Origin of the sequence: Reyranella sp. (genome assembly GCF_030651995.1) — a bacterium.
Lineage (GTDB): Bacteria > Pseudomonadota > Alphaproteobacteria > Reyranellales > Reyranellaceae > Reyranella.
Genome location: NZ_JAUSBN010000087.1, coordinates 1 through 54264, shown reverse-complemented (window position 1 = coordinate 54264; position 54264 = coordinate 1). Strand labels below are relative to the sequence as shown.

Here is a 54264-nt window from a genome sequence, read left to right as displayed (position 1 = left end):
GGCGCGCGAGGCGCCCTTCAGCGTGGCGGTCTTGGTGTTGTTCGAGCCGGTCAGGTCGGCCGAGCCGCCGACCGTGTCGGGCAGCACCGGGTTGATGACCTCGAGCGCCTCCTGGCTCGACTTGCGGGTGGCCCAGGAGGGCTTCTCGGCGGCCATCTTAGCCTTGAACGCGGCAATCGCCTCGCCAACGGCGGGCGGAATGTCGCCCTTCTGGCGGCGGTCGAACTCGGCGCGATCCTCGGGCGCCATGGCGGCGAGGTTCTTGTTCCACTTGCGGCGGGCCGACTTTCCGCGGGCGCCGATCTTGCGCCAGGCGGAGAACAGCGCCTCGGGGATGTCGAACGGTTCGTGATTCCAGCCCAGCTTGGCGCGGGCCCCGGCGATCTCGTCCTTGCCCAGCGGCGAGCCGTGCGTGGCGGCGGTGCCGGCCTTGGTCGGCGCGCCGTAGCCGATCACCGTCTTGCAGGCGATCAGCGAGGGCTTGTCGGTGACGTTGCGCGCCTTGCGGATGGCGCGCGTGACCGCCTCGGGATCGTGTCCGTCGACGGCGAGCACGTGCCAGCCGGCGGCGGCGAAGCGCTTCTTGTGATCCTCGGAGGTCGACAGCGAGGTCGGGCCGTCGATCGAGATGCCGTTGTCGTCGAACAGCACGATCAGGCGGCCGAGGCCGAGATGGCCGGCGAGGGTAATGGCTTCCTGGCCGACACCTTCCATCAGGCAGCCGTCGCCGGCGATTACGTAGGTGTAGTGGTCGACGACTTCGCGGCCGAACCGCTCGGCGAGGAGGCGTTCGGCGAGGGCGAAGCCGACGGAGTTTCCGAGGCCCTGGCCCAGCGGACCCGTGGTCGTCTCGATGCCGCTCGCATGGCCATATTCGGGATGACCCGCGGTGCGGGCACCGAGCTGGCGGAACTTCTTCAGCTCGTCGAGGGTCATGTCGGCGTAGCCGGTGAGATGCAGCAGCGAATAGAGCAGCATCGAACCGTGACCGGCCGACAGGATGAAGCGGTCGCGATCGGGCCAGTTGGGCTCCGAGGCATCGAACTTCAGGAACTTGGAGAACAGGACCGTGGCCACGTCGGCCATGCCCATCGGCATGCCGGGATGACCCGAATCCGCCAGCTGCACGGCATCCATGGCCAAGGCCCTGATGGCGTTCGCCATGTCACGCGGGGCAGCGGTTTGATCGGTCATTTTATGCTTGTGCCGTATGGGTTTTCGGATGGCGCGCAACATGACGACCACCCCTTTGCCCGTCAATGCGCAAAAACTCGGGCAAAGCCAACATCTTGCGGGCGTATGCCCTCCACAGGGACCAGATGTTGACCGCTCACAGGCACACCACTTAATCTCGCTCGATGGAGCAGATTCAGCCGGGTGACCAACGGCGATCCGCTGTCGGGGGAATAATGTCCAAGGCAGCCAGCGTAACGGACCGAGTCGACAGCGCGCTGAGCCGGCTCGAGGCGATGGTCGACGAGCGTCTGCGCGTCGAGCGGGAGCGTTCCGACGAGCTCGCCGCCCGCCTCGCGAAGGTCGAAAGCGAGCACGAAGAGCTGAAGCGGGTAGCGACCGAGGTCGAAAGCCGCCTCGAGCGCGCGATGGAATACATCCGCTCCCTGCTGGCGGCCGACCAGTCCTGACGGATCTTCTTTCCCCAGCCCCCGGCGTGCGTCGCCGGATGCGACGTGGCACACTTCACCACCCCTCAGACGCCGAACAAGGCGCAATAAAACAGGAGAAGCGGAAAATGCCGCAGGTTTCGGTTCAGATCGCCGGTCGTACCTATGAACTCGCTTGTGGCGAAGGCGAGGAAGCGCGCGTCCAGGAACTGGCCGCCTACGTCGACGGCAAGGTGAGCGACCTCCGCCGCCAGCTCCCCGGCACGCCGGAATTCAAGCTTCTGGTGTTCGCCTCGCTGCTGCTGGCGGAGGAAAGCCGCGAGGCGCGCGGTGTCGCCAAGGCCGCGGAGAATGCGCGCGTCACGGCGACGGACAGCGCGGATACCCTGGCCACGGCGCTCGAGGAGCTGATCACCGCCCGCGTCGACAAGATGTCGAAGAAGGTGTCAGGAGCCGCGTAGGCGGATCCTGACATTCCGCGCGACGCGCGGGATTTGTGGTCGTATGGGGCCCTCTCATTGCGACGGGTGCTCCGAGTCCCTACATTGGTGGTGGGGCGGAATTCTGCGCGGTGCGTGGCCCGCTTAAAACCCCGGGGCCAATAAGAACTCCTGGGAGTTGTTCCTGGCTCTGACCTTGGTCTAGGCCACACGACGCCCACCTGCTTACGCAGGCCTTGGAGGTTCTACGAGCCACGGCCCATCGTGGAGCCGCCCCACTTGATTCTTTTGCCGGCATGACCCTGATCGAACGCAAACGGGCGCTTCGCGCCGCCATGCAGATCCGACGGCAAGGCTTGGACGAGCGCGATCGCCGTTCTGCCGCCGCCGGGGTCCTCGAAATCTACCAGCTCGAACAGCCCGCTGAGTTGCCGGCCATCGTCTCCGGCTTTTGGCCGATCAAGGACGAGATCGATATCCGGCCGCTGATGACCCACCTGAATGGAGAAGGGTGCCGTCTGGCCCTGCCGGTCGTGAAGGGCCGCGGCCAACGGCTGTCGTTCCGCGCCTGGCAACCCGGCGACCCTCTGGAATCCGGCGTTTTCGGCACGCTGCAGCCCTCGGCCGGCTGCGAGACGCTCGAGCCCGACGTCCTGCTGGTACCATTGCTGGCCTGCGATGCCGAAGGCTGGCGGTTGGGCTATGGCGGCGGCTTCTACGATCGCACGCTCGAAGACCTGCGCCGGCGGCGCAAGGTGACGGCCATCGGCGTCGGCTTCGATCGCCAGCTCGTTGCGGAGGTGCCGCACGGCGCGGACGACCAGCGACTCGATTGGCTGTTGACCGACTGTCGCGCTTGCGCCTTTGTCTGACGCATGAAAATCATGTTCTGCGGCGACATCGTCGGTCGCGCCGGCCGCGACGCGGTCGTCAGGGAAGTGCCGCGGCTGCGCCGCGAACTCGGGCTCGATTTCGTCGTGGTGAACGGCGAAAATGCGGCGGCCGGTTTCGGCATCACCGCCAAGATCTGCAGCGAGTTGCACGAGGCGGGCGTCGACTGCATCACCACCGGCAACCACGCCTGGGACCAGCGCGAGATCATTCCCTACATCGCACAGGACAAGCGCCTGTTGCGGCCGATCAATTTTCCGCCCGGTACGCCGGGATGGGGCGCCAACCTGTTCCAGACCCCGCGCGGGCAGAAGATCGTGGTGATCAACGTGATGTGCCGCCTGTTCATGGACGCACTCGACGATCCGTTTCGCGCGCTCGACGCCGAACTGTCGAAGTATGCACTGGGTGGCACCGCCAACCTGATCCTGGTCGACGTCCACGGCGAGGCCACCAGCGAGAAGCAGTCGATCGGCCACTATTGCGACGGCCGCGTGTCGGCTGTGCTGGGCACCCACAGCCATGTCCCCACGGCCGATGGGTGGGTGCTGCCCGGCGGCACGGCCTACCAGACCGATGTCGGCATGTGCGGCGACTATGATAGTGTGATCGGCATGAAGAAGGAGGTCGCGATGCAGCGATTCATCCGGAAAATGCCAGGTGAACGCCTCTCGCCGGCCGAAGGTGAGGGCACTTTGTGCGCGGCGGTTGTCGAAACCGAAGACAAAACCGGGCTGGCGAAGTCGATCCGGCCGATCAGGGTCGGGGGCCGGCTGGCTCCCGCCGCCTGACATTCCCGCATCTTGTATCCCGTAGCCGCTCCGCACACCTATTAGGGGTGCCTGAAAGAGGTCGTTGACGGCCTGGGGAAAAACCGGCATCCTTTTGATGTTAAAAGGTTTTTCGCCGGATTGGCGTACTGTCTTCAAGGTTAGAGGGGGCGTCGGAATCAAGGTTCCGACGTTATTTAGCGGGGGCTTCGGCCCCCGCCTTTTTTTGCCCCAACGGCCGGTTCGGGCGTCTCCAGCCTGCCAAAACCCACGAGAAGTGGTATAGGCGCCTCTTCCTGTTACCTAATCTGGTTGTTGGCGATGGCGGGGCATTCCCAGTTCAAGAACATCATGCACCGCAAAGGGCGTCAGGACGCCGTGCGGGCGAAGATCTTCACGAAGTTGATCCGCGAGATCACGACGGCAGCCCGGTTGGGTGCGGCAGATCCGGCGTCTAATCCGCGGCTGCGGGCGGCCGTGATCGCCGCGCGCGACGCCAACATGACCCGCGACACGATCGATCGCGCGATCAAGCGCGGCTCGGGGCCCGATGCGGACGCGAACTACGACGAGGTGCGCTACGAGGGCTACGGCCCGGCCGGCGTGGCCGTGATCGTCGAGGCCCTGACCAACAACCGCAACCGCACGGCGGGCGAGGTCAGGTCGAGCTTCTCCAAGCACGGCGGCAACCTGGGCGAATCCAACAGCGTGTCGTTCATGTTCGACCGCTTGGGCGAGTTCCGCTTCCCGCTGTCCGTCGGCAGTGCCGACGAGGTGCTGGAAAAGGCGATCGAAGCCGGCGCCGATGACGTGGTGAGCGGCGACGGCGAGGGGGCGGTTCACGAGATCTATTGCGCGCAAGACAGTTTCAACCTGGTCCGCGAGGCGCTCGAAAAGTCGCTGGGCCAGCCCAGCGTCGCCAAGCTGACCTGGCGTCCCAAGACCGGCACGCCGGTCGAGGGAGAGACCGTGCAGACGCTGCTCGATCTCATCGCGGCCCTGGAAGACAACGACGACGTCCAGAACGTCTACGCCAACTTCGAGGTGTCGGACGACGCCCTGGCGAAGTTCGCGGCCTGAGCCGGGCAGCATGAGACTGATCGGCCTCGATCCCGGCCTGCGGTTGACCGGCTGGGGCGTGATCGAGGTCGAGGGCAACCGGCTGCGCCATGTGGCGCATGGAGTCGTCAAGGTCGCGACGGCGGGCACGCTCGCCGAGCGGCTGAGGGAACTGTTCGAGGGCGTCGCCGGCGTCATCGAAGCGCAGCGGCCGATCGAGGCCGCGGTCGAGGAGACCTTCGTGAACGTCAATCCGGGTTCCACCCTGAAGCTCGGTCAGGCGCGTGGCGTCGTCATGCTGGCGCCGGCCCGCGCTGGCCTGCCGGTTTTCGAGTATTCGACGAACCTGGTGAAGAAGTCGGTTGTCGGGTCGGGCCACGCCGACAAGAACCAGATCGCCATGATGGTCGGACGGCTGCTGCCGGGCGTCGATGCCAAGCAGGACGCCGCCGATGCGCTGGCGGTCGCGATCTGCCACGCCCATCACCGCGCCACCGCGCGACGCATCGAGGCCGCGCTGTGATCGCCAAGCTCAAGGGCCTCGTCGACTCGGTCGACACCGACAGCGCCGTCATCGACGTCGGGGGCGTCGGCTATCTCGTCTCGGCCTCGGCCCGCACCTTGCGCGACCTCTCCGTCGGGGGAGCGGCAACCATGCTGGTCGAGACCATCGTCCGCGAGGATGCGATTGCACTCTACGGCTTCCTGGAGACCCGGGAGCGCGACTGGTTCCGCATCCTGACGACCGTGCAGGGGGTCGGTGCCCGCGTGGCGCTGTCGATCCTGTCGACCCTGTCGCCCGACGAGATCGCCCGCGCGATCGCGGCGCAGGATCGCGCGACCCTGAGCCGTCCGCCCGGCGTCGGGCCGAAACTCGCCGCGCGTCTCGTGACCGAATTGAAGGACAAGGCGGCCGCATTCGGCATAGCCCCCGCGCCTGCAACGGCAGGCGGGCCGGGTGCGTCGGCGAGCACGCCCGGATCGATTAACGAAGATGCGGTCTCCGCCCTGGTCAATCTCGGTTACAAGCGCGTCGAGGCCTTCGGCGCCGTTGCCCGCGTCACCCAACGGCTCGGCGCCGAAGCCCCGCTTGATGCCGTGATCCGTGCCGGCCTGCAGGAGCTAGCGCGATGACCACCGCGCCCGAACGCCTGGTGACGGGCAAGCGCTCCGAGGAAGACGCTGCCGAACTCGCGCTGCGCCCGCAGACGCTCGACGACTTCATCGGCCAGAAGCAGGTCCGCGAGAACCTCAAGATCTTCATCGCCGCCGCCAAGGGGCGTGGCGAGGCGCTGGATCACGTCCTGCTGCATGGACCTCCGGGCCTCGGCAAGACGACGATGGCGCAGATCGTCGCGCGCGAGATGGGCGTGGGTTTTCGCGCGACCTCTGGACCGGTGATCCAGAAGGCCGGCGACCTCGCGGCGCAGCTCACTAATCTACAGCCGCACGATGTACTGTTCATCGACGAGATCCACCGTCTCAATCCTGCAATCGAGGAGGTCCTCTATCCCGCGATGGAGGACTTCCAGCTCGACCTGATGATCGGCGAGGGGCCTGCCGCGCGCTCCGTGCGCATCGAGCTGCCGCCGTTCACCCTGGTCGGCGCCACGACGCGATCCGGCCTCATGACCCGGCCGTTGCGGGAGCGCTTCGGCATCCCGCTGCGCATGGTGTTCTACACGCCGGCCGAACTCGAGACGATCGTGCAGCGGGCCGCCCGCGTCCTCAAGATGACGATCGCACCCGATGGCAGTGCGGAGATCGCCAAAAGGTCACGCGGGACGCCGCGTGTCGCCAATCGACTGCTGCGCAGGGTCCGCGACTTCGCGGCCGTCGCCGGAGACGCCGGCGTCGATGCCCGGGTGGCCGATGCGGCGCTGACGCGGCTGGAAGTCGACGGGCGAGGGCTCGACGCCATGGATCGCCGCTACCTCGCCTGCATCGCCGAGAATTACGGCGGCGGGCCGGTGGGTGCGGAGACGCTTGCGGCGGCGCTGGCGGAACAGCGCGACGTCATCGAGGACGTGATCGAGCCCTATCTCATGCAGCTCGGCCTGTTGATGCGCACACCGCGCGGCCGCGTGCTGTCCGAGGGCGGATATCGGCATATCGGACTGTCGATGCCCAAAGGGCAGAAGCAGCAGCTCGACCTTCTGGCTGCGGGCGACCCGCCGGAGGATGCGTGAACGCGGCGCCGACCTCGGGCCGCCTCCACGACGGCAGCCACGTATTGCCGCTGCGCGTCTACTATGAGGACACCGATGCCGCGGGCATCGTCTACTACGCAAACTGGTTGCGCTTCCTCGAACGGGGGCGGACGGAACTGCTGCGGCTGCTGGGACAGCAGCACACGGCGCTGCGCGAAGAGCGCGGCATCAACTGGGTGGTGCGCCGCTGTGCCATCGACTACCTCAAGCCTGCGCGGCTGGACGATACGATCGAGATCGTCACCCGCTGCGGCGAGTTGCGCGGCGCGTCGCTCGACATGATTCAGTATGCGCGCCGCAATGAAGAGATCCTGGTTCGAGCCGAACTCGTCGTCGCCTGCATGGGCGAAGGCGGTCGGCCTGTCCGATTGCCGCCGCTCGTGCGGACTGCCCTGGCCCAGGTAGCCGTGAGCGGATCGCCCCGCTCACGCCATATTCGGATACAACCCTCTTGAACCAACGGAGAACATAAATGGACGCGTTTGCGCAGGTCGCCGGAGCCCCCCTCGGCGGCGGCACGGGGACAATTGACATGTCCGTATACGGCCTGTTCATGCAGGCCGACTGGGTGGTCAAGGCCATCATGATCCTGCTCCTGCTGGCCTCGTTCTGGTCGTGGGCGATCATATTCGAGAAGGTTCTCCGACTTCGCTCCCTGAAGCGCAGCGCCCAGACCTTCGAGGACACTTTCTGGTCCGGCGTGTCGCTGGAAGACCTCTACGACCGGGTCGGTGCCAAGCCCGACGATCCGATGTCGAGCATTTTCTCGGCGGCGATGCGCGAATGGCGCCGGTCGGTCTCCAAGGGCCTTGCCTCCAGCGCCACGGCACGCGCGGCACTCCGCCAGCGCATCGAGCAGGTGATGGGCGTTACCATCCAGCGCGAAATGGAGGCGATCGAGAAGCGGCTGGGCTTTCTGGCCACGGTCGGCGCCAATGCCACCTTCGTCGGCCTGTTCGGCACCGTCTGGGGCATCATGAACAGCTTCAGCCATATCGCGCAGTCGAAGAACACCTCGCTGGCGGTCGTGGCGCCCGGCATCTCCGAGGCGCTGTTCGCCACCGCGATCGGTCTGGTCGCGGCCATTCCCGCGGCGGCTGCCTACAACATCCTGTCGGGCCAGGTCTCGCGCTACGCCCAGCAGCTCGAGGCGTTCGCCGGTGAGTTCATCACCATCCTGTCGCGTCAGCTCGAGGAACAGGTCTGATGTCGGGCGTCATTCCGGCACCCGGCGCCAACTCGTCGGGCAGCAAGTTCAAGCGGCGGAGCTACACGCCGATCGCCGACATCAACGTGACGCCGCTGGTCGACGTCATGCTGGTGTTGCTGATCATCTTCATGGTGACGGCGCCGCTGCTCCAGGTCGGCGTGCCGGTCGACCTGCCGAAGACCAGCGCCCAGCAGGTCGGTGGCAAGGACGAACCGATGGTGGTGTCGGTGAACTCGCAGGGTGAGGTGTTCCTCGGCGAAACCAAGTACGACATCGCGGAACTCGGCGCGAAGCTGAAGGCGGTGCACGAGGAGAAGCCCGACCAGCGTGTCTTCATGCGGGGCGACAAGAGCGTCGACTACGGGAAAATGATGGAGGTCATGGGCGTCGTGATCGACAGCGGCTTCCGCCAGCTCGGCCTGCTGGGCGAACAGGCGCAAGCCTTGGGACGGGGCGGCGGTACCGTCACGCCGGCCACGCCCGGCCAGACCGCTCCCCCCGCTCCGCAACCTCAGCAGCAACCCACGGCGCCAACGCCCCGGCGCTGAAACAACGGACACGAAGAGGACGATGGCTCGCCTTCACCCCGCCAGCATCGAGATGCGCACACCGGCCGTCGTGTCGGCGATGGTGCACGTCTTCGTGCTGGGGGCGGCGGTGCTCAATCTCGACTTCTTCGGCAAGCCGCCGCCGATGGAACCCGAGCCGGTGATGGTCGAGTTCGAGGCGATCGACAAGAAGGCGGGCGCGCCGACCGTGGCCAACCTGCCGCCGCAGCCCAAGGATGCGCCGATCGCCCAGGAGACGACCAAGGCGCCGCCGGTGAAGTCGGCCGAGCCGCCGCCGTCGCCGCCCACGCCGAAGCCGCCCGAGGTCGTCGAGCCGCCCAAGCCGCCGGCGCCGCCCAAGCCGGAGGAGAAGCCCAAGACGGAGGCTGCCAAACCGGTCGAGGATCTGGTGGCGATGAAGCCCAAGGAGCCGGAGAAGCCAAAGGTCGAGAAGCCGCCGGAGCCTCCCAAGCCCACGCCCGAGGCCAAGAAGCCCGAGCCGCCGAAGCCGCCGCCGCCGAAGCCTGCGCCGCCCAAGCAGAGTGTCGATTCGATGATCGACGACATCCTGAAGAACAAGCAGTCGCAGCAGAAAATCCAGACGCCGGAGCAGAGCCCCAAGCCCGTGCAGCAGGTGACGCGCCAGGCGCCGGCCGCGCCGAACCTGGCCGCCGTCGTCACGGCGAGCGAGATCGAGGGCGTGCGCCAGAAGATCCGGCCGTGCTGGAACACGCAGGGTGGCTCGCGTGACCAGGCGATGATCATCACGCTGACCGTCGAGATGAACCAGAACGGCACGCCGGTGAAGGCCGAGCTGCGCGATACCGGGCGCTACAACAGCGATCCGGTCTTCCGCGCCGCAGCCGACGCCGCGCATCGCGCCATCATGAATCCGCGTTGCCAGCCCTGGCCGCTTTCGCCAGAAAAGTTCACGAGCTGGCGAACCATCACCTTCAATTTCGATCCACGTGACTACTAAGACCCCTCCACCCTAATAGAAGCCTTGAGATGAAGAGGTCCGACATGATGCTTCCCCGACGGACGACCCTGCTGGGCGGTGCAGCCCTCGCCACGATCGGCGTTGCAGGCACGGCACGCGCCCAACTCACAATCGACATGACCCGGCCGAGCTTCGAGCCGGTGCCGATCGCCATCGTCGACTTCAAGGGTGACGCGGTGGGCGCCCAGATGGCGGGCGTGATCCGCAACAATCTGCAGAATTGCGGCCTGTTCCGGGTCATTCCTTCCAGCGCCTACATCCAGAAGGACGTCGACGCGACCTCGCCGCCGCGATTCCAGGACTGGCGCAGCGTCGGCGCGGCCGGCCTCGTCGTCGGCCAGGTCACCTCGGTCGGCGGTAGCATCAAGGTCGACTTCCGGCTGTGGGATGTCGTCACGAGCCAGCAGGCCACCGGCCTGTCCTTCACCAGCCAGCCGAGCAACTGGCGGCGCCTCGCCCACATCATCTCCGACGCGATCTACAAGCGCGTGACCGGCGAGGAGGGCTATTTCGACACCCGCGTTGCCTACGTCTCCGAGACCGGCCCGGGCAACAACCGGACCAAGCGCATCGCCGTCATGGACCAGGACGGCGCGAACAACCGTTACCTGACCGACGGCAAGACCATCGCTCTCACGCCGCGCTTCTCGCCGACGCTGCAGGAGATCGTCTACATGGCCTATGGCGAGAACAACGGGCCGCCGCGGGTGTATCTGCAGAACGTCGACAGCGGCCGCCGCGAGCTGCTCGGCAACTTCCCGGGCATGAGCTTCGCGCCGCGCTTCTCGCCGGACGGCACCAAGGTCGTCATGAGCATCGCGGAGAACGGCCGCACCAACATCTACGAGATGGACGTGCGCGGCCGGCAGCTCCGCCGCCTGACCAACTCGCCGGCCATCGACACCTCGCCGTGCTTCTCGGCCGACGGATCGCAGATCGTGTTCAACTCGGACCGCGGCGGCGCCCAGCAGCTCTACGTGATGAGTGCCGGCGGAGGCGGGGAGCGGCGCATCAGCTTCGGTGACGGACGCTACGCAACCCCGGTCTGGTCGCCGCGTGGCGACTTCATCGCCTTCACCAAGATCGGATCGGGCGGCTTCGGTATCGGCGTGATGCGCTCGGACGGCAGCGGCGAACGCATGCTGGCGAGCGGCTTCCTCGTCGAAGGTCCGACCTGGGCGCCCAACGGACGCGTGCTGATGTTCTTCCGCCAGCAGCCCAGCTCGGGCGGTCGCGTCGGTTCGGCCTCACTGCACCAGATCGATATCACTGGCCGCTTCGAGCGGCAGGTGCCGACGCCGACGGATGCGTCGGATCCGGCCTGGTCGCCCTTGATTCCGCAGTAGCGAAATATATGATCAATTTGTCGACCCGCGCGTACCCCTCGCCCGGGTCGATTCCGTCAGGGAGTGGATCGAAATATGAGCATGATCAAGGCTTTGTCGGCCCTTGCGGCGATGTTCCTCATCGCAGCCTGCAGCAATAACGAGACGCAGACGGCCTCTGCCGCAACCACAACCGTGACGCCCGGATCGGTCGGTGACTTCCGGCAGAACGTCGGCGACCGCGTCTTCTTCGACACCGATTCCTCCAACGTGCGCGAGGACGGCCGCCAGACCCTGAATCGTCAGGCCGAGTGGCTGAAGAAGTACGGCAACTATCAGATCACCATCGAAGGCCACTGCGACGAGCGTGGCACGCGCGAGTACAATCTGGCGCTGGGCGAACGCCGCGCCAACGCCGCGCGCCAGTACCTGATCGCTCAGGGCATTCCTGCGTCGCGCCTCAAGACCGTCAGCTACGGCAAGGAGCGTCCCGATCCGGTCGGCTCCGACGAAGCGGCCTGGGCGCGTAACCGCCGCGCCGTAACGGCCCTGGAGTAGACCGCCTCAAACGAGGCGAGTGCAGGAAACGCCGGTCGTCATGCGACCGGCGTTTTCATTTGGAGGCAGGACGGTCATGCCTGAAAATGGCCGCGTTTGATGTGAACAAAGCGTTGCCCATGAAGATCCTCCTGTCCCGGCTCGCCCTCCTCGTTGCCCTCGCCTTGCCCACGGCGGCCGCGGCGCAGCGCGGGGGAGACGCGGTCTACATCGAAGACCGGTTCAATCAGCTCCAGCAGTCGCTCACCAATCTGACCGGCCAGATCGAGCAGCTGCAGAATCGCAACGCGAAGCTGCAGCAGCAGATGGAGAAGATGCAGGCGGACTACGAGTACCGCATCGAGCAGCTCGAGAAGGGCGGAGCGGGGCGCCCCGGTGGCGCCGCGCCGCGTCCGGCCGCGCAGGCTGCAGCACCTGCGCCGACGCCCGCGGCAGGTGCGGCCAATGCCGACCAGCTCTACGACGAGGCCATCAAAAAGCTGCAGGAAGGCGACTACGCCGCCGCAGAACGGGGCTTCAAGACCTTCATTCAGCGCAACCCTCAGAACAGGCTGGCCGGCAACGCGCAATATTGGCTGGGCGAGACCTATTACGCGCGTCGCGACTACAACAGCGCCCTCACGGCTTTTGCCGAGGGCTACAAGGTCTACAAGACGAGCCCGAAGGGGCCCGACAATCTCCTGAAGCTCGGCATCACGATGTCCGTGCTGGGCCGCAAGCCCGATGCCTGCGCGGTGTTCGCGCGCTTCAGCCAGGACTATCCGCGGGCGACCGACCTGCAGAAGCGCCGTATCGAACAGGAGCGGCAGAAGAACGGGTGCGGGTGAGCGATCCCGCCGAACCGCGTCCCGTGGACGGAGCGGCGTTCGCGCGCCTGATGGCGCCGTTGGGACCTTTCGAGGCACGTCCCGAGCTGGCTGTCGCCGTATCCGGCGGCCGCGACTCTCTCAGCCTCAGCCTGCTGGCACACGAATGGTCGACCGGGCGCGGCGGCCGGGTTCTGGCGCTGATCGTCGATCACGGCCTTCGACCGGAGGCGGCGCGGGAAGCCTCGGAGACGGCGAACCTGCTGCAAGGCCGCGGTATCGAAAGCCTCGTGTTGCGCTGGGCAGGGCCCAAGCCGCAGGCCGGCCTCCAGGAAGCGGCGCGCGTGGCCCGTTACCGGCTGCTGCGCGATGTCTGCCGCGAGCGCGGCATTCTCCACCTTCTGGTGGCCCACCATGCCGATGACCAGGCCGAGACGATTGCGATGCGCGCGGCGCGCGCCAGCGGTCCGGACGGGCTGGCCGGCATGGCGGCCCTGGTCGAGTGGCCGGAGGTTCGCCTCCTGCGGCCGCTGCTCCCCGTGCCGAGGGCACGCCTGTCGGCGACGCTCGTGTTGCGCGGTATCGCCTGGATCGACGATCCTTCCAATATCGATCCGCGCTTCGAGCGTGCTCGCCTGCGCCTCGCGGGCGCGATCGAAGCGGGGCAGCCCGATGCAGACCGTGTGCGCGCCGACCGGGAGGTGCGGGCCGCCCGGGCGGGGGCCGCGCTTCTCCAGTCGCGGGAGGACGGCAGTGTGGCGATCGACCGTGTGTCCCTCGGGCGGCTGCCGCCCGATACTCGCACCCGGCTGGTGAGCCGTGTCGTGCAGGCTCTGGGAGGCGGCCACCATCCGCCCCGGCGGGATCGGCTCGACCGGGCCTTGGTCCGGATGTCCGCAGTGCCGAACCGCGGGAAATCCGGCCGGGGAGAGGATTTCACCCTGTCGGGATGCCAGTTCGCCCTGCGTCAGGCTGTCGGCTCGCGGCAGCTTGAGTGGATTGTCCGACCTGAAAATGGCAGGAAAGGGAGGCAGCCGTTGATTCCCGCTGCATTTTTCGCTTGCGACCCCGCGGCCGCAACCCATGTTTGGTCGTAGCCCTCTTTAACGGAAGCCCTCAGTGAACCCGTTCAATCGCAACGCTGCCCTCTGGATTGTCATCGTCCTGCTGCTCGCGCTGCTCTACAGCGTCTTCCAAGGCGGGGCGACGCGGACCCCCGGCAACACCATCTCCTACTCCGAGTTCGTTCGCGCCGTTGAGCAGCGGCAGATCCAGGATGTCCGCATCCAGGGCAATACGATCAACGGCACCTTCCGCGAGCCGCGCAATGGCGTGCAGAAGTTCTCGACCTACGCGCCGAGCACGCCGCCCGATGACCAGCTGATGCCGATGCTCATCAAGAACGTCGACCGCGTCGACGCGGGACCGGCGGAAGAGGGCATGAACCTCGGCAGCATCTTCGTGAGCTGGCTGCCCGTCCTCGTGCTGGTCGGCGTCTACATCTTCTTCCTGCGCCAGATGCAGAGCGGCACCGGTCGCGCCATGGGCTTCGGCAAGTCGAAGGCGCGCCTGCTGACCGAGAAACATGGCCGTGTCACCTTCGACGACGTCGCGGGCATCGACGAGGCCAAGGGCGAACTCGAGGAGATCGTCGACTTCCTGAAGGACCCGCAGAAGTTCCAGCGTTTGGGCGGCAAGATTCCCAAGGGCTGCTTGCTGGTCGGTCCTCCGGGTACCGGCAAGACCCTGCTGGCGCGCGCCATCGCCGGCGAAGCCAACGTGCCGTTCTTCACCATTTCGGGCTCCGACTTCGTCGAGATGTTCGTGGGCGTCGGCGCCAGCCGCGTGCGCGACATGTTCGAGCAGGCCAAGAAGAACGCGCCCTGCATCGTGTTCATCGACGAAATTGATGCGGTCGGCCGCCATCGTGGCGCTGGCCTGGGCGGCGGCAACGACGAGCGCGAGCAGACGCTGAACCAGTTGCTGGTCGAGATGGACGGCTTCGAGGCCAACGAGGGCGTCATCCTGATCGCCGCGACCAACCGTCCCGACGTGCTCGATCCCGCGCTGCTGCGTCCGGGCCGCTTCGACCGCCAGGTCATGGTGCCGAACCCCGACGTCGGCGGCCGCGAGAAGATCCTCAAGGTCCACATGCGCAAGGTGCCGCTGGCGCCCGACGTCGATCCGCGCGTGCTGGCTCGTGGCACGCCGGGTTTCTCCGGCGCCGATCTCGCCAACCTCGTGAACGAGGCCGCCCTGCGCGCTGCTCGCGTCGGCAAGCGTCTGGTCACGATGGGCGACTTCGAATACGCCAAGGACAAGGTACTGATGGGCACCGAGCGTCGCTCGATGGCCATGACCGACGAGGAGAAGACGCTCACGGCCTATCATGAGGCGGGCCACGCGCTGGTCGCCATGCATGTCCCCAAGAGCGATCCGCTGCACAAGGTGACGATCATTCCGCGCGGTCGCGCGCTGGGCGTCACCATGCAGCTGCCCGAGCGCGATCACCTGAGCCACACCAAGCAGTATCTTGAGTCGCGTCTGGCCATCATGTTCGGCGGCCGGCTGGCCGAGGAACTGGTGTTCGGACCGGATAACGTGACCACGGGCGCCGCCAGCGATATCCAGGTCGCCACCCAGACGGCGCGCGGCATGATCACCGCCTACGGCATGTCGGAGAAGCTCGGCCGCGTGCGCTACCAGGCGAACGAGCAGGAGGTCTTCCTGGGCCACGCCGTCACACAGACGCAGAACGTCTCCGAGGCGACCGCGCAACTGATCGACCAGGAGGTCCGCCGCCTGATCGAGGAGGCCGAAGGACGTGCCCGGACGATCCTGACCGAGCGCCTCGAGGATCTGCATACGGTCGCCAGGGCGCTGCTCGAGTATGAGACGCTGAGCAACGACGAGATCGGCACTGTCCTGCGCGGCGAGAAAGTCGTGCGCGACGACACCGGTGGCGCCGGCACGTCCGATCGCCGTCGCCGCGCCTCGGTTCCGACCACCACCGGCCCCGCGCCGGGCGCCAGTCCCGAGCCTCAGCCGGGCGTTTGACGCGAAGCTTCGCGGGCCTCGCGCTCGATCGCCCTCTCGTGATGGCGATCGTGAACGTGACGCCCGACTCCTTTTCCGACGGCGGTGAACGCCTCGACCCGGCGCGGGCCATCGACGATGGCCTGCGCTTCGTGGCGGAAGGGGCCGACATCCTGGATGTCGGCGGTGAGTCTACGCGCCCCGGGTCGGCGGCCGTCTCCCCCGAGGAGGAATGCCGGCGGGTTCTCCCCGTCGTGGAAGGCCTGGTTCGGCATGGCGCCGTCGTCTCCCTCGACACACGTCGCGCCCTGGTCGCCGGGGCGGGACTGGCGGCGGGCGCGCGCATCGTGAACGACGTGTCGGCGCTGCGCGACGACCCGGCCATGCTGCCCCTGGTGGCTCGGCGCAAGGCGGCGGTCGTCCTGATGCACCGGCGGGGCAGGCCGGAGGAGCGCTATGCCGGTCCGGCCTATGCGGACGTCGTCGAGGATGTCCGGCGGTTCCTGCTCGATCGCGCCGCTGCCAGCCAGGCGGCCGGCGTCGAACGACACAGCATCGCCCTCGATCCCGGTCTCGGTTTCGGCAAGAAGGTCGAGGAGGAACTGGCGCTGATCGCGGGGACATCGCGTCTGGCGGAGGCGGGCTACCCGGTTTTGATCGGCTGCTCGCGCAAGAGCTTCATCGGCCGGCTGACGGGCGTCGAAAGGCCCGCCGATCGCGATCCGGCATCGGTCTGGCTGGCGGTGGAGGCCGTGCGGCGCGGGGCCTCGATCGTACGCGTCCACAACGTCGTCGCCACGCGGCAGGCTCTCGCGGTCTTCGAGGCGATGCGGTAAATCACGGTCATGGCTCGTTCACTTTTTGGTACAGATGGCGTTCGCGGGCGTGCGAACAGCGCCCCGATGACCGCCGAAATCGCGATGCGGATCGGCATGGCCGCGGGACAGGTGTTTCACCGCGGGGCCCATCGCAACCGCGCCGTCATCGGCAAGGATACGCGCCTGTCGGGCTACATGCTGGAGCAGGCGCTGACCGCCGGCTTTCTCTCGGTGGGCGTCGACGTGTTCCTGCTGGGGCCGATTCCGACGCCCGCGGTCGGCTTCCTCACCCGGTCGATGCGCGCCGATGTCGGGGTGATGATCTCCGCCTCGCACAATCCCTACGAGGACAACGGGATCAAGCTGTTCGGTCCGGACGGCTTCAAACTCTCCGATACGGTCGAGACCGAGATCCAGGCGCTGGTGATGGCGCCGTCGGATCTCGTTCTCGCCGATGCCGCCGCGATCGGCCGCGCGCAGCGGCTGGATGACGGGCAGGGCCGGTATATCGAGGCGGTCAAGGCATCGGCGCCGCGCGGGCTGGATCTCAGCGATCTCAAGGTCGTCATCGATTGCGCCAATGGGGCTGCCTACAAGGTGGCGCCGACGGTGCTGACCGAACTCGGCGCCGAGGTCATTCGCGTCGGCGTCGCTCCGGACGGCTTCAACATCAACGGCAATTGCGGCTCGACGCATCCCGGCGTGCTGCAGGAGCAGGTCGTCGCGCACCATGCCCATATCGGCATCGGACTGGACGGCGACGCCGACCGCGTCATCATCGTCGACGAGACGGGCGCGGTCATCGACGGCGACCAGCTCATGGCGACCATCGCCGACCAGTGGACGCAGAGCGGCCTGCTGTCGGGCGGCGGCGTGGTGGCGACTGTCATGTCCAATCTCGGCCTGGAGCGCTATCTCGACGCGCGGCGGTTGAAGCTGGTCCGCACGCAGGTCGGCGACCGCTACGTTCTCGAGCGCATGCGGGCCGACGGTTACAATCTGGGCGGCGAGCAGTCCGGTCACATCATCATGACCGACCACGCCACCACCGGCGACGGCCTGATGGCGGCGCTGCAGGCGCTGTCTGTCCTGATTCGCACCGGCCGGCCGGCGAGCGAGCTTTTCCGCGCTTTCGAGCCCGTGCCGCAGCTGCTGAAGAACGTGCGCGTTGCCGACGCCAATCAGGCCCTGCACGCCGCGTCCCTGGTCAAGGCGATCGCCTCCGCCGAGGCCAGGCTCGGCAAGAGCGGGCGCATTCTCGTGCGAAAGTCGGGCACCGAACCGCTGATCCGTGTCATGGCCGAGGGCGACAACTGCGACCTCGTGCACAGCGTCGTCGATCAGATCATCGAGGCGATTCCCCGGCAGGCGGCATGAAGGGCCGCGTGCTGATCATCGCGGGCTCGGATTCGGGGGGCGGCGCGGGCATCCAGGCCGACATCAAGGCGGTCACGGCGATGAACGGATTTGCCGCCACCGCCATCACGGCGCTGACCGCCCAGAACACCGAGGGGGTGCATGGGGTGGTCGGCGTCGAACCGGCCTTCATCGCCCAGCAGATCGAAGTCGTGCTGAGCGACATCGGCGCCGACGCCGTGAAGACCGGCATGCTGCACAGCGCCGCCGTGATAGAGGTCGTGGCCGCCGGAATCGAGAAGCATGCGGCGGGCGTGCCGCTGGTGGTCGATCCGGTGATGGTCGCCAAAGGCGGGCACCGTCTGTTGCTGACGGAGGCGGAGGCGGCGCTGCGCGACAGGCTGCTGCCGATGGCGGCGCTCATCACGCCCAACCTTCCGGAGGCGGAAGTTCTGGTGGGATTTCCGGTGAGGATCGAGGCCGACATGAAGCGCGCTGCCGAGCGGCTGGCGGCGCTGGGCGCCGGCGCGGTGCTGATGAAGGGCGGCCATCTCGAGGGCGACCGCGTCGTCGACCTGCTGTTCCAGGACGGGAGGTTCGACCGTTTCGAGGATGCCCGTATCGTGAGCCGCAGCACCCACGGCACCGGCTGCACGCTCGCGTCGGCCATTGCGGCGGGGCTCGCCCAGAAGATGACGTTGCGCGACGCGGTGGCTCGGGCGCGCGACTATGTCCGCAAGGCCATCGAGACCGCGCCCGGCTACGGACGCGGTCATGGCCCGCTCAATCACGCCGTGACGGTCAGATAAGGCCGGCGCCCTCGGCGACCGGCAGTCGGCTCGTCCACTTGCCGGCTTCCGACAGGATGATGAAGTTCAGGAGCTCGCGGTTGAAGGCATCGGGCTCCTCGAGGTTCACCGTATGTCCCGTCTTGGCGAACATCGCCAACCCGGCATTGGGCAGCACGCGCTTCAGGTAGAGGCTGGGCTGCAGGCAGGGATCGTCCTCATCGCCGCAGATGATCAGCGTCGGCAGGTCGAGCTTCTTCCACTCTTCCTCGAAGTCGTAGAGCGACGGCCGCTTGCCCTGGTAGTTCTCCATGGTGTTGGCGGCGCCGACGTCGGGATGCTCGGAAAGGTGCCTCGTGAATTCGGCGAAGCCGCGCGGATCCTTGGTCTTGAAGCGCGAGCGGGTGGGGTTGGTCGTCAGGCTCTCCGCGTACCTCGCCATGCCGTGCTTGCGGATGAGGCCGGCCGTCGTGACGGCGTCCTTCTTGAACTGCTCGTGTCCCTCGCGACCGGCGCCGGAACCGACGCCTGCCAGGGTGAGGGAGAGGGCGCGATCGGTATAACAGCGTCCGAAATGCGCCGTCGCGAAGGCGCCTTGCGACAGGCCGACGATATGCGCCTTCGCGATCCCGAGGTGGTCGAGCATGTGCCGGGCGTCGTCGACGGCGAACTGCTGGCCGTACAGGTCGCCGGACGCGGGGACGTCGGAGCCCGGGTAGCCGCGGAAGGAGTAGGTGATGCAGCGATGGCGCCGCGCGAAGAAACGCATCTGCGGCTCCCAAGCGCGCCAGTCGCCGCAATATTCATGGACGAACAGGATCGGCGTGCCGCTGCCCGCTTCCTCGTAATGGAGCTTCACCCCGTCGGACGTGGTGGCGTGGGGCATGGCGCGTTCCTCTTTGCATCATTGATGGCGGCGCCGGATAGGCTAGCATCGCAGTCATGGAAAAGCATTGTCCCCGTCAGGTGCCAACCTGACCGACGCTTTGGAAAGTCGATGATGTGCTCGAGATGGCTGCATTCAGTCGGCCGGCGGGCCATCGCCATGGCCATCGTCGTCGCCGCGCTTGCGCCCGCGCCAGAAGGTCGTGCCGCGGACTATCCCGGCGCCATAGCGGATCTGCGTGTTGCTCGCGGCGCTGGTACGATTGCCGAGGCGTGGCTGGCAGACGCGACCACGCGGTATCGGCACTTCGTGCTCGGCTCCCCGTATGAAGCGGCCAGCCTGATGGTGCGTCTGCGCGACGGCAAACTTCTGCGACTGACGCTGCCAGACGATTCGGTGTTCGAGGATCGGCAGCCCCGCCTTGCCGATCTCGATGGCGACGGGATCGATGAAATTGTGCTCGTTCGCTCCTACCTCAGTCGCGGCGCCGCTCTTGCGGTCATCGCCGTTCGAGGCGAAGCACTGTCGATTGTCGCCGAGACGCCACCGACGGGCTCGCCCAATACGTGGTTGAACCCGGCGGGAATCGCCGATTTCGATGGCGATGGAATGGCGGACATAGCGTACGTGCAGATGCCACATGTGCTCGGTTTGCTGCGGATCTGGACTCTGCGCTCGGGTCGGCTGGCCGAGATCGCGAGCATGCCGGACACATCCAATCATGTGATCGGATCGCCGCAGCTCGGACTTTCAGCGGTCGCGGACTTCGATGGCGACGGTGTCGCCGATCTGGCGGTGCCGACGAAAGACCGGAAGTACCTGCGCTTCCTGTCTTTCAAGGGTGGCGCCCGCGAGCTTGGCCGCAAGCCACTTGAAGCGACAGCACTGTCCGACTTCAAGCTGAGGCACGTGTCGGGCGTGCCCGTTGTCGACGTCGGGCCAGCTGGTGGCAGAGCGGGGCTTGTCGGGCTGCGGTAGAGGGGCAAGACGTTGGACAAGGTCCCGCGGAAGCCAGGACGCGCAGCGCCCTGGCTAAACCCCGAACCGTTCCAGCCGCTCCAGCACCGTCGGGATCTTGTCGTCGGTCACGTTGGCGAAGGCCAGTCGGATGAAGCGTTCCTGACCCGCGCCGAACATGTCGCCGGGGATGGTGAGCAGGTTCTCCTCGTCGGCTATGCGCTTCGAGACCTCGGTGGAGGGTGTGCCGGCGAAAGGATGCTCCACATAGGCGAAATAGGCGCCGATGCTGACGAGGCGCCAGCGGTTGGAGCGTTCTAGTCCCTGGCCCAGCAGGTCGGCCCGCGCCTTGAGGCCGGCGGTATTGTTCCGCGCCCAGGGCAGCAGCTTGCGCAGACCGTAGAGCGCGGCCTCCTGCCCGAGCCGCGGCGGACAGATGGAGACGCAGTCCATTGCCTTCTCGATCTCGGCCATCAGCGCGGCGCCCGCGGTGACGGCGCCGACCCGGTAGCCGGTCAGAGCGAACACCTTCGAGAAGCTGTAGAGGTGCACCAGCGTGCCGCGCCAGTCGGGTCGGCTGAAGAGATCGTGCGGACGCTCGCCTTCGGGCAGGAAATCCTTGTAGGTCTCGTCGAGCAGCAGGGCGATCCCGTGCTTCTTCGCGAGCTCGTAGAAGGCTTGGATGGTTTCCGGCGGATAGACGGCACCCGTTGGATTGTTGGGCGAGATCAGGACGATCGCGCGTGTCCGCGGACCGATCAGCTTCTCTGCATCCTCGGCGTTGGGCACCGCGCCGGAGCCCGGCCGGAAGTCGAGCGACACCGGCTCGACGCCCTGCATGCGCATCCACATGTCGTGATTGAAGTAGTGGGGCCGCGGCAGGATCACCTGGTCGCCCGCCTTGGCGATGCTCATCAGGGCGAGGCAGAAGGCCTGGTTGCATCCTGACGTGATGCCGACTTCGGAGGGCGCGATCGTTGCGCCATAGAAATCGGAGAGATGGCCCGCATAGGTCTCGCGCAGAACCGGCAGGCCGAGGATCGGTGTGTAGCCGTGCATCGTGGGATCGAGCAGCAGCTCGCCCAGATGCTGGCGCAGCTCGAGGGCCGGCGGATAGCCCGGCACGGCCTGGCTGAGGTCGATCAGCGGCCGGTCGGCTGGGAAGCTGCGTCCCAGCACCCAGCGCTTGGTCTCGCCGATGGGCGAGGGGGCAACGGCGGCGAGCCAGGGATTGGCGGTCGGAACGGTATTCATGAGGAGGCGGACGCTTCTTTCAATTCTGGTACCGGGAGGTCCGGCGATGGAGCTCGATCAGGACGCAATCAAAAGAACATTCTCGCATGAATTGCAGGTCCCTTTACCGCTCCGGGCGGCGGAGCATCCAAGTCTCGCTGCAGCCTGTCAAATTCCGCTCGAATCGGGACCCCATGTCAAAATGCATTGCTTGCCCGCCATCTTGTGCATAGCATCGCGTCAAGGCTCCGTCTGAGAGCCAGCGCCCCAAGCGTCAGCGTGGGCTGGGATAAATCTGCCGGTCGAAATCGGCTCTGAGGAGGAAACATGGTCTCGATGAAGGTCAATCGTCGTCGATTCGTCGCCGGCACCGCTGCGGCTTCCGCGGCGCTCGTGGCGGCGCCGTTCGTTCGTAGCGCGAACGCCGCCGGCAAGCTTTCGGTCGGTTTCTGGGATCACTGGGTACCGGGCGCCAACAAGGCGACCGAGGCTCTCGTGAAGGAGTGGGCCGAGAAGAACAAGGTCGAAGTCTCGATGGACTTCATCACCTCGCAGGGCAACAAGCTGCTGCTCACCACCGCCGCCGAATCGCAGGCCAAGTCGGGTCACGACGTGCTCGCCTTCTCGACCTGGCTCCCCGCGCGCTACGCCGACCAGCTCGTTCCGATGAACGACGTCATGGAGCCGCTCATCAAGGAGAACGGCAAGGTCAACGATACCGTCGAATACCTCGGCAAGCTGAACGGCAAGTGGCTCGCCGTGCCGGCCACGGCGGGCAGCCAGATCAAGGGTCCCTGCTCGCGCATCGATCTCCTGAAGAAGCATGCAGGAATCGACATCCAGGCGATGTACCCGGCTGGACAGGCACCCAAGGCGGATGCCTGGAACCTCGACAACTTCGTCAAGGCGGCGGAAGCCTGCCAGAAGGGTGGCAACCCGTTCGGCATCGGCCTCGGCCAGACGTCGGACAGCGTCGACAGCGCCGGCGCGCTGTTCCACGCCTTCGGCGCCCAGCTCGTGAACGCCAAGGGCGACATCGTCGTGAAGAACGACCAGGTCCGCCAGGTGCTCGACTACTACAAGAAGCTGATGCAGTTCCTGCCGCCTGACGTGCCGTCGTGGGACGACGCCTCGAACAACAAGTTCCTGGTGTCGGGCCAGGGCACGCTGATCATGAACCCGCCCAGCGCCTGGGCGGTCGCCAAGCGCGATGCGCCGCAGATCGCCGAGCAGCTCTGGACGCACGGCTTCCCGGTCGGGCCGAAGGGCCGCTACGCGCCGTTCCTGCCGTTCTTCTGGGGCGTCTGGAACTTCAGCAAGAACCAGTCTGCGGCCAAGAGCCTGATCACCCATCTCTCGCAGGCCAGCTCCGCCGAGAAGATGACCAACGCGTCGCAGGGGTACGACATACCATCGTTCGAGAAGCTCACCACCTTCAAGGTGTGGGCGGAAGAGTCGCCGCCCAAGGGCACGCTCTACCACTACCCGAACCCGCACAACCACCAGACGCTCTCGATCGCCGCGGCGCCCGCGCCGCACAAGATCGCGGAGCAGATCTACACCCAGGCGATCCAGACCCAGATGGTCGTGCGCTACGCCAAGGGCGAGGCCATGGACAAGACGCTCGACTGGGCGGCCAAGGAACTCGAGGGCTTCAGCCGCAACTAACGCGAAGCCGCCCGCAGGTCCCTCGAACGGGGGGGATCGGCGGGCGGTTCCGGTATCGGCCCCGGAATCGGTCCGCAGGATCGGTTCGGGAAGGGTGCGCGGGCGGTCCTGCCATGGGTGGGACAGCCCGCCGCTCCCGTCCCGGAAGTGCGGTCCAGATTGTTCTTGTAGCCTGTTTCACCTGGCGTTTCCCGCATGGCCCGAGGGGGTCTGGAGTACCCGATGGCAGACATCGCAGCCCGAAATCCGGCCGGGCATCCGACACAGCAGCGCAGCGGCCTGCACAAGCTCATGCAGCGCAAGTCGACCATCGCCTTCCTGATGGCGTTGCCGCTGATCCTCCTGATCACGATCCTGGTCGCCTATCCGGCGGGTTACGCGGTCTATCTCGCGACGCTCAACAAGGGCATGACCCGCTTCGTCGGTTTTGGAAACTTCGAGTTCCTGTTCGGCCGCGACACGTTCTGGCTGGTCGTCTACCAGTCCTGCCTTTTCGCCATCACGGCGGTGATATTCAAGGCGATCATCGGTTTCGTGGTCGCCCACTTCGTCCACAACATTCCCGCGAAGGGCCAGCGCAAGTGGCGCGGCATGCTGCTGGTGCCATGGGTCATTCCGCCGGCCATGAGCACGCTCGCCTGGCTGTGGCTGTTCGATCCCTCCTACAGCGCCCTCAACTGGCTCTTGGCGATTTTCGGCATCGAAGGCATTCCCTGGACTGGCGAGGCCGGCTGGGCGCGCTTCTCGGTCATCCTGGTCAATGTGTGGATCGGCTCGCCGTTCTTCATGATCATGTACCTCGCGGCGCTGAAGTCCGTGCCCGAGCAGCTCTACGAGGCGGCCTCGATCGACGGCGCCACCTGGTGGCAGCGCATCTGGTACGTGACCCTGCCGATGATGCGCAACATCATCGCGATCACGGCGCTGTTCTCGCTGATCGTGACCTTCGCAAACTTCGACATCGTGCGCGTGCTGACGGCGGGCGGTCCGCTCAACAGCACCCACATCTTCGGGACCTGGGCGTTCCGCGTCGGCATCGAGGGCGGAGACATTCCGCTCGGCGCCGCCGTGTCGCTGTTCATGGTGCCGATCTTGGCCGTCGCCGCGACCTTCATCCTGCGCGACATCACCAAGCGGGGGAGTGAAGTCTGATGGCCAACACTGCAGTCGCAACCGGAGCGTCGACCCGTCCCAACTACGGCAGCATGAGCCGCGACCGGACCTGGGCGCTGCGCTGGTCCTACTTCTTCCTCGTGCTGTTCGCCATCTTCTTCCTGATGCCGCCGATCTACATGCTGATCACCTCGCTGAAGACCAGCGCGGAGATTTCGGCCGCGAAGAACCCTTGGTTCATCAGCAATCCGACGCTGCAGAACTACATCGATCTGCTGTCGCAGAACCAGTTCCTGGTGTTCTTCCGGAACTCCGCGATCGTGTCGATCTGCGTCGTCATCATCACCATGATGATCAGCGTGATCGCCGCCTTCGCGCTCGCCCGCATGAAGTTCTGGGGATCTGCCACGCTGGCGACCGGGGTGTTCCTCACCTACCTGATCCCGGAAACCCTGCTGTTCATCCCGCTGTTCAAGATGTTCGCCTGGGTGAACGAGGTCTTCGGCGTCCAGCTGATGAATCACTGGTGGACGATGATCATCCTCTACCCGACGCTGACGGTGCCGTTCGCCACCTGGATCATGATCGGCTACTTCGCGTCGATCCCGAAGGAGCTGGACGAGGCGGCGCTGATCGACGGCGCGACCTGGATGCAGACCCTGACCAAGATCTTCATCCCGGTGGCCCTGCCGGGGATCATCGCGGCGACGATCTTCACCTTCACCGTGGCCTGGGCGCAGTTCCTCTACCCGCTGGCCTTTACCACCTCGACCAGCGAACTGGTGCTGCCGGTGGGCATCATCACGACGCTGATCAAGGGCGACGTCTTCAACTGGGGGCAGATCATGACGGGCGCGCTGCTCGGCGCGGCGCCGCCCCTCATCATCTACGCCTTCCTCATGGATTACTACATTGCGGGTCTGACCGCGGGCGCGACAAAGGGATAGTCGACACATGGCTCAGGTAACGTTGCGTAAAGTCGTCAAGAAGTACGACGAAGTCCTCGCCGTCCGTGGCATCGACCTCGACATCAACGACAAGGAATTCATCGTCCTGGTCGGCCCGTCGGGCTGCGGCAAGAGCACCACGCTCCGCATGATCGCGGGACTGGAAGAGATCAGCGACGGCGACATCGCGATCGGCGGCCACGTCGTCAACGACGTGCCGCCCAAGGACCGCGACATCGCCATGGTGTTCCAGAACTACGCGCTCTATCCGCACATGAACGTCTACGAGAACATGTCGTTCGGCCTGAAGCTCAAGAAGACGCCGAAGGACGTGATCGATCAGCGGGTCAAGCAGGCGGCGCAGATCCTCGACATCACCGAGCTGCTGGATCGCAAGCCCAAGCAGCTCTCCGGCGGCCAGCGCCAGCGCGTCGCCATGGGGCGCGCCATCGTGCGCGATCCCAAGGTGTTCCTGTTCGACGAACCCCTGTCCAATCTCGACGCCAAGCTGCGCGTGCAGATGCGCACCGAGATCAAGAAGGTGCACCAGAAGGTCCGCACGACGACGGTCTATGTGACCCACGACCAGGTCGAGGCGATGACCCTGGCCGACCGCGTGGTGGTGATGAACGGCGGCCTGATCGAGCAGGTCGGCTCGCCGAACGATCTCTATCACTCCCCGGCGACCAAGTTCGTCGCGGGCTTCATCGGCTCTCCGGCGATGAATTTCATCTCCTGCCAGCTCGAGCAGGCGGCCGGCGCCCTGCGCGTGCGCCTGAACGACACCCTGTCGTTTCCGGTGCCAGCCGACCGCACGGCCCGCTATACGGCCCATGTCGGCAAGCCCAGCCTGATGCTGGGCCTGCGGCCCGAGCACATCACCGAGACCAAGCCGCATACCGAGTCCAACCAGCACGACTTCGACATGCTGATCGACGTCGTCGAGCCGATGGGCATGGAAACGCTGGTCTACTTCACGGTGAACGGCCGGGAGATCTGCGGCCGCGTCAATCCCAACGCGGGAGCCGAGGCCGAACGTTCCATGAAGCTGAGGGCCGACCTCAGCAACATGCACCTGATCGACGACAGCACCGGCAAGGTGCTTTAATCGCCGCTTACCGGCGTTGAGGAGATTGTCATGGGTTCGTTGACGGGCAAGGTCGCCTGGGTGACTGGTGCTGGCTCGGGTATTGGCCAGGCGGCAGCGGTGGCGCTGGCCAAGGATGGTGCGACCGTGGTGCTGACCGGCCGGCGCCGGGCGCCGCTCGAGGAGACCGCGGCGATGATCGCCGAGGCGGGTGGCAAGGCCGAGGTGAAGCCGGCGGACCTGATGAAGGCCTCCGCGGTCGAGAAGACGGTCGCGGCGATCGCCAAGAAGCACCGGCGCATCGACATCCTGGTCAACAATGCCGGCCTCAACATCCAGAAGCGGAGCTGGAAGCAGCTGACGCCGAAGGGTGTCGACGAGGTCGTGCACGGCAACCTGTCGAGCGCCTTCTACTGCACCTCGGCGGTGCTGCCGCTGATGCGCAAGAACAAGGGCGGCGTGCTGATCCATACGTCGTCGGTCGCCGGCAAGGTGCCGAGCCTGCTGTCGGGCCCGGCCTATTCGGCGGCCAAGCACGGTGTCGTGGCGATGAGCCACACGATCAATATGGAAGAGTGTGTCAACGGCATCCGCTCCTGCGTGGTCTGCCCGGGCGAGGTGGCGACGCCGATCCTCGACAAGCGGCCGATTCCGATCACCCCGGCCGAGCGCAAGCGCATGGCGCAGTCGGAGGATGTCGGCGACCTGATCCGCTACATCGCCTGCCTGCCGCCGCACATCGTCATCAACGAGGTGATGATCAACCCGACCTGGAACCGCGGCTACGTCGCGAGCCTGCAGCGCGGCAAGTCCTGACATGGGCAGCGTGACGATCAAGGCGAAGGAGCTGGAATCCTTCGTCGCGGACATCTTTGCCGCCGCGGGATGCTCGAACGAGGAGGGCGGTCGCATCGGCCGCTACCTCGTGAGCGCCAACCTGTCGGGCCATGACAGCCACGGCGTCGTCCGCGTGCCGCGCTACGCTTCGCAGAAGAAGAGCGGCACGGTCGTCGCCGATGTGACCGTCGACGTGCTGGTTGATACGCCGGTGATCGCCGTCGTCGACGGCAAGTACGGTTTCGGCCAGACCGTGACGCCGCAGGCCGTGCAGATCGGCATCGACAAGTGCCTGAAGAACGGCCTTTCGGCCGTGACGCTGCGCAATGCAGGTCATGTCGGCCGGGTCGGCGACTGGGCCGAGATGGCGGCCGAAGCGGGCCTAGTGTCAGTGCATTTGGTGAATGCGTCGGGCAGCGTCCTGGTGGCGCCCTATGGTGGCGTCGAGCGGCGTTTCTCGACGGCGCCCTATTGCGTCGGAGTCCCGCGGCCCGGTGAGGATCCGCTGGTCCTCGACTTCGCCACCTCGATCGTGGCCGAGGGCAAGGTCTTGGTGACGAGCCAGGGCGGCAAGAAGCTGCCCGAGGGAGCGCTGATCGGCCCCGACGGCAAGCCGAGCGCCGATCCGCATCTCCTCTATGGCGACTACACGCCCACGGGCCCGCGCGATCACAGCAAGGGCACCGGCGCCATCCGCGCCTTCGGCGACCACAAGGGCTCCGGCCTCGCCTTCATGTGCGAGATCCTGGGCGGGTCGCTGTCGGGCACGGGGGCGACCGATCCCAAGCGCGGCCGCTTCGCCAACGGCATGCTGTCCTTCTACGTCGATCCCAAGGTGTTCGACGCCGAGGGCTTCTTCCCGACGGACATCGCCAAGTACGTCTCGTTCGTGAAGGGCTCCAGGCCGGCCACTCCCGGCGTCGAGATCCTGGTGCCGGGCGAGCAGGAATCGCGCACCCGCGCCCAGCGCCTCGCCGACGGCGTGCCGCTGCCGGACGACACCTGGGCCGCCATCGTGGAGACGGCGCGCTCGGTCGGCCTCGACGAGCGGCGCATCCAGCAGGCGACGATGTAGGTCGTCAGCGGCCGGCGGCGCGCTGCAGCCGGTACAGCGAACCCGCGACCGGGTCGACCGACACCGGCGTCGCGACGAAGTCGGTGCGCAGCATGCGTTGCAGCGCACCGAGACGGCCGACGTCGGCGACCATGCCGGTCTCGGTCAGCAGCTGCGCCTCGGGAATGTTCCACAGCCGCACGACGATCACTTCGTAGCCAAGCTCCAGGGCGCGGTCGATCTGTCGCCGCAGGGACTCGACATGCCGCTCGGTGCTCCAGTCGGGGTGCCGCAGGACGTCGCCGGTGAAGCCGATCCATTTGAACTTCGGCAGCGCCTGCGGCGCCGGCCCCAGCCCGGCGAGGCCGGGCTCCGCCGTGCCCCAGTGCAGCGAGGCGTAGACCATCGTCCAGTCGAAATCGTGCAGCAGGAAGACGGTGCGTGCCGGGTCGCCCTGCCGCTCCAGCCGCTCGATGGCGCTGCGCCATTTGCTGTCGAGCCCGCGCAGCGGCGCGATGCTCCAGACATTGTAGGCAAACAGCGCCACGGTGACGGCGGCCATGGCGGCGAGGCCGCGCGTGGGCCAGCGGCCTCGCGCGGCCAGCAGCACCAGCGCCCAGGCCGGGGTCACCCAGGCCATGACGTTGATCTGCATCTGCGGGTCCTGCGGCTGGGAGTAGAGGTTGAAGACCTCGCCGGCGAGGAAGGTGACGCCGAACACCGCCAGCAGGGCGCGTGCCGGGCCATCGTCGGCGCGCCGCAGGACCGAGCCCGCGACGGCGGCGATGCCCAGCAGCCAGAAGGTCGTGGCGAAGCGCCAGATGTCCCAGCCGGGTAGCCTGTCGAAGGTCGTGACACCGGTTCCCAGCAGGTAGGCCACGATGCCGTCCCACAGATAGCCGACCTTGGCCCAGGTGAAGCCCGCCCACACCGAGCGCACCGCCTTGCCCGTCCAGATGAGATCGAAGGGGCCGACGGCGCCGGCATGGTCCCGCCAGGCCAGCGCCACGACGGTCGCCGTGGCGACCATGCAGGCGAGGAACAGCGCGATCCAGGCGAGGCGTTGGCGAAGGCGCGGCTCGCACAGCCAGAGCGCGGCCAGCATCGCCGGCAGGGTGGGGAACATCAGCCGCCATTCGAACAGCCAGCCGATCGAGAACAATACCGAGACCGCGGCGACCCGTGCCGCCGACGGCCGCGCGAACCAGACCGCGCCCAGCGCCATCGCCGCGAACATCACCGTGTAGCTCGGCATGATGTCCTCGTTCACGATGGCGAGGAACATCACGTGGCTGGTCGCGAGGTGGAACGCGCCCGTCAGCCAGGCGATGACCCGGTCGCCCGTCAGCGCACGGGCGAGCAGATAGGCCACCCCGGTGCAGAGGCTCGCGCTCACGGCATTCAGGATGGTGAGCTGACGTCGCGGATCGCCGGCGAAGACATCCAGGAGGTCGAGCAGGCGGCAGAGGACGCCGTAGACGGGGTAGAAGAGATAGTTGGAGGGGTAGAGCGGGGCGTTCGCCGGATCGACCACCCAGGGTTTCAGCTCGAGGCTCTTGAAGACGCCATTGCCCGTCAATCCGCCCTGTGCATTGTCGAACCACAGGATGAGGGCGATCAGCGCGGCGCTGCTGCCGACGACGAGCAACGCAAGATCGACGAGCGTGCCGCGCGGCGTGTGGTTGTGCCGCAAGGGATCGGAGGGAGCCAGAAGCGTCATCGGGACGGCCGGCGGCTTAGGCCACGGCGCTTGCGGCAAGGGCGCCGCGCGCGCACCATCGCGTCAGACAACAGGAACGGGCGGATGTCATGTATCGTGTAACTTCCCAATTCAAGGCGACGATACTGGCCCGTTTCGCGGCGGCGCTGCATCAGCTCGACGACTGGAACCGCGAGCCCAACTGGAAGGAGGAGGAGTGCCTCTTCCGCGCCCTGGGCTACATGAAGCGCGGCAATTTCAAGCTCGCCGAGGCGGAACTGAAGGAACTGACCGCCATATTCACGACGCCGCCGGACAAGAAGGCGGTTCCGCCCGACATCGGCCGCGAACGCTACACCAAGGCCCTGATGAAGCGGGGACTGGCCCAGCTGAGGGGGGAGGCGGCCTGACGCCGTTCGAGAGACGCAAGATTGCCCCATGCGGGTGTTTCAGTAGCCCTTGTCCGCGGCATTCTCAACGATGCCGCCAATGAAGTCCTCCGAGGACGCGATCGAGCGTTCCACTTCACGTCGCGGCGGGAGCCGGTCTATTCGCGAACCGGCGGGCCTTCGAGCCGTAGGGCCGCGTCGGCGGCGGGCCTGATGCCCTCGTCGAGCCGCAGGCAGCCGGCGTTGAGTCCGTCTCCGGGCTTCCTGTCGACCGGGGCGATGAACAGGGCGGTGACCTTGATGTCGCCTACCGTGAGACGCGCTTCGCTCAGCCAGCGAGTGGCGCGCAGCGAGGCACCGCCCTTGTCGAGCGGGACCCAGCCGCAGAGTACCGTGCGCTCGCCCGACGGATCGATGCGCACATGGGCGATGTCGTTGCCCTTGAAGCTGCCGGCGGTGCTGTTCACCTGCCATTCGAAGGGAACGGTCCGGTAGAGCTTTGCATCGTCGACCGAAACGTCGATCGTGCCGACATAGTCGGCCTTGGCCAGAGACGGGTCGCGCAGCCAGCCCTGCGAGGCTGCGATCCCGTACAGAACCAGCGCGGCCGCCAGCAGGAGCATCGCCCAGCGCGGAATACCGGTCATCGTCGGCTCAGGAAAGGATCGGGGAGAGGCCGCCGTCGATCACCAGCGTGTGGCCGGTAATGTAGCTGCCGGCATCCGAAGCCAGCAGCAGGAGTGGACCCCGCAGATCCTCTGGCTTGCCCCAACGCGCAACGGCGGTGCGGCTTTCCAGCATCGCGTTGAAATCCTTGTTCTGCTGCAGCGGCACGTTGAGTTCGGTCCGGATATAGCCCGGCGCGATCGCGTTGGCCGTGACGTGCGGCCCGAGTTCAGCCGCCAGGTTCTTGGTGAGCCCGATGAGCCCGTGCTTTGCGGAGACATAGCCCGCGACCGATGCCCGGCCCACGACTCCCAGGACCGAGGATATGTTGACGATCCTTCCGTACTTGCGCGCCAGCATGTGGCGACCGACCTCGCGGGACACGACGAACTGCGAGATCAGGTTGGTTTCGATCACCTTGCGGAAATCCGGCGTCGCGGTGTCGACGATGTTCTCGCGATGAATGATCCCGGCATTGTTCACCAGCGCGTCGATGCGGCGGTGCCGGGAGATGATGGCGCCGACCTTGGCCACGACGTCGGCCTCGTCGGTGATGTCGAGCGGGACCGCATGGGCGTTGCCACCCTTGCGGACGATGGCGCGGGCCGTCTGATCGAGCTCTTTCACCGTGCGGCCGGCGCAGAGCACGGTGGCGCCGGCGCCGGCCAGGGCCAGCGCCATGTCGCGACCCAGCCCGCGCGAGGCGCCGGTGAGCAGCACCACGCGATTCTTCATCGAAAACAGATCGGCCATGTCCCCGCCTGCCATGCGTTTCTTTGCCTTGGGGGCCGATCCTAGCCTATGAAAGGTGCCGCGAGATATCGGGAGAAACGACATGGCGAAATCGAACAAGGTGGCGATCGTGACGGGGTCGGCGACCGGACTGGGCGCCTCCTGCGCCCTCGACCTGGCCGAGCGCGGCTGGAACGTCGCGATCAACTACACCAAGAGCAAGAAAGAGGCGGATGAGACCTACGAGTCGGTGAAGGCCAAGGGCGTCGAGGCGATCCTGGTCCAGGCTGACATGGGCCAGGACGCCGACTGCAAAAGGCTCGCCGACGAGACGATGAAGCAGTGGGGCCGCATCGACGGCCTGGTCAACAATGCCGGCACCACCAAGTTCCAGAACCAGGGTGACCTCGACGGCGTCACGCCGGAGGATTTCGACCGCATCCTGCGGGTGAACGTTACCGGCCCCTACATGATGAGCCGCGCCGTCTATCCGGTGATGAAGAAGCAGTGGGAGACCCAGCAGGATCGCGGCTCGATCGTCAACATCTCCTCGATCGCGGGCGTCATGGGGGTCGGCAGCTCGATCCCCTATGCCTGCTCCAAGGGCGCGCTCAACACCCTGACCCTCACGCTCGCGCGCTGGCTGTCGCCGGCGGTGCGGGTCAACACGGTCTGTCCGGGCTTCATCCAGACGCGCTGGCTGCTGGGCGGCATGGGCGAGGAGAACTACAACAAGATGAAGATGGGGCAGGAGCAGAACACGCCGCTGCGCCAGGCCGGCACGCCCGAGCAGATGGCCGAGGCCGTGATGTTCTTCCTGACCAGCGCCAGCAACATCACCGGCGAGTTCCTGATCGTCGACGCCGGCGTGCATCTGGCGAGCCTTCCGATGAAGGCGCGGTAAACCAGACGCAGCGCTCTATCTTGTCATCGCGGGCGGGGTAACCCCCGCCCTGGAGCGCTAGCGAAGGATCTCACGTCCGCAGGAAAGTCTGCTGGCCGCTATGTGAGGTCCTTCGCCTCGCTCAGGACGACAGCTAAGTCGGAATCTCGTGGCCGCGACCGATGTTGCGGACCACGTCCTTGAGGTGCGGCTTCACTTCGAGGAGGGCCTTCCGGTAGGCGACCAGGCCGCGCAGCATGGCGCCGTCGCGCTTCAGCAGTGTATCGGCGAACTCGACCATGCGGGTGTTGGGCCAGCCATGCTTGCGCAGTTCCAGCAGCTTCAGGAAGGCCTGTTCCTCGGTTCCCGGCGCGAACTGCGTCATCAGGATGGCGGCGGCGGCGGTCGAGCGGGAAATGCCGGCGTGGCAGTGGACCAGCACATGCCCGTCGGGCCGCGCATGGACGCGCTCGCCGAAGGCCAGGACCTTCTCGATGTGGGCCTGCGTGCAGGCCTCGAAGCCGGGATACTCCGCCACCACGTCGTCGAAACGGATCAACTCGTGTTCGATGCTCGCGTAGGTGTCGAGCGCGGGCGGGCGCGGTTCGTGGGTGTCGATGATCGACAGGACGTGGCTTACGCCGACCGCGCAGTGCTGCGGCAGTTCGGGAATGCCGCAGATCGTGACCTTGAAGGGAGGGAGTGACATGGCCCGACCCTACAACAAGCCACGCGCCATGTGCAGCCCGAGGGCCAGCAGCCCGACCAGGAAAACCCGGCGGAACATTTCCGGCGACAGGGCATTGCGCGACTTCTGGCCGAGCCAGACGCCGATCGAGGTCGGCACGATGGCGGCACAGCCACCAATGACGTTGGCGGCGTCGAACGCGCCTTGACGGAACAGCGCCAGGGTGAGGGCGGCCGTGATCACGATGAACAGCAGGCCTAGCGCCTGCACGAGATCGTCCTTCTGGATTTCGAGCGATTGCATGTAAGGCAGGAAGGGGACAGCCGCGATGCCGGTGATGCCCGTCATGAAGCCGGTCGCCACGCCGGCCAGCGGATTGGCCCAGCGCTCGGCATGGCGCGGCACGTGCGGCCGCCAGGCCACCAGCGCCAGCAGGGAATAGGCCACGAGCAGCAGGCCCAGGATCGACGTGGCCTTGGCGGAGCCTAGCTCGCCGAGCGTCGCGGCTACGATCACGAGCGTGACCATAGCCGTCGCCGCCAAGCTCCAGAAGCGCCGGATCTGGCGGCCGAGGCCGGGGCCGTAGCCGGCCTGCCAGACGTTCGTGGCCAGCGTCGGGATGGTCATCATCGCCAGCGCGTCTTCGAGAGGCAGCGCGAGGGTCATAAGGCCGACGGCGATCGGCGGCAGGCCGATGCCGATGGCGCCCTTGGCAACGCCGGCCACCAGGAAGGCGCCGGCGATTACCAGCATCTGGATCTCGGTCATGTCAGCTCAGCACTCCCTTCACCAGCCGGTCGAACGCCTCCCAGAAAAGGGCCCGGATCTCGTCGGTCTCCATCATGATCTCGTGGCGCGCATGGCCGATGGTGAAGTGCTCGCCGTGCTTCAGGCGCGCCACCAGCGGGGCATGGGACCGCGAGTCGATCAGCCGGTCCTCGCCGGCGGTGATGACGAGGAGCGGAATGTCGATGCGCTCGAGATAGCCGGGGGCGTGGACCGCGGCCATCGACCGGACGGCCTGCCGCGACCAGCCGATCGTCGGACCGCCCAGCGTGAGACGCGGATCGGCCGTGAACCAGTCCTCGGTGAAGCGATAGCGGCGCTCGTCATGGGTCACGAAGTTCGACGCGAATTCCCGGGCCAGCAGGACGAAGGGACCGGTCCCGAACAGGTACCGATCCTCGACGGCGGGGACCTCCGGCATGATCATCAGGACCGACCGCAGCATCGCCTCGCGCCGGAGCACGGTCATGGGGGCCACGAACAGGGCGGCGGAGAAGGGACCGCTCCCGTTCTCGGCCATCTCCCGCATCATGATGTGGCTGCCCATCGAATGGCAGAGGGCGAGCACCGGGCGAGGCGCTTCGGGCGAAACGACGGTTTCCAGGAACAGCCGGAGGTCGGCCATGTAGGTCGAGAAAGTGTCGATATGACCCTTGCCGCGATCCGGGAGCGGCCTGTCGGAAAGGCCCTGGCCGCGCCAGTCGACGGCGGCGACCGCAAAGCCGCGCTCCAGCAGTTCACCCACCACCTCGGTGGCGTACTTCTCGATGAATTCGCCGCGCCCCGTCAGGATGACGACGGTGCCGCGGGGGGTGCCCAGGGCATTCCACCACGCGTAACGGAGGCGCGCGCCCGCGCGTTCGAGGAAGCCGAAACGATCTGCCGCGCGATAGGTTGCGCGAAGAGAGGGAGGAACGGCAGCGGGCGCTGCGGCGGAGGCCTGATCGGTCATCGTTTGTGGCGTTTTGACGAAGGACAGGCGACAAGGCCAGCGACAATTGGGCATTTTAGCCATCATCGCTTTGGGTCTCTTTACCGTACCCGGAGCCGCAGGCTATAGAACACGGCGTCGCCTTACCGGCTGCGAAGGGTCGCAGCCGAGGAAATCGGGCGCAAGGAAACCTCGAAGAGGTCCGCCGCACTGCGTGGTAGTCGGCTCGCTGCAAGAGTCGATCCGGGCACGGTCCTTGCGTCGACGATTGTCGTCCGCAGGAGACATGCGACCGCGATCCCGAAGCGAGCGTTCACCATCGGCGGATTTGCCGGAGCGATCGTCCCTCTATGATGCGTCGGGGCTTGGTTCTTTTGATTGTGGTCGCGGCGACCCTGGTCGGCTGGCGTCTGCTGGACAGTCGCGTGACGGCGGCCGACGTAGCGGGGCCCCTTCATGGCGTCACCTATGCCCCGTGGGCCAAGGACCAGGATCCGCTGGCCGGCAAGGCGAGCGGCGTATGGAGCTTCCTGCGCACCGCGGTGAACGACGCGCCCGTGCCTCAGATCAAGCCGCGCAAGGATCAGATCGAGCGCGACTTCGCGATGCTTGGCGGCAAGGTCAACTACGTGCGCACCTATCGCACCACGGATGGGGGCGACTCAATGCCCGCCCTGGCCGCCAAGTACGGCCTCAAGCTGGTACCGGGCGCCTGGATCTACAGCCGCAACGAAGCCAAGCTGCAGTTCGGCCGCGAGGCGAGCGAGGTCAATGCCGAGGAAACCGGCGCACTGATCCGCATGGCCAACCAGAACCCCAGCATCGAGCGCGTGCTGGTCGGCAACGAAAACATCCTCCGCTTCGACGGCGAGAAGAACCTGCGTGATCCGCACGCGATCAGCCCCGCGCAGCTCATCCGCGAGATCCGCAACGTCAAGCGCAACGTGAAGGTACCGGTCAGCACCGCCGAGCCCTGGCACATCTGGGAACGCTATCCCGACCTCGCGCGGGAGGTCGATTACCTCGCCGTCCACATTCTGCCCTACTGGGACGAGCAGTCGAGTTCGACGCCGCTCGAGTATGTAAAGGAGAAGATCGGGCTGCTGCGGAAACTCTACCCGAACAAGAACATCATCGTCACCGAGGTCGGCTGGCCGTCGAACGGCGCCTCGCGCCGCAGCCCTGGTTCAGGCATTGTGAAGCATGCGACGCCGGCCGAGCAGGCCCGGAACGTGCGCGACATGGTGGCGTGGCTGCGCTCGCAGAATATCGACACGTTCGTCGTCGAGGCCGTCGACCAGCCGTGGAAGTCCTACGACCTCGAGGGCAAGGCAGGCGGCTACTGGGGCCTCTGGAACGCCGACCGGCAGCAGAAATTCGCCTGGACCGGTTCGATCGAGACCTTCCCGCAGTGGCTCTCCTGCGCAGCCTGGTCGCTGGCGGCATCGCTGCCGCTGATGCTGCTCTTCCTGTGGCGATGGCCGCGCCTCGGCATGGCGGGGCAGGTCGGCTTCTGCGCCCTCGTGGCGCTGTCGGCGAGTGCCGTGGCCTATGGTGCCTTCGTTGCCGCCGGCACCTACATGGTCGCCTCCGAGATGGTGGGCTGGGGCGTGCTGGCCTTCTTCCTGGTGGCCAGCCTCGGCATGGCGCTGGTGCAGGCCCTGGAGATGGCCGAGACGATCTGGCGTGGCCGCTGGACGCGCGAGGCGCTGCCCGCCGCCGAGATGATCGCCCGCCAGCCGGCTGACCGCGACTGGCCGAAAGTCTCGCTGCATCTCGCGATCTGCAACGAGCCGCCGTCGATGGTCATGCAGACGCTCGATTCGCTGGCCGGGCTCGACTACCCGAATTTCGAAGTCATCGTCATCGACAACAACACCAAGGATCCCGCGGTGTGGCGCCCGGTGCAGGATTACTGCGCCCAGCTCGGCGAGCGCTTCAAGTTCTTCCATTTCGACGTCATGAAGGGCTTCAAGGCCGGCGCGCTCAACTTCGTGCTCAGCCAGACCGCGCCCGACGCCAAGGTGATCGGCGTCATAGACAGCGACTACATGGTGCGGCCGAACTGGTTGAAGGCGCTGGTGCCATATTTTGACGACGCCAAGATAGGCTACGTTCAGGCGCCGCAGGACCACCGCGACTGGCGTGGCGACCGGTTCAAGGAGATGCTGAACTGGGAGTATGCCGGCTTCTTCGACATCGGCATGTGCCTGCGCAACGAGTACGACGCCATCATCCAGCACGGCACGATGACCCTGGTGCGCCGATCCTGCATGGAGGAGATGGGGGGCTGGGCGACCTGGTGCATCACCGAGGACACCGAGCTCGGCCTGCGCCTGATGGAGAACGGCTATGGCGCCATGTACAGCCGCGAGCGCTTCGGCCACGGCCTGACCCCGGATCATTTCTCGGGCTACAAGAAGCAGCGCTTCCGCTGGGCCTACGGCGCCATGCAGATCATGAAGGCGCATGCCGGCAAGATGTTCTTCGGCGATACCAAGCTGACCTTCTGGCAGAAATACCATTTCGTTGCCGGGTGGATGCCCTGGTTCGCCGATGCGCTGAACCTGATCTTCACCTGGGCGGGGCTGGCCTGGGTGCTGGCGGTCGTGGTGCCGCCGATGTTCGGCATGAAGCCGGTCGGCCTGCCGCCGGCCGAGTTCATCGCCCCGACCATCGGCATCTTCGTCTTCAAGCTGCTCTATTCGTTCGGCCTGTATTTCGACCGCGTGCGCTGCACCTTCCGCCAGAGCATCGGCGCCTCCCTGGCAGGGCTGGCGCTGACCTACACGGTGGGCCGGGCGGTGATCTACGGGCTGGCGACCAGCCGCCTGCCGTTCATGCGCACGCCCAAGATGGACGAGAGGGCTACCTTGGGCATGGCGCTCGGCATGGCGCGCGGCGAGGCGATCCTGGCCGTGCTGCTGTGGATCGCGGCAGCGGTTTTGTGGTTCGGCAACGGTGTCGTCGACCCCGAGGCCCGCCTGTGGTCGCTCTTCATGATCGTACAGTCGCTGCCCTACGTGGCCGCCGTGTACGTCTCCATGGTCAACGCCGTGGAGCAGATGCGGCATGCCGAGCCGGTGTTCGAGGCGCCGGCTCCGGCGCCTGCGACGGACCCGGCCATGCAACCCGCGCAATAGGGAGCGGCTGCTTTTTCCTGTCGACTTGGAAAGGCGTCTGTTAGCGTTCCGCCATGCCCCCGATCGAGAATCGTGACGACCTCGGCTCGCGTGCCGGCACTGCCCTTTTCCTGAAACGCTGGCTGCGCCGGCCGTTTGCGGTGGGGGCGGTCGTGCCGAGCGGCCGGCTGCTGGCCGAGGCCATGGCGCGGACGACCTTCACGGAGATGAAGGGCCGCGAGGGCCACGTGATCGAGCTGGGCGCGGGGACGGGCGAGGTCACCAAGGCGCTCCTGGCGGCAGGCATTCCCGCCGACCGGCTTGCGCTGGTCGAGCGCGATCCCGAACTCGCTTCGTTCCTGCGGCGGCACTTCTCCGGCCCCCGGATCGTCGAGGGCGATGCCGCCCGACTGACCAGGATCCTTTCGGAGCAGGGGATCGGCTCGGTGTCGGCGGTGGTGTCGAGCCTGCCGCTGCTGTCGCTTCCCGCAGACGTCGTGCGCGGTATCGTGGAGGGCGTGTTCGACGCCCTGCCGCGCGGCGGGGCGCTGGTTCAGTTCACTTACGGTCCAGCGCAGCCGGTGCCGCGCAGCCTTTCCCAGGCGCTGCGGCTCGTCGGCACGCGGGGGCCGCGCATCTGGCGGAACATGCCCCCCGCCGTCGTCTGGACATTCCGGAGACCCCCCGGCCCGTGAACCCGATTCGCTTGGATGAGGCCCTGCGCGCCCGGGTCACGGAGCATCTTGGGCGCTTCGACCTGCGCCGTCGCGTCGATGCCGGCGGTCTCAAGCGAGCCGCCGTGGCGATCGTCATCGCCGAAGGCGACGAGCCCGGCGAGGCTGCCTTCCTGCTGACCAAGCGTACCCCGAGACTGCGGGCCCACGGCGGCCAGTGGGCCCTGCCGGGCGGGCGGGTCGATCCCGGCGAGACGATCGAGCAGACCGCTCTGCGCGAACTGCACGAGGAATTGGGCGTGCTGGCTTCCACCGACGATATCCTGGGCACACTCGATGACTATCCGACCCGGTCGGGCTACCTGATCGCGCCGGTGGTGGTCTGGGCGCCGGGCGTGACGCTGATGCCCAACCCTTCAGAAGTGGCAGGCGCCTACCGCATCGGCTGCGGGGAGCTCTTCCGCGACGGTTCGCCGGAGATTGTGGCGATCGAGGAATCAGACCGTCCGATCATCCGCCTGCCTTTGCCGGTGGCGACGGTGAACGCGCCGACGGCGGCGGTGCTGTTCCAGTTCCGCGAAGTGGCGCTGGCCGGCCGCGACACGCGGGTCGACCACTACGAACAGCCGGTCTTCGCCTGGCGTTAGGCCGCGGGGCGGCGCTTCAGGAAGACCGTCGTCTCCTGTTCCATGACCTGTTCGCCGCGCTGGTTGATCGTGACCTGGCGCAGCCGGGCAATGCCGCGGTCGGGCCTGGAGGCCGAGGGCCGCAGCTGGACGATGTCGGACACCACGCGCAACGTATCGCCTGGCCGGACGGGACGGGGAAACTGGACCTCGCCGATCCCGGGAGAGCCCAGGCTGCAGGCGCGGAAGATGCCGAGATCGAGCCACAGGCGCAGCGTCGCCGCCATCGTGTGGAGCCCGGAGGCGATCAGGCCACCGAAGGTCCACTTCGAGGCGAAGTCGGGATCGGTGTGAAAGGGCTGTGGATCCCACTGGCGGGCGAAGTCGATGATGGCGGCCTCGGTGATCGTCATGCCGCCGCTCATGAAGCGGTCGCCGACCTTGAAATCCTCGAAGAAGCGATCGGTCAAAGGACCAGCTCCATGTAGACGGTGCCGGGCACCGGACTGGGGTAGTAGGGCGCGATCTCGGTGAAGCCCATCGTCCGATAGAGCTTGATCGCCGCCTCCATTTGGGGGCCGATTGTGTCCAGCCTGAGACGTCGATGACCGCAGGCGCGCGCCGCCTCGACGATGCGAAAGGCGAGCTCCCGCCCGATCGAAACGCCGGCCTCGGTGCGCTCCCGGCGAAAGCCCGGCCTGACATAGAGCCGCTTCATCTCGCCGATGCCCGTCTCCAGTTGCCGAAGCGCCACGGTGCCGGCCGGGTCGCCGTCGACCCGCGCGAGCAACAGGGCCCCGCCGGGTGGGCCATACTTTGCGCGGAGGTCGCCGAGTTCCGCCTCGAAGTCCTGATATTCGAGGGAGAAGCCGAGCGATCCAGCATATTCCCGGACCAGTTCGGCGATGGCGTCGAAATCCGACGGTTCGCGGGGCGGAGCGATATGGATCGTGCGTGTCATGCGGTCATTTTCCGGGGCATGTGCTACCCTGTCACCCGAAACGAACTGGGAGGTTCCAGAAATGAATCCGACGCGTCGCCATGTCATGGCGCTCGCTGGCGCGGCCGGCGCAACGCTTGCCGCACCGGCCACCGCGCAATCCGCGTGGCCCAACAAGCCCGTGCGCTTCGTCGTGCCGTTCCCGCCCGGCCAGGCCGCCGATATTTTCGCGCGCCTGATGGCCGAAAAGCTGTCCGAGAAGTGGAAGCAGCAGGTCATCGTCGAGAACAAGGCCGGCGGCAGCGGTATCCCGGCCACCGAGTACGGCAAGATGGCAGCGCCGGACGGCTACACGCTGATGGTCGTGTCGAGCGGCACGTTCGGCGTCAATCCCAGCCTGTACCCCGATCTGCCCTACAAGCCGCTGACCGACTTCCTGCCGATCTCCAACATCTTCCTGGTGCCGCTGGTCATCGTGGCGCATCCGAGCCTGCCGGTGAACACGCTGGCGGAGCTGATCGCGCTCGCCAAGAAGGAGCCGGGCAAGCTTTCCTACGCCTCGGCGGGTCCCGGCACCTCGCAGCATCTCAGCATGGAGCTGTTCAAGCTGAAGGCAGGGGTCGACATCGTGCACATTCCCTACAAGGGCAGCGGGCCGGCGATGGCCGACCTGCTCGGGGGGCACGTCAAGCTGATGATGGACAGCACCGCGTCAGCGCTGAATCACATCAAGGACGGTCGCATCAAGGCGCTCGCCGTCACGACGTCGCGTCCCGCGCCGCCGCCGCTCGACAAGATCCCGCTGATCGCCGCGACGATCCCGGGCTTCAACGCGGCCGGCTGGTCTGGCCTCGCGGCGCCGGCGCGCACGCCACTGGAAATCGTGGCGAAGGTCAGCCGGGACATGCAGGCGCTGCTGAACGACGATGCCGTAATCAAGCTGATCGAGCAGCGCGCCGCCCTGCCGGCACCGGGCACGCCCATCCAGTTCGCCGAGTTCATCAAGAACGAGATCGACACCTGGGGCGCGGTGGTGAAGGCGACCGGCACCAAGCCGGGGAGCTAAAGTCCCGCGGCTCGCAAGCCGTAGATCAGGCCGACGACCAGCAGGCCGACGAAGATCGTCTCGGTGATCAGCAGCATCACCGGGGCCATGCCGATGCGCACCAGCGCCAGAAGCGACGTCTTCATGCCCAGCGCCGCGATGGCGGTGATGATGAGGAAGGCGGAGATCTGGCCGACGGCGTCCCGCACGGCAGCGGGAATGACGCCGAGCGAGTTCAGCGCGGCGAGCGCCAGGAAGCCGAACAGGAAGACCGGCGGCGCCGGTCGCGCCGAACTCTGCGGGCCGCCGCTCTTCGCCACCCACCAGGCGATGCCGGCGATCGCGGGCAGCAGGGCCGCCACCCTCAGCAGCTTGGTAACGACCGCGTCGCTCAGCACCTGCTGGCCCATCGTCTGGCCGGCGCCCGCGACCTGCGCCACGTCGTGGATTGCGCCGCCCAGGAACACGCCCATCTCGAACAGCGAGAAGCCCAGGACCTCGCGCAGGGTGGGGTAGATCACCATCACCACCGTGCTGAGGAAGTTGACGCCCATCACGGTGAAGGCGAGGTCGCGGTCCGAATTCTCGTGCTTCGGCAGCACGGCCGACGCGGCCAATGCGGCCGCCGCGCCGCAGACACCAGTGGCGCAGCCGGTCAGCAGGCCGAAATTCCGGCTGAGGCCGAACAGGCGCGCCGCCCAGGCGCCGAACACGATGGTGCATCCGACCGCAGCGACGGCCACGACGATCGGCAGCGCGCCACCCTCGACGAGATTGCCGAGGGTGAGACGCGCGCCCAGCAGGGCGACGCCGCTTCGCAGGAGCGTGCGGCCGGCGAATTCGAGGCCGGGCTTCAGCACGGGCCTGGCCGACAGCGGCTGCAGCGCCATGCCGATGACCAGAGTCAGGATCAGCGGCGGCACCCAGACCGCGCCGAAACGCAGCAGACTCCTCGTGTCGGCGTAGTAGGCCACGGCCGCGATGACGGCGCACAGGGCGATGCCCGGTGCCGAGCGGCGGAGATTGTCGGGAGCCCAGAGCTTGGCGAGGTCGGCAGCAACGGCGCTGTTACGCATCCAGCACGGCGACGAGCTGGCCTTCGCCGATGGCCTCGCCTTCGCTGACCTTGAGTTCCTTGATGATGCCCGCCTTGGGCGACAGGACGGGGATTTCCATCTTCATCGATTCGAGGATCATGATCTCGCCCTCAGCCTCGATCCGATCCCCTGCCTTGACCTGGATCTTCCACACATTGCCGGCGATTTCGGACTTCACGTTGACGACGGCCATGCCCCAGGTATCTCCCGTTCAGCTTTGTCCTGACTTTTCGGCCAGCGTGCGCGCGAGTGCAAGCGCGGAGCCTCCCACCCTCGCGCCAAGCCGGTATGCGGTGGTGTTGACCTCGGAAATCGTTCCGTCCTGCAAAGTCGATCGGCCATCTCCGATGCGTGCCGACTGCGCAGCGACTGCGATGGCGGCGATGCCCTCCTTGTCGAGTTCGGGCAGGGCCAGCACGCCGCCGCGATCGGCGCCGAAACCCGCGTCGTTGAACATCAGCAGCAGCGGCCGAAACGGCGCCGTCGCCTTGTAGGAGTTGAATGCGCCGTGGCTGCCGGTCGCGATGATGCGACCGCGATCTTCGGGGACAAGCAGCGTGGCCGAATCGGCGCAGATGGCGCCGTCGATCTCATGACGGCTTTCGCCCTTGGCGTGCGGCATCGCGTGCGGCCAGGGCGCCTGCTTCAGCCGTTCGGCTGCCTCGCGGGCCGGCATGCCCGCCACCACGCCGCAGGCCGTGGCGAGCCGATTGGCCCGGCTGATGATGCCGCGGGCCTGCAGGTCGGCGCCATCGCCGATGCGGGCGCTTGCCGTCGCCACGGCCGCCATCGCCATGCCGAGCTTGTCGGCATAGGCCAGGCCGCCGACCCCGGCCTCGTCCTTGCCGATGCCGGCATCATGGTGGATCGCGGCGCGGCAGCCGAACTTTGCCGACATGTAGGCGGCATAGACGGCGGCGTGGCTGCCGCCGATGACGACCGCACCGTCCGCTTCGGGCGGCAGCTTGGTCACGCTATCGAACACGAGGATGGCTACGGACATCGCGTAACCCTAGCGGGGAGGCTATACGTCGGCCATGACTCAGCCGGTGGACAACAAGGTCACGATTCTCGTCCTGCAGCACCCGCAGGAGCAGGACCGCGTGCTGGGCACGGCGGGCCTGCTGGCCGGTTCGCTGGCCAACGCCAAGGTGGTTGTGGGCCTGTCGTGGCGCAATCTCACCCACGCCTTGGGCGCGCCGGCCGAGCCACGCGACTGGGGTGTCCTCTATCTCGGCTCGACCCAGACGAAGGGACAGGCGGCGCCGCTGGTCGCCATCGATGGCAAGGGCCAGCCGCTGGCCGACCAGGAAACGGCGCGCGCAGGCCTCAAGGGGCTGATCGCGCTCGATGGCAACTGGGCGCAGGCCAAGGCGCTGTGGTGGCGCAATGCGTGGCTGACCAAGCTGCGCCGCTTCGTCGTGGTGCCGGATGGGCCGTCGCTCTACGGCGACCTGCGGCGCGAAGCACGCCCCGATGCCGTCTCGACCCTGGAAGCGGTGGCGCTGGCGCTGCAGGTCCTCGAAGGCGATGCTGCAGTGCGGGAGAGACTCCTCGTGCCGTTTCGCGCCCTGCTGGCGAAGGCGCGGCGCGAGGGTGTTCGCGATTCCAAACGGGATCGTCGCGTCCGGCGTTAGCCACCCCTATACTTTGCGCCATGCTCGACCAGCCGGCGGCCCAACTTCCCGTTTCCCAGCGGACCAACCCGGAACGCTCCTTCACCGAGGAAGTCCGCGCGCTGCGGCTGGGTGACGGGGAGCTCTTCCGGGGCGAGGGCATCCTGGCCGTCACCAAGGCGATCCTGCAATCCGGCGTCGCCTATGTCGGCGGCTACCAGGGTGCGCCGGTCTCGCATCTGGTCGACGTGCTGGTCGAATCGCAGGACCTGCTGGATGAACTCGGGGTTCATCTCGAGACCTGTACCAACGAATCGTCCGCCGCGGCGCTGCTCGGCGCCTCGATCAACTATCCGATGCGCGGCTGCGTCACCTGGAAGTCGATCGTCGGCACCAACGTCGCAGCCGATGCGCTCTCCAATCTCGCCTCGCCGGGCGTGATCGGCGGCGCGCTGATCGTGGTCGGCGAGGATTACGGCGAGGGCGCGTCGGTCATCCAGGAACGCACCCAGGCCTATGCGCTGAAATCCTCGGTCTGGCTGATGGACCCGCGGCCGTCGTTGCCGACCATCGTGCGCTGCACGGAAAAGGCGTTCGAGCTTTCGGAGGCGACAAACACGCCGGTGATGATGGAGTTGCGCATCCGCGCCTGCCACGTCACCGGCGAGTTCGTGGCCAAGGACAATGTGCCGCCCGCCATCTCGCGCAACCATCGTCTGGCCGAGCCGGCCGCGCACAATTACGACCGCATCTCGCATCCGCCGTCGACCTATGCGCATGAGAAGATCAAGGTCGAAGTCCGCCAGCCCGCCGCCGAGCGTTTCATTGTCGAGCATGGGCTGAACGAGCACCTGCCGGGCGAGCGGTCCGATCTCGGCATCATCGTGCAGGGCGGCATCACCAACGTGCTGGTGCGTGGCCTCGACCGGCTGGAGGTCGGGGGCAGGATTCCGACCCTGGTCCTCAACGTCACGCATCCGCTGGCGCCGGACCAGATCGCCGACTTCTGCAGAGGCAAGCGCGCCGTGCTGGTCGTCGAGGAGGGGGCGCCCGACTATATCGAGCAGGCCGTTCACGTCCTGCTGCGCAAGCGCGACATCGACACCAAGATCTACGGCAAGGACGTGCTGCCGATGGCCGGCGAGTACACCGCTGAAGTGGTGACCGAGGGCCTGCTGAAGTTCTTCGCCCAGTCGGCCAACGACATCGACCTGAGCGGCCCGCGCGAGCGCTTCGAGGCCGCCCGTGCCGGCCGCGCGGAGGCGCAGCGCCTGCTGGGCGGGCCGCTGCCGCTGCGGCCGCCGGGCTTCTGCGTCGGCTGTCCCGAACGGCCGGTCTTCTCGGCCATCAAGCTGCTCGAACGCGAAGTCGGCAAGGTCCACATCTCGAGCGACATCGGCTGCCATTCCTTCGCGACCCTGGCGCCGTTCAATCTCGGCAACTCCATCCTGGGGTTCGGCATGTCGCTCGCGGCTGCCGGTGCGGTCGCGCCGGTGATGCAGAAGCGCACGATCTCGGTGATGGGCGATGGCGGCTTCTGGCACAACGGGCTGCTGAGCGGCGTCGCCTCGTCGATGTTCAATCGCGGCGACCGCGTGCTGGTCATCATGCAGAACGGCTACACCTCGGCGACCGGGGCACAGTTCATTCCCAACACGTCGGGCAATCGCCGCGACGGCCAAACGACCTCGGACATCGCCGCGACCCTGAAGGCAATGGGCGTCGGCTGGCTGCGCACCATCCGCACCTACAATGTCGGCACCATGCTCAAGACGCTGCGCGAAGCGATGAGCACCGAGCACAAGGGCCTCAAGGTCATCGTGGCCGATGGCGAATGCCAGCTCGCCCGCCAGCGCCGCATCCGTCCCCAGATCGCCGCCCAGCTGAAGCGCGGCGAGCGCGTCGTGCGGACACGCTACGGTGTCGACGACGAAGTCTGCACCGGCGACCATTCCTGCATCCGGCTTTCCGGCTGTCCCTCGCTGGTGGTGAAGCCCAATCCCGATCCGCTCCGCAGCGATCCGGTGGCCAGCGTCAACAATGGCTGCGTCGGCTGCGGCCTGTGTGGCGAGGTGGCGGACGCCGCCGTGCTCTGCCCGTCCTTCTACAGGGCGGACATCGTCCAGAACGCGACCTGGTGGGACCGGCTGAAGTGGAAGGTCCGGTCGAAGGTGATCGGAGCGATGGCCGGTGCCTAAGCACATCACCCTCCTGATCGGCGCGCTGGGCGGCGATGGCGGGGGCGTGCTCTGCGACTGGATCGTGTCGGCGGCGCAGAGTCGTGGGCTTGGCGTTCAGGCGACGCAGATCCCGGGCGTTGCGCAGCGCACCGGCGCCACGACCTACTATGTCGAGGTGATGCCGGTCGGCGCCGCGCCTTCGTCGGTACTGGCCCTCAATCCCGCGATAGGCGAGGTCGATGTCGCCTTGGCGACCGAGCTGCTGGAAGCCGGCCGCATGATCTTCAACGGCTTCGTGACGCCCGACCGCACGACCCTGATCGCCTCCACGCATCGCGTTCTGGCGATCGGCGAGCGCATGGCAATGGGGGACGGAAGCTTCGACGTCGGGCGGCTGCTGCGCGCCGTGAAGGAGCGCAGCCGCGAGCAGATCCTGTTCGACATGGACCAGGCGGCCGAGGAATCCGGCGGCGTTCTCAACGCGGTGCTGCTGGGGGCGCTGGCAGGATCCGGCAGGGTGCCCATTCCCGACAGCGCCTTCGAGGCCGCGATCCGGCACGCGGGCAAGTCGGTCGACACCAACCTCGCAGCCTTTGCCTTCGGTCGCGGCCATGCGCGTGGCGAATTGGACCAGGCGGTGCGCGAGCATCGCAAGCGGCAGACGGCCGTGCAGGGCGCCGAGGACCTGATCGAGCGCGCCCGCCGGGCTTACCCGGCGGCCAGCCTCGATGTCGTCGAGGAGGGCATCCGCCGCCTGACCGCCTACCAGGACCGCCGCTACGCCGCGCTCTACCTCGACCGGCTCGACACGATCCAGGCGTTGGGCTCGGCCGAACTGCTGCGCGAGGTGGCGCGCCATCTCGCCGTGCGCATGTCGTTCGAGGACGTGATCCGCGTCGCCCTGGCCAAGACCGCGGCCGATCGCATGGCGCGCGTGCGGGCCGAAGTCCGCGCCAAGGAGCAGGAGCCGCTGGAGATCACCGAGCATTTCAAGCCGGGGATCGAGGAGATCGCCGCGGTCCTGCCGCCGCCGCTGGCCAGGCGCCTGCTCGCCTGGGGCCAGCGGACCGGCCGCCTCGGCAAGACCTACTTCTCGATGCACGTGCGCACGACGACGATCCTTGGGTTTGCACGGCTGCGGCTCGTCGCCGGCCTGCGCTGGTGGCGGCCGCGCACCTCCCGTTATGTGGAGGAGCAGGCCGAGATCGAGCGCTGGCTCGGACAGATCCGCGACGCCGCGCCGCTGGGGCTCGACCTCGCGCGCGAGATCACGGAATCGGCCCGCCTCATCAAGGGCTATGGCGACACCCACAAGCGCGGGCTCGGCAACTATCGGCGTATCGCCGACGAGGTGATCGCGCCGGCCCTGGCGGGCCGCATGACACCGCGCGCCGCGGCCGACGCCGTTGCGAATGCCCGCGTGGCAGCGCTGGCCGATCCTGAGGGGCAATCGCTCTCGACGACGCTGGCCGCCATCGCGACCGCGACGCCGCCGCTGCGGCAGGCCGCGGAATGATCGACGTCTTGGCCTTGGCGAGTCGGGATGCGTTCACCCGCGGTCTCGGCATCGCGTTCGTCGAGGCCTCGCTCGGGCGCGCCGTGACGCGCGTCACGATCGAGGAGCGTCATCTCAACTTCAACGGCGTCGGCCATGGCGGCCTCACCTTCACCCTGGCCGATGCGGCCTTCGGCTATGCCTGCAACTCGCAGGGCGTCGTCTCAGGCAGCATCGACGCGCACATCGTCTACAGCGTCGCCGTCCGCCTGGGCGACGTGCTGACCGCCACGGCGGTCGAGATCTCGCGCTCCAGCAAGGCCTCGAATTATCGCATCGACGTCGTGCGCGGTGACGGCAAGCTGGTCGCCGCCATGACAGGCACCGCCCTGATCAGCGGCAAGCCGGTGGTGGTCTAGCCCCGCCGCTCTTGTCATCCTGAGCGCCAGCGAAGGATCTCGCGCCCGCAACGAAGTCCGCTGGTCGCTCCGCAAGGTCCTTCGCTGGCGCTCAGGACGACAGAGCTTGCTCAGGCAGCGCCCTTAAGAATATCTGCCATTTTCTCGCCGACCATGATCGAGGGCGCGTTGGTGTTGCCCGAAGGCATGGTGGGGAAGATCGAGGCGTCGGCGACGCGTAGGCCTGCGATGCCGTGCACGCGCAGCTTGTCGTCGACCACGGTGTTCGGACCCTCGGGGCCCATGCGGCAGGTGCCGATCGGATGATAGGCGGTCTGAGAGTTGTTGCGGATCCAGGTGAGTATCTCCTCGTCGGACTGCACCGACGGGCCCGGCGAGTATTCCTCGTCGCGGTAGGGATCCATCGGCTTGGCATCGACGATGCGCCGCATCATGCGGAAGCCGGCAGTCATCGCATCCTGGTCGATCCTGTCGGCCAGGAAGTTGAAGCGGATGGCCGGATGCGCCTTGGGATCGGCCGAGCGGATGTGGATCGAGCCAAGGCTCTCGGGCCGGAGCTGGTAGCAGGCGATCGTCATCGACGGGAAGTCCTGCAGCTTGCGGGTCTTCGGGTCCTTGATCGAGTAGGGCACGAGATGCATCTGCACGTCCGGCGTCTCGAGCTCCGGCCGCGTCTTCAGGAAGCCGAGCAGCGGCGCCGAGGGCAGGCTCATGAAGCCGCCGCCGGTGGCGAGGTACTTCATCATCTGCGTCACCGCACCGATGCCGCGCGCCATGTGGTTGTAGGAGACGTGGGCGACCTTCAGGCGCCAGATGATGCGGGCGTTGATGTGGTCGCGGAAGTTCTCGCCGACCGCGCGCAGCTCGTGCTTCACCTCGATGCCGTGCTTCTTCAGCAGCTCCGGCTGGCCGATGCCGGAGAGTTCGAGGATCTGCGGGCTGGCGACGCCGCCGGCTGACAGGATCGTCTCCTTAGCCTTGGCCTGTACGGTCTTTCCGTCCTTCTCGTACTCAACGCCGATGCAGCGCTTGCCTTCGAGCAGGACGCGCAGCGTATGGGCGTTGGTGACGACGTGCAGGTTCGGACGCTTCATCGCCGGCTCGATATAGCAGTGCGCCACGCTCATGCGCCGGCCCTTGTAGATCGAGGTCTGCGTCTTCACGACGCCTTCCTGGTCTTCGCTGTTGTAGTCGGGATTGGTCTTGAAGCCGGCAGCCTTGGACGCCTCGAACAGCGCGTCGTAGAGCGGGTTCTGGTCGGGCACGGTCGAGACCTTGAGTGGCCCGTCGGTGCCGCGGCCGTTCGAGCCGTCGCCGTCGACGAAATTCTCCATGCGGGTGAAGAGCGGCGCCACGTCGCGCCAGCTCCAGCCGCGGCAGCCCATCTGCGCCCAAGTGTCGAAGTCGAGGGGCTGGCCGCGCACCCAGACCAGCCCGTTGATGGAACTCGAACCGCCCAGCACTTTTCCGCGCGGCACCGGGATGACACGGTTGGCCGTTCCCGGTTCGGGCTCGGACTGGTAGAGCCAGTTGGCGGCCGGGTTGTCGATCAGCAGGCCGAAGGACAGCGGCATGCGGGAGTAGGGATGGCTGGCCGCGCCGGCCTCCAGCAGGAGCACCTTGTTGGTCGGCACTTCCGTGAGGCGTGCCGCCAGAGCCCCGCCCGCCGAACCCGCGCCAACGATGATGTAGTCGTACTCGGCCATGTCCGCTGCTCTCCCCGCGCACTCGCTGTCATGCAACCGTAGCGCACTGCCAGGCGGATGACAGGGGCAATCTCGCCTCGGCATGTGGGAAACGTCATGCCCTGCCGGGCGGGCGATCCCGGCCGGTCATCGCGGCGTACCTGCGGTATACGGGCCGGCCGCCATGCGATAAGCGTCCACCACCACGGTGAGGCGGAGACGGCGATGATCGAGACGGAAAAGGGCAGGGCCGATATCACGCGATTCACGATCGATGTTGCAGTCCGCCTCGGGCTGATCGCCACCGTCATCTACGTGAGTCTTCTCCTGCTGCGGCCGGTGGCGGCGCTCATGATGTGGGCCATCATTCTGTCGGTCGCCGTCTATCCCTTGTTCGACATCGCCCGGCGCCGCCTGCATCTGCGGGATGGGGTCGCGGCCGCGCTGTTCTCGATCCTGCTGCTTGTGCTGCTGCTGACGCCTGTCGTCCTCCTCGCGGCGTCCGCCGTGGGAAGCCTCGACGACTATGCGCGGATGCTGCTGCGCGGCGAGCATGTCGTGCCGCCGCCGCCCGAATCGGTGAAGGACTGGCCGATGGTCGGTGCGCGGGTCTACGACTTCTGGCTGACTGCCTCCAACGATGCGCGAGCCATCGTGACGGCCCATGTCGGGCAGCTGGCCTCGGTCGGTCGCTGGATGGGCGGCATCGCGGCGGGCGTCTTCCTCGGGGTCCTGCAGTTCGCCGGCGCCATCGTCGTGGCAGGAGTCCTGCTGGCCTATTCCGACGAGTTGACGGGAACGCTGCGCGCCCTCGCGGCGCGGGTGGCCGAGACGCGCGGCCGGCATTTCCTGGAGATCGCGGGCTCGACCATCCGCAACGTGTCGCAGGGCGTCATCGGCATCGCCCTCCTGCAGTCGGTGCTGCTGGCAATCGGCATGCTGGTGGCGGGCATTCCCTTCGCCGGCGCCATCACCTTCGTCTGCCTCGTGCTGGCGATCGTGCAGGTCGGGCCCAACATCATCATGATCCCGGTGATCATCTGGACGTGGATGTATCTGCCGGCCCTGCATGCCGGCCTGTTCACTGCCTATACGCTGCCGTTGCTGCTGCTCGACAATGTGCTGCGGCCCATCCTGATGGCGCGCGGCCTGCCGACGCCCATGGCGGTGATCGTGGCGGGCGTCATCTGCGGCACGTTGGCGGGCGGCCTCATCGGCCTGTTCGTCGGCCCGGTGGTGCTGTCGGTCTTCTACGACCTGCTGGTCGCCTGGATCGCGGCGGGCCGGAAGGTCGAGCCATCCGACGTTCCGGCCCCCGCGCCCTGACTACTTCTTCTTCGGCCGGAGCGCGTCCCACTGCTCGTCGGTCCAGTCGAGCATCGCCGAGGTGTTGGCGCCGCCGCCGCCCGACTGCAGCATCTTGCCGCCGTCGATGACGATGGCATCGCCGTTGATGTAGGCCGCGCCGTCGCTCACGAGGAAGGCGGCGAGGTTGGCCAGCTCGATATGTTCGCCGGTACGACGCATCGGAATCGCCTTGATCATCTCGTCCTGGCCGCCGCGCTCCTTGGGCATCAGGCGGCTCCAGGCGCCCTCGGTCGGGAAGGGGCCGGGCACGATCGCGCAGGTACGGATGCCCTTGGGACCCCATTCGACGGCCAGGCTCTTGGTCATCGCCAGCACGCCCGCCTTGGCCATCGCCGAGGGAACGGTGAAGGGCGCGCCGGTCAGCGACGAGACCGTGAGGATCGACATCACGACCTTGTTGCGTTCGCCGGCATCGATCCAGCGGCGGCCGGCCGCGACGGTGCAGTAGGCCGAGCCGTGCAGCACGATGCCCAGCACGGCGTCGATCGCCCGTGACGACATCTTGTGGGTCTGGGCGAGGATCTGGCCGGCGGCGTTGTTGACCAGGATGTCGAGCGGGCGCTTCTCCCAGATCTTGTCCATCATCGCCTCGACGGCGTCGGGGATGCGCACGTCGCAGCCCACCGTCTCGATCTCGCCGCCGGTCTCCTTGCCGAGTTCTGCGGCGGTCTCATTCAGCACGTCCTCGCGGCGGCCGCAGATGATCACGTTGGCGCCGAGCTCGAGATAGCGGTGCGCCATCGAGCGGCCGAGGCCGGTCCCGCCGCCGGTCACGAGGATGCGCTTGCCCTTCAGCAGGTCGGGTTGGAACATCGGTCTTTCTCCTACTTCTTGATCTCGGTCAGGGCGATGCCGGAGGCGACGAGCGCGTCGATCTCGGCGGCCGAGTAGCCGGCTTCCTGAAGCACGGCTCGGGTGTCGGTGCCGAACTTCTTGGGCTTGGTGCGCACCTTGGGCGGGGTGCGGGAGAGTTTCACGGGATTGCCGACGTTCCGCCAGCCATCCTTCTCCCACACCATGCCGCGATGCCTGGTGTGCGGCGCCTCCATCACGTCGGAGACTTCCAGAACGGCGGCTGACGGCACGCCGCCCCGCATCAGCTCCTGCGAGAACTCATTGGCATCGCGGTCCTTCAGCAAGGCGCGCAGCTCGGCCTCCAGCTCGGCGCGATGGGCGACGCGCTCTTTATTGGTCTTGAAGCGCGGATCGTCGGCCAGTTCCGGCTTGCCCAGCATCTTCGTCAGCTTGCGGAACTGCCCGTCATTGCCGGCGCCGACCACGATGTTGCGGGTCTTCGTCGGGAAGTTGGAATAGGGCACCAGGCTCGCATGGCTGTTGCCGACGAGCTTGGGCTTGAGGCCGGCCATGAAATAGTTCGGTGCATGCGGCTGGTGCAGCGCGATGGCGCTGTCGTAGAGCGTCGCGTCGACGAACTGGCCCTTGCCCGAGTGGTTGCGTTCGTAGAGCGCCATCATGATGCCGATCGTGGCGTTCATGCCGGTCGAGAGGTCCACCACCGGCACGCCGATGCGGACCTGGCCGCCCTCGGGCGAGCCGTTGACGGAGACCAGGCCGGCCGAGGCCTGCACCATGGCGTCGTAGCCCGGGAAGCCGCCCAGCGGCCCGTCGGCGCCGAAGCCCGAGACGCGGGCATGGACCAGCCGCGGGAACTTCGCGGCCAGCACGTCGTGATAGCCGATGCCCCACTTCTCCATCGTGCCGGTCTTGAAGTTGTCGATCAGCACGTCGGCCGTCTCGAGCAGCTTCAGCAGCACCTCGCGGCCCTCGGGCCTGGAGAGGTCCAGCGCGATCGTGCGCTTGTTGCGGTTGATGCCGGCGAAATAGGCCGAGATGCCCTCGGCGTCGAACGGAGGGCCCCAGGTGCGGGTTTCGTCGCCCTGCGGCGGCTCGATCTTGATCACGTCGGCGCCGTGGTCGGCCAGCATCTGGCCGCAATAGGGACCGCCCAGCACACGCGACAGGTCGATCACTTTCAGGCCCTCGAGCGCGCCCCCGCTTGCCACCGCCATCTCGTTCCACTCCTCGAATTCAGACAGGAGGCGCGGTTATAGACCATGGGCCTGAGGCCCGGTACCGTCCGGGCATGATCGAACGCGAGCTGGATATCGCCACGCAAGATGGCGCCATGAACACCTACACCGTGCGGCCCGACGATGGCGGGCCGCTGCCGGTCGTCATCATGCTGATGGATGCGCCGGGCGTGCGCGAGGGACTGCGGGAGATCTGCCGCCGGATTTCGCAGTCCGGCTACTACGTGCTGTTGCCCAATCTCTACTATCGCAGCACGCGCGAATTCGTCTGCGGGCCGACCCGAAACCATCCCGATGGCGAGGCCAACCTGAAGCGCATGTTCGGCCTGATGGAGACGCTCTCCAACGCAAAGGTCGCGTCCGACACGGGTGCGGTGCTGGACACGCTGCCCGCACTGTCCGACGCGAAGCCCGGCAAGGTCGGCCTGGTCGGCTACTGCATGAGCGGCGCCTTCGTCACGGCGGCAGCGGCGGCGCATCCCGACCGGATCGGCTGCTTCGCGTCCTATTACGGAACGCGCCTGATCACCGACAAGCCGGACTCGCCGCATCTGATGCTGGGCGACATCGCCGCCGAGGGTTACTACGCCTTCGCCGAGCACGACACCTACGTGCCGTTGTCAGACGTCGCGAAGTTCGAGCGGCTCCTGGCCTCCGCGCCGTTCCCCTCGCGGGTCGAGACCGAGGCGGGCACAAATCACGGCTACGCCTTCTCCGACCGCGGCAACCTGCACGAAGCCGCTCGCGAGAAGCATTACGAACGCATGCTGGCACTCTTCCGCCGGCACTTGAGTTAAGCGCACCACCTCACCCTGAGAGCTTGTGAATCTTTGAGCAGGGCATGGGGATGCTGAACTTTTGAGATGCTTTCGAATCTTGGCCGCCTTCTCGCGATTCCATTTCGTTCGTCACACGTGGATCGCGAGAATCAAAATTGCGCGGTTGTCAGGCAT

56 protein-coding genes and 1 other RNA gene (1 of these 57 only partly in view) are annotated in these 54264 nt (G+C 66.9%); 40 read left to right on the top strand and 17 right to left on the bottom strand.

All coding sequences use genetic code 11. From position 1 onward, the window contains the following. Positions 1-1194, bottom strand: partial view of a transketolase gene (gene tkt / locus Q7V45_RS26360; RefSeq protein WP_304857432.1) — the 5' portion only. The gene continues 795 nt to the left of window position 1, outside the view; only the first 1194 of its 1989 coding nucleotides appear in the window; it begins with the start codon at positions 1192-1194; its stop codon lies beyond the left edge, outside the window. A gap of 215 nt (positions 1195-1409) precedes the next feature. On the opposite strand from tkt, the gene Q7V45_RS26355 reads away from it, so the two are divergent. The 21 genes from Q7V45_RS26355 to thiD all read left to right on the top strand — a co-directional run bounded on the left by Q7V45_RS26355 (position 1410) and on the right by thiD (position 18458). Beyond that, a complete protein-coding gene (locus Q7V45_RS26355) occupies positions 1410-1643 on the top strand; it encodes a DUF4164 family protein (RefSeq protein WP_304857430.1) in 234 nt (77 codons plus the stop codon). Between the two features lie 107 nt (positions 1644-1750). Then, positions 1751-2083, top strand: coding sequence for a cell division protein ZapA (locus Q7V45_RS26350; protein ID WP_304857428.1), 333 nt, complete (start codon positions 1751-1753; stop codon positions 2081-2083). A gap of 97 nt (positions 2084-2180) precedes the next feature. After that, a non-coding RNA gene (gene ssrS / locus Q7V45_RS26345) (6S RNA) lies at positions 2181-2337 on the top strand. A 21-nt stretch (positions 2338-2358) separates the two neighbouring features. Continuing rightward, the gene (locus tag Q7V45_RS26340) at positions 2359-2934 is read left to right on the top strand and encodes a 5-formyltetrahydrofolate cyclo-ligase (protein ID WP_304857424.1); all 576 of its coding nucleotides are present in this window, start codon (positions 2359-2361) and stop codon (positions 2932-2934) included. A gap of 3 nt (positions 2935-2937) precedes the next feature. Further along, positions 2938-3744, top strand: a complete 807-nt coding sequence (locus Q7V45_RS26335) for a TIGR00282 family metallophosphoesterase (protein ID WP_304857422.1) — start codon at positions 2938-2940, stop codon at positions 3742-3744. Positions 3745-4044: 300 nt separating this feature from the next. Next, on the top strand, positions 4045-4803 hold the full coding sequence (locus tag Q7V45_RS26330) for a YebC/PmpR family DNA-binding transcriptional regulator (protein ID WP_304857420.1): 759 nt from the start codon (positions 4045-4047) through the stop codon (positions 4801-4803). 10 nt (positions 4804-4813) lie between these two features. Beyond that, a complete protein-coding gene (ruvC, locus tag Q7V45_RS26325; protein WP_304857418.1) occupies positions 4814-5305 on the top strand; it encodes a crossover junction endodeoxyribonuclease RuvC in 492 nt (163 codons plus the stop codon). Then, positions 5302-5916, top strand: a complete 615-nt coding sequence (gene ruvA / locus Q7V45_RS26320) for a Holliday junction branch migration protein RuvA (protein ID WP_304857416.1) — start codon at positions 5302-5304, stop codon at positions 5914-5916. Before ruvC ends, ruvA begins: the two co-directional genes overlap by 4 nt. Beyond that, entirely contained in the window at positions 5913-6971 is a 1059-nt protein-coding gene (ruvB, locus tag Q7V45_RS26315; RefSeq protein WP_304857414.1) for a Holliday junction branch migration DNA helicase RuvB, read from the top strand. The genes ruvA and ruvB overlap by 4 nt, the downstream gene beginning before the upstream one ends. After that, positions 6968-7447 carry a tol-pal system-associated acyl-CoA thioesterase gene (ybgC, locus tag Q7V45_RS26310; RefSeq protein WP_304857412.1) on the top strand — a complete coding sequence of 160 codons (480 nt, stop codon included), beginning with the start codon at positions 6968-6970 and terminating at the stop codon, positions 7445-7447. Before ruvB ends, ybgC begins: the two co-directional genes overlap by 4 nt. A gap of 77 nt (positions 7448-7524) precedes the next feature. Continuing rightward, on the top strand, positions 7525-8199 hold the full coding sequence (gene tolQ / locus Q7V45_RS26305) for a protein TolQ (protein WP_370692664.1): 675 nt from the start codon (positions 7525-7527) through the stop codon (positions 8197-8199). Continuing rightward, positions 8199-8750 carry a protein TolR gene (gene tolR, locus Q7V45_RS26300; protein ID WP_370692663.1) on the top strand — a complete coding sequence of 184 codons (552 nt, stop codon included), beginning with the start codon at positions 8199-8201 and terminating at the stop codon, positions 8748-8750. The genes tolQ and tolR overlap by 1 nt, the downstream gene beginning before the upstream one ends. Before the next feature lie 22 nt (positions 8751-8772). Next, positions 8773-9729 carry a hypothetical protein gene (locus Q7V45_RS26295; RefSeq protein ID WP_304857409.1) on the top strand — a complete coding sequence of 319 codons (957 nt, stop codon included), beginning with the start codon at positions 8773-8775 and terminating at the stop codon, positions 9727-9729. A gap of 44 nt (positions 9730-9773) precedes the next feature. Next, positions 9774-11096 carry a Tol-Pal system beta propeller repeat protein TolB gene (tolB, locus tag Q7V45_RS26290; RefSeq protein WP_304857406.1) on the top strand — a complete coding sequence of 441 codons (1323 nt, stop codon included), beginning with the start codon at positions 9774-9776 and terminating at the stop codon, positions 11094-11096. A 75-nt stretch (positions 11097-11171) separates the two neighbouring features. After that, on the top strand, positions 11172-11633 hold the full coding sequence (gene pal / locus Q7V45_RS26285) for a peptidoglycan-associated lipoprotein Pal (protein WP_304857404.1): 462 nt from the start codon (positions 11172-11174) through the stop codon (positions 11631-11633). A gap of 119 nt (positions 11634-11752) precedes the next feature. Next, positions 11753-12460: a tol-pal system protein YbgF gene (ybgF, locus tag Q7V45_RS26280; protein WP_304857402.1), complete on the top strand. Its 708-nt coding sequence runs from the start codon at positions 11753-11755 to the stop codon at positions 12458-12460. After that, the gene (gene tilS, locus Q7V45_RS26275) at positions 12457-13536 is read left to right on the top strand and encodes a tRNA lysidine(34) synthetase TilS (protein WP_304857400.1); all 1080 of its coding nucleotides are present in this window, start codon (positions 12457-12459) and stop codon (positions 13534-13536) included. Before ybgF ends, tilS begins: the two co-directional genes overlap by 4 nt. A gap of 22 nt (positions 13537-13558) precedes the next feature. Next, positions 13559-15496 (top strand): ATP-dependent zinc metalloprotease FtsH, encoded by a 1938-nt coding sequence (gene ftsH / locus Q7V45_RS26270; RefSeq protein WP_304857398.1) that lies wholly within the window; start codon positions 13559-13561, stop codon positions 15494-15496. Next, a complete protein-coding gene (gene folP, locus Q7V45_RS26265; RefSeq protein ID WP_304857396.1) occupies positions 15493-16311 on the top strand; it encodes a dihydropteroate synthase in 819 nt (272 codons plus the stop codon). Before ftsH ends, folP begins: the two co-directional genes overlap by 4 nt. A 9-nt stretch (positions 16312-16320) precedes the next feature. After that, entirely contained in the window at positions 16321-17670 is a 1350-nt protein-coding gene (gene glmM / locus Q7V45_RS26260; RefSeq protein WP_304857394.1) for a phosphoglucosamine mutase, read from the top strand. Continuing rightward, on the top strand, positions 17667-18458 hold the full coding sequence (thiD, locus tag Q7V45_RS26255) for a bifunctional hydroxymethylpyrimidine kinase/phosphomethylpyrimidine kinase (protein ID WP_304857392.1): 792 nt from the start codon (positions 17667-17669) through the stop codon (positions 18456-18458). Before glmM ends, thiD begins: the two co-directional genes overlap by 4 nt. Here thiD and Q7V45_RS26250 read toward each other — a convergent pair. Continuing rightward, positions 18451-19323 (bottom strand): alpha/beta fold hydrolase, encoded by an 873-nt coding sequence (locus Q7V45_RS26250; RefSeq protein ID WP_304857390.1) that lies wholly within the window; start codon positions 19321-19323, stop codon positions 18451-18453. The two genes, thiD and Q7V45_RS26250, sit on opposite strands and share 8 nt — an antisense overlap. Before the next feature lie 159 nt (positions 19324-19482). Between Q7V45_RS26250 and Q7V45_RS26245 the strand changes: the two genes are divergently transcribed. Further along, complete coding sequence (locus tag Q7V45_RS26245) at positions 19483-20301, top strand: VCBS repeat-containing protein (protein WP_304857388.1); 819 nt, start codon at positions 19483-19485, stop codon at positions 20299-20301. A gap of 54 nt (positions 20302-20355) precedes the next feature. Here the strand turns inward: Q7V45_RS26245 and Q7V45_RS26240 are convergent, their stop codons facing one another. Beyond that, entirely contained in the window at positions 20356-21534 is a 1179-nt protein-coding gene (locus Q7V45_RS26240) for an aminotransferase (protein WP_304857386.1), read from the bottom strand. 306 nt (positions 21535-21840) lie between these two features. On the opposite strand from Q7V45_RS26240, the gene Q7V45_RS26235 reads away from it, so the two are divergent. The 6 genes from Q7V45_RS26235 to Q7V45_RS26210 all read left to right on the top strand — a co-directional run bounded on the left by Q7V45_RS26235 (position 21841) and on the right by Q7V45_RS26210 (position 28240). Further along, on the top strand, positions 21841-23181 hold the full coding sequence (locus Q7V45_RS26235; protein ID WP_304857384.1) for an ABC transporter substrate-binding protein: 1341 nt from the start codon (positions 21841-21843) through the stop codon (positions 23179-23181). A 222-nt stretch (positions 23182-23403) separates the two neighbouring features. Further along, positions 23404-24333 (top strand): carbohydrate ABC transporter permease, encoded by a 930-nt coding sequence (locus tag Q7V45_RS26230; protein WP_370692662.1) that lies wholly within the window; start codon positions 23404-23406, stop codon positions 24331-24333. Next, positions 24333-25241: a carbohydrate ABC transporter permease gene (locus tag Q7V45_RS26225; protein WP_304857382.1), complete on the top strand. Its 909-nt coding sequence runs from the start codon at positions 24333-24335 to the stop codon at positions 25239-25241. The genes Q7V45_RS26230 and Q7V45_RS26225 overlap by 1 nt, the downstream gene beginning before the upstream one ends. 7 nt (positions 25242-25248) lie before the next feature. Continuing rightward, entirely contained in the window at positions 25249-26349 is a 1101-nt protein-coding gene (locus Q7V45_RS26220; protein WP_304857380.1) for an ABC transporter ATP-binding protein, read from the top strand. Between the two features lie 30 nt (positions 26350-26379). Next, a complete protein-coding gene (locus Q7V45_RS26215; protein WP_304857378.1) occupies positions 26380-27144 on the top strand; it encodes an SDR family oxidoreductase in 765 nt (254 codons plus the stop codon). A 1-nt stretch (position 27145) separates the two neighbouring features. Then, entirely contained in the window at positions 27146-28240 is a 1095-nt protein-coding gene (locus Q7V45_RS26210; protein WP_304857376.1) for a malate/lactate/ureidoglycolate dehydrogenase, read from the top strand. Positions 28241-28244: 4 nt separating this feature from the next. Here Q7V45_RS26210 and Q7V45_RS26205 read toward each other — a convergent pair whose 3' ends face one another. Next, the gene (locus Q7V45_RS26205; protein ID WP_304857374.1) at positions 28245-29939 is read right to left on the bottom strand and encodes a hypothetical protein; all 1695 of its coding nucleotides are present in this window, start codon (positions 29937-29939) and stop codon (positions 28245-28247) included. A gap of 89 nt (positions 29940-30028) precedes the next feature. On the opposite strand from Q7V45_RS26205, the gene Q7V45_RS26200 reads away from it, so the two are divergent. Then, positions 30029-30328 carry a hypothetical protein gene (locus tag Q7V45_RS26200; protein ID WP_304857372.1) on the top strand — a complete coding sequence of 100 codons (300 nt, stop codon included), beginning with the start codon at positions 30029-30031 and terminating at the stop codon, positions 30326-30328. A gap of 137 nt (positions 30329-30465) precedes the next feature. Here the strand turns inward: Q7V45_RS26200 and Q7V45_RS26195 are convergent, their stop codons facing one another. Together Q7V45_RS26195 and Q7V45_RS26190 are read right to left on the bottom strand one after the other, a co-directional pair. After that, positions 30466-30954: a hypothetical protein gene (locus tag Q7V45_RS26195; protein ID WP_304857370.1), complete on the bottom strand. Its 489-nt coding sequence runs from the start codon at positions 30952-30954 to the stop codon at positions 30466-30468. Positions 30955-30961: 7 nt separating this feature from the next. Next, a complete protein-coding gene (locus Q7V45_RS26190) occupies positions 30962-31726 on the bottom strand; it encodes an SDR family NAD(P)-dependent oxidoreductase (RefSeq protein WP_304857368.1) in 765 nt (254 codons plus the stop codon). A gap of 82 nt (positions 31727-31808) precedes the next feature. Here Q7V45_RS26190 and Q7V45_RS26185 point away from each other — a divergent pair, with 82 nt between their 5' ends. Next, a complete protein-coding gene (locus Q7V45_RS26185) occupies positions 31809-32609 on the top strand; it encodes an SDR family NAD(P)-dependent oxidoreductase (protein WP_304857366.1) in 801 nt (266 codons plus the stop codon). Positions 32610-32742: 133 nt separating this feature from the next. Here the strand turns inward: Q7V45_RS26185 and Q7V45_RS26180 are convergent, their stop codons facing one another. The 3 genes from Q7V45_RS26180 to Q7V45_RS26170 are packed head-to-tail and all read right to left on the bottom strand — an operon-like array spanning position 32743 to position 35014. Then, positions 32743-33297 (bottom strand): tyrosine phosphatase family protein, encoded by a 555-nt coding sequence (locus Q7V45_RS26180; protein ID WP_304857365.1) that lies wholly within the window; start codon positions 33295-33297, stop codon positions 32743-32745. Positions 33298-33306: 9 nt separating this feature from the next. Then, positions 33307-34044, bottom strand: a complete 738-nt coding sequence (locus tag Q7V45_RS26175) for a sulfite exporter TauE/SafE family protein (protein WP_304857362.1) — start codon at positions 34042-34044, stop codon at positions 33307-33309. Between the two features lies 1 nt (position 34045). After that, positions 34046-35014, bottom strand: coding sequence for an alpha/beta fold hydrolase (locus Q7V45_RS26170; protein ID WP_304857360.1), 969 nt, complete (start codon positions 35012-35014; stop codon positions 34046-34048). Between the two features lie 344 nt (positions 35015-35358). Between Q7V45_RS26170 and Q7V45_RS26165 the strand changes: the two genes are divergently transcribed. From Q7V45_RS26165 to Q7V45_RS26155, 3 genes are read left to right on the top strand one after another with little or no spacing between them, the layout of a single operon-like run. Further along, the gene (locus tag Q7V45_RS26165; RefSeq protein WP_304857358.1) at positions 35359-38136 is read left to right on the top strand and encodes a glycosyltransferase; all 2778 of its coding nucleotides are present in this window, start codon (positions 35359-35361) and stop codon (positions 38134-38136) included. A 53-nt stretch (positions 38137-38189) separates the two neighbouring features. After that, on the top strand, positions 38190-38810 hold the full coding sequence (locus tag Q7V45_RS26160; protein WP_304857356.1) for a class I SAM-dependent methyltransferase: 621 nt from the start codon (positions 38190-38192) through the stop codon (positions 38808-38810). Continuing rightward, complete coding sequence (locus Q7V45_RS26155) at positions 38807-39436, top strand: CoA pyrophosphatase (RefSeq protein WP_304857354.1); 630 nt, start codon at positions 38807-38809, stop codon at positions 39434-39436. The genes Q7V45_RS26160 and Q7V45_RS26155 overlap by 4 nt, the downstream gene beginning before the upstream one ends. Here the strand turns inward: Q7V45_RS26155 and Q7V45_RS26150 are convergent. Both Q7V45_RS26150 and Q7V45_RS26145 read right to left on the bottom strand, forming a co-directional pair. Continuing rightward, a complete protein-coding gene (locus Q7V45_RS26150; RefSeq protein ID WP_304857352.1) occupies positions 39433-39885 on the bottom strand; it encodes a MaoC family dehydratase in 453 nt (150 codons plus the stop codon). The genes Q7V45_RS26155 and Q7V45_RS26150 overlap by 4 nt on opposite strands. Beyond that, positions 39882-40376, bottom strand: coding sequence for a GNAT family N-acetyltransferase (locus tag Q7V45_RS26145; RefSeq protein ID WP_304857350.1), 495 nt, complete (start codon positions 40374-40376; stop codon positions 39882-39884). Before Q7V45_RS26145 ends, Q7V45_RS26150 begins: the two co-directional genes overlap by 4 nt. A 61-nt stretch (positions 40377-40437) precedes the next feature. On the opposite strand from Q7V45_RS26145, the gene Q7V45_RS26140 reads away from it, so the two are divergent. Beyond that, positions 40438-41421 carry a tripartite tricarboxylate transporter substrate binding protein gene (locus Q7V45_RS26140; RefSeq protein ID WP_304857348.1) on the top strand — a complete coding sequence of 328 codons (984 nt, stop codon included), beginning with the start codon at positions 40438-40440 and terminating at the stop codon, positions 41419-41421. Here the strand turns inward: Q7V45_RS26140 and Q7V45_RS26135 are convergent. Genes Q7V45_RS26135 through Q7V45_RS26125 form a run of 3 tightly spaced genes read right to left on the bottom strand, consistent with a single transcriptional unit; the run spans position 41418 to position 43500 of the window. Next, the gene (locus Q7V45_RS26135; RefSeq protein ID WP_304857346.1) at positions 41418-42476 is read right to left on the bottom strand and encodes a YeiH family protein; all 1059 of its coding nucleotides are present in this window, start codon (positions 42474-42476) and stop codon (positions 41418-41420) included. The genes Q7V45_RS26140 and Q7V45_RS26135 overlap by 4 nt on opposite strands. Further along, positions 42469-42690, bottom strand: coding sequence for a biotin/lipoyl-binding carrier protein (locus tag Q7V45_RS26130; RefSeq protein ID WP_304857344.1), 222 nt, complete (start codon positions 42688-42690; stop codon positions 42469-42471). The genes Q7V45_RS26135 and Q7V45_RS26130 overlap by 8 nt, the downstream gene beginning before the upstream one ends. Positions 42691-42708: 18 nt before the next feature. Then, a complete protein-coding gene (locus tag Q7V45_RS26125; protein WP_304857342.1) occupies positions 42709-43500 on the bottom strand; it encodes a hypothetical protein in 792 nt (263 codons plus the stop codon). Positions 43501-43534: 34 nt separating this feature from the next. On the opposite strand from Q7V45_RS26125, the gene Q7V45_RS26120 reads away from it, so the two are divergent. From Q7V45_RS26120 to Q7V45_RS26105, 4 genes are read left to right on the top strand one after another with little or no spacing between them, the layout of a single operon-like run. Further along, a complete protein-coding gene (locus Q7V45_RS26120; RefSeq protein WP_304857340.1) occupies positions 43535-44134 on the top strand; it encodes a tRNA-uridine aminocarboxypropyltransferase in 600 nt (199 codons plus the stop codon). A 20-nt stretch (positions 44135-44154) separates the two neighbouring features. Next, on the top strand, positions 44155-46311 hold the full coding sequence (locus tag Q7V45_RS26115) for an indolepyruvate ferredoxin oxidoreductase subunit alpha (protein ID WP_304857339.1): 2157 nt from the start codon (positions 44155-44157) through the stop codon (positions 46309-46311). Beyond that, positions 46304-47809: an indolepyruvate oxidoreductase subunit beta family protein gene (locus Q7V45_RS26110; RefSeq protein ID WP_304857338.1), complete on the top strand. Its 1506-nt coding sequence runs from the start codon at positions 46304-46306 to the stop codon at positions 47807-47809. Before Q7V45_RS26115 ends, Q7V45_RS26110 begins: the two co-directional genes overlap by 8 nt. Next, on the top strand, positions 47806-48207 hold the full coding sequence (locus tag Q7V45_RS26105) for a hotdog fold thioesterase (RefSeq protein ID WP_304857337.1): 402 nt from the start codon (positions 47806-47808) through the stop codon (positions 48205-48207). Before Q7V45_RS26110 ends, Q7V45_RS26105 begins: the two co-directional genes overlap by 4 nt. A gap of 110 nt (positions 48208-48317) precedes the next feature. Here the strand turns inward: Q7V45_RS26105 and Q7V45_RS26100 are convergent, their stop codons facing one another. Beyond that, a complete protein-coding gene (locus tag Q7V45_RS26100; RefSeq protein WP_304857335.1) occupies positions 48318-49913 on the bottom strand; it encodes a GMC family oxidoreductase in 1596 nt (531 codons plus the stop codon). Positions 49914-50117: 204 nt separating this feature from the next. Between Q7V45_RS26100 and Q7V45_RS26095 the strand changes: the two genes are divergently transcribed. After that, positions 50118-51218, top strand: a complete 1101-nt coding sequence (locus Q7V45_RS26095; protein ID WP_304857334.1) for an AI-2E family transporter — start codon at positions 50118-50120, stop codon at positions 51216-51218. Here the strand turns inward: Q7V45_RS26095 and Q7V45_RS26090 are convergent, their stop codons facing one another. Both Q7V45_RS26090 and Q7V45_RS26085 read right to left on the bottom strand, forming a co-directional pair. Continuing rightward, positions 51219-52073 (bottom strand): SDR family oxidoreductase, encoded by an 855-nt coding sequence (locus Q7V45_RS26090; RefSeq protein ID WP_304857332.1) that lies wholly within the window; start codon positions 52071-52073, stop codon positions 51219-51221. Positions 52074-52084: 11 nt separating this feature from the next. Then, entirely contained in the window at positions 52085-53290 is a 1206-nt protein-coding gene (locus tag Q7V45_RS26085) for a CaiB/BaiF CoA-transferase family protein (RefSeq protein ID WP_304857331.1), read from the bottom strand. A gap of 116 nt (positions 53291-53406) precedes the next feature. Between Q7V45_RS26085 and Q7V45_RS26080 the strand changes: the two genes are divergently transcribed. Next, positions 53407-54108, top strand: coding sequence for a dienelactone hydrolase family protein (locus Q7V45_RS26080; RefSeq protein ID WP_304857330.1), 702 nt, complete (start codon positions 53407-53409; stop codon positions 54106-54108). The last annotated feature ends 156 nt before the right edge of the window (positions 54109-54264 follow it).

What these genes read in the sequence shown, in the direction of transcription:
- Q7V45_RS26355 (WP_304857430.1), top strand. Translation starts at nt 1,410, where the DNA reads ATGTCCAAGGCAGCCAGCGTAACGGACCGAGTCGACAGCGCGCTGAGC.
- Q7V45_RS26350 (WP_304857428.1), top strand. Translation starts at nt 1,751, where the DNA reads ATGCCGCAGGTTTCGGTTCAGATCGCCGGTCGTACCTATGAACTCGCT.
- Q7V45_RS26340 (WP_304857424.1), top strand. Translation starts at nt 2,359, where the DNA reads ATGACCCTGATCGAACGCAAACGGGCGCTTCGCGCCGCCATGCAGATC.
- Q7V45_RS26335 (WP_304857422.1), top strand. Translation starts at nt 2,938, where the DNA reads ATGAAAATCATGTTCTGCGGCGACATCGTCGGTCGCGCCGGCCGCGAC.
- Q7V45_RS26330 (WP_304857420.1), top strand. Translation starts at nt 4,045, where the DNA reads ATGGCGGGGCATTCCCAGTTCAAGAACATCATGCACCGCAAAGGGCGT.
- ruvC (WP_304857418.1), top strand. Translation starts at nt 4,814, where the DNA reads ATGAGACTGATCGGCCTCGATCCCGGCCTGCGGTTGACCGGCTGGGGC.
- ruvB (WP_304857414.1), top strand. Translation starts at nt 5,913, where the DNA reads ATGACCACCGCGCCCGAACGCCTGGTGACGGGCAAGCGCTCCGAGGAA.
- tolQ (WP_370692664.1), top strand. Translation starts at nt 7,525, where the DNA reads ATGTCCGTATACGGCCTGTTCATGCAGGCCGACTGGGTGGTCAAGGCC.
- tolR (WP_370692663.1), top strand. Translation starts at nt 8,199, where the DNA reads ATGTCGGGCGTCATTCCGGCACCCGGCGCCAACTCGTCGGGCAGCAAG.
- Q7V45_RS26295 (WP_304857409.1), top strand. Translation starts at nt 8,773, where the DNA reads ATGGCTCGCCTTCACCCCGCCAGCATCGAGATGCGCACACCGGCCGTC.
- tolB (WP_304857406.1), top strand. Translation starts at nt 9,774, where the DNA reads ATGATGCTTCCCCGACGGACGACCCTGCTGGGCGGTGCAGCCCTCGCC.
- pal (WP_304857404.1), top strand. Translation starts at nt 11,172, where the DNA reads ATGAGCATGATCAAGGCTTTGTCGGCCCTTGCGGCGATGTTCCTCATC.
- ybgF (WP_304857402.1), top strand. Translation starts at nt 11,753, where the DNA reads ATGAAGATCCTCCTGTCCCGGCTCGCCCTCCTCGTTGCCCTCGCCTTG.
- glmM (WP_304857394.1), top strand. Translation starts at nt 16,321, where the DNA reads ATGGCTCGTTCACTTTTTGGTACAGATGGCGTTCGCGGGCGTGCGAAC.
- thiD (WP_304857392.1), top strand. Translation starts at nt 17,667, where the DNA reads ATGAAGGGCCGCGTGCTGATCATCGCGGGCTCGGATTCGGGGGGCGGC.
- Q7V45_RS26250 (WP_304857390.1), bottom strand. Translation starts at nt 19,323, where the DNA reads ATGCCCCACGCCACCACGTCCGACGGGGTGAAGCTCCATTACGAGGAA.
- Q7V45_RS26245 (WP_304857388.1), top strand. Translation starts at nt 19,483, where the DNA reads ATGGCCATCGTCGTCGCCGCGCTTGCGCCCGCGCCAGAAGGTCGTGCC.
- Q7V45_RS26240 (WP_304857386.1), bottom strand. Translation starts at nt 21,534, where the DNA reads ATGAATACCGTTCCGACCGCCAATCCCTGGCTCGCCGCCGTTGCCCCC.
- Q7V45_RS26235 (WP_304857384.1), top strand. Translation starts at nt 21,841, where the DNA reads ATGGTCTCGATGAAGGTCAATCGTCGTCGATTCGTCGCCGGCACCGCT.
- Q7V45_RS26230 (WP_370692662.1), top strand. Translation starts at nt 23,404, where the DNA reads ATGGCAGACATCGCAGCCCGAAATCCGGCCGGGCATCCGACACAGCAG.
- Q7V45_RS26225 (WP_304857382.1), top strand. Translation starts at nt 24,333, where the DNA reads ATGGCCAACACTGCAGTCGCAACCGGAGCGTCGACCCGTCCCAACTAC.
- Q7V45_RS26220 (WP_304857380.1), top strand. Translation starts at nt 25,249, where the DNA reads ATGGCTCAGGTAACGTTGCGTAAAGTCGTCAAGAAGTACGACGAAGTC.
- Q7V45_RS26215 (WP_304857378.1), top strand. Translation starts at nt 26,380, where the DNA reads ATGGGTTCGTTGACGGGCAAGGTCGCCTGGGTGACTGGTGCTGGCTCG.
- Q7V45_RS26210 (WP_304857376.1), top strand. Translation starts at nt 27,146, where the DNA reads ATGGGCAGCGTGACGATCAAGGCGAAGGAGCTGGAATCCTTCGTCGCG.
- Q7V45_RS26205 (WP_304857374.1), bottom strand. Translation starts at nt 29,939, where the DNA reads ATGACGCTTCTGGCTCCCTCCGATCCCTTGCGGCACAACCACACGCCG.
- Q7V45_RS26200 (WP_304857372.1), top strand. Translation starts at nt 30,029, where the DNA reads ATGTATCGTGTAACTTCCCAATTCAAGGCGACGATACTGGCCCGTTTC.
- Q7V45_RS26195 (WP_304857370.1), bottom strand. Translation starts at nt 30,954, where the DNA reads ATGACCGGTATTCCGCGCTGGGCGATGCTCCTGCTGGCGGCCGCGCTG.
- Q7V45_RS26190 (WP_304857368.1), bottom strand. Translation starts at nt 31,726, where the DNA reads ATGGCCGATCTGTTTTCGATGAAGAATCGCGTGGTGCTGCTCACCGGC.
- Q7V45_RS26185 (WP_304857366.1), top strand. Translation starts at nt 31,809, where the DNA reads ATGGCGAAATCGAACAAGGTGGCGATCGTGACGGGGTCGGCGACCGGA.
- Q7V45_RS26180 (WP_304857365.1), bottom strand. Translation starts at nt 33,297, where the DNA reads ATGTCACTCCCTCCCTTCAAGGTCACGATCTGCGGCATTCCCGAACTG.
- Q7V45_RS26175 (WP_304857362.1), bottom strand. Translation starts at nt 34,044, where the DNA reads ATGACCGAGATCCAGATGCTGGTAATCGCCGGCGCCTTCCTGGTGGCC.
- Q7V45_RS26170 (WP_304857360.1), bottom strand. Translation starts at nt 35,014, where the DNA reads ATGACCGATCAGGCCTCCGCCGCAGCGCCCGCTGCCGTTCCTCCCTCT.
- Q7V45_RS26160 (WP_304857356.1), top strand. Translation starts at nt 38,190, where the DNA reads ATGCCCCCGATCGAGAATCGTGACGACCTCGGCTCGCGTGCCGGCACT.
- Q7V45_RS26145 (WP_304857350.1), bottom strand. Translation starts at nt 40,376, where the DNA reads ATGACACGCACGATCCATATCGCTCCGCCCCGCGAACCGTCGGATTTC.
- Q7V45_RS26140 (WP_304857348.1), top strand. Translation starts at nt 40,438, where the DNA reads ATGAATCCGACGCGTCGCCATGTCATGGCGCTCGCTGGCGCGGCCGGC.
- Q7V45_RS26135 (WP_304857346.1), bottom strand. Translation starts at nt 42,476, where the DNA reads ATGCGTAACAGCGCCGTTGCTGCCGACCTCGCCAAGCTCTGGGCTCCC.
- Q7V45_RS26130 (WP_304857344.1), bottom strand. Translation starts at nt 42,690, where the DNA reads ATGGCCGTCGTCAACGTGAAGTCCGAAATCGCCGGCAATGTGTGGAAG.
- Q7V45_RS26125 (WP_304857342.1), bottom strand. Translation starts at nt 43,500, where the DNA reads ATGTCCGTAGCCATCCTCGTGTTCGATAGCGTGACCAAGCTGCCGCCC.
- Q7V45_RS26120 (WP_304857340.1), top strand. Translation starts at nt 43,535, where the DNA reads ATGACTCAGCCGGTGGACAACAAGGTCACGATTCTCGTCCTGCAGCAC.
- Q7V45_RS26115 (WP_304857339.1), top strand. Translation starts at nt 44,155, where the DNA reads ATGCTCGACCAGCCGGCGGCCCAACTTCCCGTTTCCCAGCGGACCAAC.
- Q7V45_RS26105 (WP_304857337.1), top strand. Translation starts at nt 47,806, where the DNA reads ATGATCGACGTCTTGGCCTTGGCGAGTCGGGATGCGTTCACCCGCGGT.
- Q7V45_RS26100 (WP_304857335.1), bottom strand. Translation starts at nt 49,913, where the DNA reads ATGGCCGAGTACGACTACATCATCGTTGGCGCGGGTTCGGCGGGCGGG.
- Q7V45_RS26095 (WP_304857334.1), top strand. Translation starts at nt 50,118, where the DNA reads ATGATCGAGACGGAAAAGGGCAGGGCCGATATCACGCGATTCACGATC.
- Q7V45_RS26090 (WP_304857332.1), bottom strand. Translation starts at nt 52,073, where the DNA reads ATGTTCCAACCCGACCTGCTGAAGGGCAAGCGCATCCTCGTGACCGGC.
- Q7V45_RS26085 (WP_304857331.1), bottom strand. Translation starts at nt 53,290, where the DNA reads ATGGCGGTGGCAAGCGGGGGCGCGCTCGAGGGCCTGAAAGTGATCGAC.
- Q7V45_RS26080 (WP_304857330.1), top strand. Translation starts at nt 53,407, where the DNA reads ATGAACACCTACACCGTGCGGCCCGACGATGGCGGGCCGCTGCCGGTC.